Genomic DNA, 55099 nt, shown 5'->3' with positions numbered 1-55099 from the left:
GCGGCGGGCCGGGCATGTACTCGGCGCGCTTCGGCGGGCCCGGGCTGGACGATGCGGGGCGGACGCAGCTGCTGCTCGAGCGGCTGGCAGGGGTGCCGGACGAACGGCGGACGGCGCGCTACCGGGCGGTGGTCGCCCTGGCGTGGCCCCGGGCCTCGGGCCGGCCGCCGGTCACCTTCGAAGGGGTGGAGGAGGGCAGGATCGGCACGGCGCCGCGGGGCGAGCGGGGGTTCGGGTACGACCCGGTGTTCGTGGTGGAGGACGGGCGGACGCAGGCGGAGCTGACCGACGAGGAGAAGGACGCCATCAGCCACCGGGGGAGGGCGGTGCGGGCGGCGATCGCATGGCTGGAGGCGGAGGGCGAGCGGTGAAGGGCAGGGCGGTGCTGGCGGCGCTGGGGGCGGCGGCAATCCTGGCGGGGTGCGGCACAGCGGATGCGAACTTCCCGGCCGAGACGGTCTGCCCCTCGCCGCAGGCAGTGCCGACGAGCCGGGCGACACCGGGGACGGTCTCGCCGCAGGCGTTCGTGGGGCGGGTGCGGGCAGGCGCGGCGGAGCTGCGGCGGGCGCGCGAGGAGCTGCGGGAGGTGTACCCCGACGACAGGTTCTACCGGCGGGATGCCTTCCGGCCGGATTTCGCGGCATACGCGGATCGGACGCTCTGCCTTGCGCGGGAGCTGCGGGCGCTGCAGGCGCCGACGGAGCGGCTGGCGGCGTGGAAGGCGCGGGTCGATGCCGCGCTGGACGAGCTGGCCGCGCACACGGCTGCAGGGCGCGAGGCGGTGCGGCGGCGGAACGTTTCGGAGTACCGGGAGTGGTACCGCGGGGCGGACGCGAAGATCGAGGCGGTGGAAGCGGCGGCGATGGCGTCGCCGTGAGGCGGCCGCCCGCAGGGGGCCGGCGGGCATGCTACGCTCGAGGTATGGAACGGGCGTCGGCGCGGCCGCCGTGGCTGAAGGTCCGCTTCCCGGCCGGGGGCCGGTTCGGGGAGCTGGTGGCGCTCATGCGCGAGAGCGAGCTGCACACCGTGTGCGAGGAGGCGCGCTGCCCGAACATCGGGGAGTGCTGGAGCCGGGGCACAGCGACGTTCATGATCCTCGGCGATACGTGCACGCGGTCGTGCGGGTTCTGCGCGGTGAAGACCGGCCGCCCGGGCACGCTGGACACGGACGAGCCGCGGCGTGTGGCGCTGGCCATCCAGCGCATGGGGCTGCGGCATGCGGTCATCACGAGCGTGAACCGGGATGAGCTGCCGGACGGCGGGGCGCGGATGTTCGCGGAGACGATCCGGTGGGGGCGGCGGCTCTCGCCGGGCACGACGTTTGAGGTGCTCATCCCGGACTTCAAGGGGGATGAGGCGGCGCTGGCGACGGTGATGGCAGCGCGGCCCGAGATCCTGAACCACAATACGGAGACGGTGCCCCGGCTGTACCGGACGGTGCGGCCGCAGGCGGTGTATGAGCGGTCGCTGCGGGTGCTGCGGCGGGCGAAGGAGCTCGACCCGGGCACCCTGACGAAGAGCGGGCTGATGGTGGGGCTGGGGGAGACGCGGGAGGAGCTGCTGGCGGTCTTCCGGGACCTGGCGGCGAACGGGGTCGACATCCTGACGGTCGGCCAGTACCTGCAGCCGACGCCGGCGCACCTGCCGATCGGGCGGTACTACGAGCCGCGGGAGTTCGAGGAGCTGAAGGCGGAGGCGCTGGCGATGGGGTTCCGGCACGTGGAGGCGGGGCCGGTCGTGCGGAGTTCGTACCACGCGGAGGAGCAGGCGGTCGCGGCGCGTGACGCTGACGCGGATGCCGGTATGATTCCGCTGACAGTGCGGGGGCCGGAGGCGCCGAGGTAGCGCGGGGCCCCCAGGGAGCGCAGCCCCAGGGGGATGCATGACCGAGGAGTGGCCGCAGGAGCCGGATGCCGAGACGCTTCGCCGGGAAACGATGGGAGCGTTCGCCCACGAGATCCGGACGCCGCTCACCTCGATCCGGATGGTGATGGAGCTGGCGAAGCGGAATGCGGACACGGAGGGCGGGCTGTACCTCGACCGGGAGCTGGCGGAGATGCTGGCGGCCTCGGTGGACGACCTCCAGCAGCTGGCGGATGACCTGCAGGAGATGTCGCGGCTGGAGCGGGGGAAGCTGGCGCTGGCGCCGGGGCCGTGCGATTTGGCGGCGGCGGTGAGCGCGGCCGGTGAGCTGCTGGGCGGCTCGCCGGCGATTGAAGGCGAAGCGCCGCCGACGGTGGAGGGGCCGTGGGATGCGGGGCGGCTGGTGCGGGCGCTGGCGGGGCTGGCGCGGTCAGCGAATCGGATGGGGGAGGGGAGCGGCACGGTGCGGCTGACCTGCCGGGTGGAGCCGGGGCAGGCCGTGGTGGAGTTTGCGAGCGGCACGCCAGACGGCGAGGCGCGGCCGATTGCGGCGGACGCAGGATTTGCGTTTTTCCGGGCGCGACAGCTTGTCGTGGCGATGGGCGGATCCGTACACTGCGAACGTCGCGAACGTTTCGCCAGGGTAGCGGCAGTGCTGCCGCTGGGCGGGCCCGGAGGCCGTGGAGGTGGCTGACCCCAATGAAAATCCTGCTCGCGGAGGACGAGCGGACGATCTCTCGCCTGATTCGGCAGGTGCTGACGAATAACGGGCATGAGGTGACGTGGTGCGCCTCGGCGCGGGAGGCGGTGGAGCTGCTGGAGCGCGAGCGGTTCGACCTGGTGCTGCTGGACCTGCACCTGGCCGATGGCGACGGGATGCGGGTGGTGGCGGCAATCGAGGCGGCCTCGGAGCCGGGGCCGCCGGTAGTGCTGATGACGGGGGAAGGGGTGCTGGACGCGGACGACCCGCGCACGCGGCGGGTCGCGACGGTCCTGCCGAAGCCGTTCGATTTGGGCGAGCTGGAGCGGGCGGTGAATGCGTTTGTGGCGTGATTACCCGGCGAACGGGAAGCCGTGCTAGCATGGGTGCCATGAAACTGGCCAGCCGGCCCGAGGTGAGAGCCACCCCGCGTCCATCGCGCGGGGTTGCGATTTAGCGCCTTTCCCAACCTCCCCTGTTCCGACCCTGTCCCGATTGCTGCTGAGCGTTCCTGCCGCACCCCTGAGTTGGAGAAAGGATTTCTATGCCCACCGACCGTGTACAGCTGTACGACACGACCCTGCGCGACGGGTCCCAGATGGAAGGGATCTCGCTCTCGGTGGAGGACAAGATCCGGATTACGAAGAAGCTCGACGAGCTGGGCTTCGAGTGGATTGAGGGCGGTTTCCCGGGTTCGAACCCGAAGGATGCGGAGTACTTCCGGCGCCTGCGGGAGGTGAAGCTGCGGAACGCCAAGGTGAGCGCCTTCGGCGGCACGCGGAAGCCGAACACGACGTGCGAAACGGACGCGAACATCCAGAGCATGGTGGCGGCCGATACGCCGGGTGTGACGCTGGTGGGGAAGGCGAGCCTGTACCAGGCGACGGAGATCCTGGAGACGACGCCGGAAGAGAACCTGGCGATGATTGCGGACACGGTCCGCTACTTCAAGCAGCTCGGGAAGACGGTCTTCTTCGATGCGGAGCACTTCTTCGACGGTTTCTACGGCGACCCGGACTATTCGCTGCAGTGCCTCGTGACGGCGGCGCGGGCGGGCGCAGATGCGCTGGTGCTGTGCGATACGAACGGGGGGATGACGACGCGGCGGATGCTGCAGGCGATCGAGGCGGTGCAGCAGCGGATCAAGGACGTGCGGCTGGGCATCCACCTGCACAACGATGCGGGGCTGGCGGTGGCGAACTCGCTGCATGCGGTGGAGGCCGGCGTGTGGCAGGTGCAGGGCTGTGTGAACGGCTACGGCGAGCGGTGCGGCAACGCGGACATCCTCACCATCGCGGCGAACCTGAAGCTGAAGTACGGCATCGATGTGCTGGACGACGAGCAGCTGGCGCGGCTGACGGAGGTGGCGAACTACGTGGCCGAGCTGGCGAACATGGCGCTCAATCCGCAGACGCCGTACGTGGGGGCATCGGCCTTCGCGCACAAGGCGGGCTACCACGTGGCGGGGATCATCAAGGACGAGCGGGCGTACCAGCATGTGGACCCGGCGCTGGTGGGCAACCGGTCGCGGGTGCTGGTCTCAGAGCTTTCGGGGCAGCGGAACCTGCTGGTGAAGCTGAAGGAGGCGGGCCTCGATTTCCTGTCGCAGGAGGAGATCAGGCGGCTGCTGGAAGTGGTGAAGGAACGGGAGGCCCAGGGGTACCAGTACGAGGGCGCGGAGGCGAGCTTCGAGATGCTGGTGCGACGGAGCCTGCCGGGCTACCAGCCGCCGTTTGAGCTGGAGGATTTCGTGATTGTGGAGCGGCGGCGGGTACGGAAGGGCGACGGTGCGAATGAGATGCTCGCCGAGGCGATGGTGAAGCTGAACATCAACGGGGAGACGGTCCACACGGCGCACGAGGGGAACGGCCCGGTGAATGCCCTGGACGGCGCAGTACGGAAGGCGCTCAACCCGCTCTTCCCGCAGCTGGAGCAGGTGAAGCTGGTGGACTACAAGGTGCGGATCCTGGACAGCCAGTCGGCGACGGGGGCGCGGGTGCGGGTGCTCATCGAGAGCACCGACGGGACACGCCACTGGACGACGGTGGGCTCATCGACGGACATCATCGAGGCGAGCTGGCTGGCGCTGGCCGATGCGCTGGAGTATGCGCTGACGACCGAGGGGTGAGCGGCGGGATGCCCGGTGCGGTAGGCTGAGGCCCGTGATCGTGCTGCTCTACGGGGGCGACGAGGCGGCGATCCGGCGGCGGCTGCGCGAATTGAAGGAGCAGGCCGACGGCGGGACGGGCATGCTCGCCCATAACTTCACAGAGGTCGACGGGCGGGATGCGAAGCCGGCCGATGTGGTGGGGCCGGCGATGGCGCCGCCGTTCCTGGCGCCGCTGCGTCTGGTCGTGGTGGAGAATCTGCTGGCGCGGTACGAGCCGCGGGGCGGGGCGCGGGGGCCGCGCGCACCTGGCGCCTGGGCGGAGCTGCCGACGCTGCTGGAAAAGGTGCCAGAGTCGTCGGCGGTGGTGTTCGTCGGGCGGCCGTTCCTTGCCGAGCAGCAGATGCGGCAGGTGACGGATGCGAACCCGCTGGTGCAGCTGCTGAAGAAGGTGCCGGGTGTGACAGTGGAGCACTACCCGGCGCTCACGAAGCAGCAGGACCGGGTGCGGTATATCCGCGAGGAGGCGAGCATCCGGGGGATCCGGTTCCGGAGCGGCGCGCCGGCGCGGGAGGAGCTGGAGCCCGGGGAGGAACCGCCGCCGGAGACGGACCCGGTGGCGTACCTGGCGAATACGCTGGGCGGGAACACGCTGCTGATTGCGAACGAGCTGGATAAGCTGGCGCTCTGGGCGATGGGGCGGGAGGTTTCGGTGCTGGATGTGATGCGGGTGTGCGCGGGCGAGCGGGAGCCGGACCACTTCCGGATGGTGGATGCGCTGATGGACGGCGACCTGGGGACGGCGCTCGACCTGCTGCGGCGGCGGCTGGCGCTGGGGGAGTCGCAGCAGGGGATTCTCGGGGCGGTGTTCGAGCGGTACCGGTCGCTGGGGGCGCTGGCCGCGCTGCTGGAGGAGGGGGCGAGCGAAGAGGAGATCGACCGGCAGCTGGGGAATGTGGCGAGGTATCAGAACCTGAAGCAGGCGGCTGTGCAGCGGGCGCGAAGGCACGGCACGGCGGCGGTGCGGGAGGCGTTCGCCATCCTGGCGGAGGCGGACCGGGCGCACAAGAGGAACGAGATGGACGACGACGTGGCGCTGGAGGTGGCGTTCGGACGGCTGGCGCGGCTGGCGCCGGTGCGGGGCCCGCTCGCGGGCGGGAAACGGAGTTAGTCGGCCGGGGCGCCCTGCCAGATGGGGTTGTAGCAGGCGACGCGGCGGTCGCCGTCCCCGGCAGGCTCGAGGGACGGGGGCGACGCTTCGCGGCACCGGCTGAGGGCTTTGCCGCAGCGGGGAAGGAAGGGGCAGCGGGCGGCGGGGGCGGTCATTTCGGGCGGACTGCCGGGGATCTGGTGGAGGTGCGCCCGCACGCCGTCGACGCGGGGGAGGGTGGCGAGGAGGCCATGGCTGTAGGGGTGGAGCGGGCTGCGCAGGATGGCGCGGACGGGGCCTTCTTCGACGATGCGGCCGGCGTACATGACGGCGACGCGGTCGGCGACCTGGGCGACGACGCCGAAGTCGTGGGTTACGAGGAGGACGGCGGTGCCGCGTTCGGCGCGGAGGCGTTCGAGCTGGTAGAGGATCTGGGCCTGGACGGTGACATCGAGGGCGCTGGTGGGCTCATCGGCGATGAGGAGCTGCGGGTCGAGGGCGGTGGCGATGCCGATCATGACGCGCTGGCACATGCCGCCGGAGAGCTGGAAGGGGTAGGAGCGGGCGATGCGCTCGGGCTCGGCGAGGCCGACGCGGTAGAGGAGGTCGATGGCACGTCGGCGGGCTTCTTTGCGGCCGAGGTCGAGGTGGCTGGTGAGGATTTCGGCGACCTGGCTGCCGATATCGATGACGGGGTTCAGGCCGGCGACGGGGTCCTGGAAAATCATGGCGATGCGGCGGCCGCGGTAGCCGCGGAGTTCGGCATCGGGGAGGGCGAGGAGGTCGGTGCCGCCGAGGGTGATGGCGCCGGCGGTGATGGCGGCTTCGGCCGGGAGGAGGCGGGGGACGGCGAGGCCGACGGTGGATTTGCCGGAGCCGGATTCGCCGACGATGGCGAGGAGCTCGCCGGGCTGGAGGGAGAAGGAGACGCCGGAGACGGCGTAGACGGTGGCATCGCGGGCGCGGTATTCGACGGAGAGGCCGCGCACCTCGAGGAGCGGTTGGGCCATGGGCTCCTGCCGGCAGCCGAGGGTCCCCCGGCGGGTGATAGTTGGGGACAGTCTAATCGCTCGGCCGGAAGGAGGAGATGAAGCGGCCCTGGATTTCGACGTTCTCGGGGGTGGTGTAGATGGGCTCCATGGTGCTGTTGGCGGGCTGAAGGCGGATGCGGCCGTTTTCGCGGTAGATGCGCTTGAGGGTGACTTCGCCGCGGTCCTTGAGCCAGACGGCGACGCGGTCGCCGTCGTCGGCGGTGCGGACGGGTTCGAGGAAGACGATATCGCCGTCGTCGATGAGGTCTTCGATCATGGATGTGCCGCGGACGCGGAGGGCGAAGACGTTGGTGCGGCCGCGGACCATATCTTCGGTGACGGCGAGGATCTCTTCGGCGTCGGCGGCCCAGCGGTCGGAGGTTGGGACGGGGATGGGCTGGCCGGCGGCGATGGTGCCGAGGAGGGGGACCTCGACGATGCGGGGGCGCCGGCCGCGGGCGCCGAGGAGTTCGATGCCGCGGGAGATTTCGCGGTCGCGGCGGATGTAGCCTTTTTCTTCGAGCTTGCGGAGGTTGTAGTCGACGACGGAGGTGCTGGAGATGCCGCAGCCCTCCTGGATGTCGCGGATGGAGGGCGGGTAATCGTGCTCCTCGATGAAGGCGCGGAGGAAGTCGAGGATCTGCTGCTGGCGGGGTGAGAGGGTGTTCATGGGCGGCCGTCCGAACGGATGTTCGCGGGAACGGTAACAAAGTGCAGGGTTTATCGTCAATCGTGTTCGGAACACGAGGCGGGAGCGGCCCGGCGGTTCGCGCGGGGCGGGATGAGCTGCGACGATCGGAGGGGGCCGTTCAGCGGATGCCCGGTGGAGGGATGCGATGCCGACAGCGCTGGTGATTGCGGCGCACCCGGATGACGGGGAGCTGGGGTGCGGCGGGTATGTGCTCCAGCTGGTGGAGGCGGGGTGGACGGTGCACTGGGTGGTGACGACGAACGGGGCGAAGGGAACGGCAGACCGCGCGATGCCGCGGGAGCGGCTGATTGCGCTGCGGCGGGAGGAGCAGGCCGAGGCGTGCCGGCGGCTGGGGACGGAGCCGCCGCGGATGCTGGGGTACGAGGATGGGGAGCTGGCGTATTCGCGGGAGCTGGTGGGCGCGCTGGTGCGGGCGATCCGGGAGACCCGGCCGCTGCTGGTGCTGACGCACGACCCGACGGATTTCATCATTCGCGACCGGTTCATCAACCATGCGGACCACCGGGCGACGGGGGCAGCGGCGCTGGATGCGGTCTACCCGGCGGCGCGGGACCACCTGAACTTCCCGGAGCAGGTTGCCGAGGGGCTGGAGCCGTGGCGGGTGCGGGAGGTGCTGCTCTGGAATACGAACCAGCCGAACTTCGAGGTAGAGATCGGAGCGCAGCTGGAGCGGAAGGTGTGGGCGCTGGCCGCGCATGGTTCGCAGTTCGGGGAGACGGAGGCGCTGGCGCGGTTTGCGCAGGAGCGGTGGCGGACCGGCGAAGGGCGGTATGTGGAGCGGTTCCGGCGGGTGGTGCTGGACTTCTGAGCGGGCTCAGCGGCGGGCCGCGAGGGCGAAGGGGACAACAACCAGGGGCTCGGAGGTGGGGGCGGGGGCGCCGCCCTCGGCTTCGAGGGTGACGGCAAAGGCGGCGAAACGGCGGAGGTCGCCCCCTGGCGCGAGGACGAGCGGCCCGCCGGAGGCGAAGAGGCCGGCGGATTGCGGGGTGTCTCCGGCGATGAGCCAGGCCTGGTAGGTGCGGCCTGGCGGCGGTTGGGGGAGGCCATCGAGGACGGCGACGGCGAGGCCGGAGCGGGGTGCAAGGAGGACGCTGGCCTGGATGCCGGAGCTGCTGGTGGCGGCGGCGCGGAGCGTCTCGCCGCGGGCGGCGTCGGCGAGGAGGGCATCGCGGGCGGCGAGCGCGGCGGAGGGCTGTTCTTCCTGGCCGCCGCGGCCGACGAGCCAGCCGAGCCCGCCGCCGACGGCGAGCAGGAGAACGGCAGCTGCGATGCGAGCCGCCCAGGGCGAGGCGGGCAGCAGCCGGGGCCGGGCAGCGCGGGATGGCCTGCGACGGACCGCGGCGAGCACGGCGGCGCGGGTCTCCGGTGAGGGCCCGGGCGCATCGGCTGCGAGCGGGAGGAGGGCGGCGACACGGACGAGTTCGCCGTACTCCTCGGCGCAGGGCTGGCAGCCGGCAAGGTGGCGGCGGATGGCCTCGGCCTCGGACTCCGGGAGGACGCCGAGGGCGAGTTCGGGGAGGTATTCAGCGGGGTGGCCGGGCTGCTGGGTCATCGGCTGGGGTCTCCTGGGCGGAGGATGCCGGCGAGTTTGAGAAGGCCGAGCCGGAGACGACTGCGGATGGTGGGAGGGGGAACGCCGAGGAGGCGGCCGACCTCGTTGCTGGTGAGTCCATAGTAGTAGACGAGTTCGATGGCGCTGCGCTGCTCGCCGGGGAGGCTGGCGAGGGCAGCGCGGACGGCGGCGGCGTCGACCGCCTGCTCGGCGGCGAGGTCGGTGCGGTCGGCGCCAGGGAGGGGTGCGGCGTCGTCGATGGGGGCCGATGCGACGTTGCGCCGCCTCCGGCGGAGTTCATCGATGCAGAGGTTGCGGGTGATGGCGAGGAGCCAGCTGGAGACGCTGGCGCGGGACGGGTCGTAGCTGGCGGCGCTGCGCCAGGCGCGGAGAAAGGTCTCCTGGACGATTTCTTCGGCGTCGGGTTCGGAGCCGAGCATGCGGAGGGCGAAGCTGTAGCAGGGCCGGCTGTAGCGGTCGTAGAGACGGGCGAGGGCAGCGTCATCGCCGCGGGCTACGGCGCGGATGGCTGCGATGTCATCGGCGAGCGCCTGCACATCGGGATTCTACGAACGGCCCGGCGGAGCTGATCACCGGGTGGTTCAGGCGATGGCGCGCTGGCGGAGGGCGGGGTGCTCCTCGAGGAGGGCGAGGCCCTTCCGGGAGAGTGCGCTGACGGTGCTCTTATCGCGGCCGCCGAGGAGGGCGCCGACCTGGGTGAGGCTGAGGCCGTGCTCCTGGAGGAGGGCAGCGGCGACGGCGCGGGCTTCGCCGACGCGGGCACCGCGGGCGCGGCCGGCCAGGTCGCCGGTTTCGACGCCGAAGTAGCGGGCGACCCGTTCGAGGAGCTCGGCGGTCGGCTCGGCGCCGGCGGCTTCGGCGATGGCGACGCGGGCGATTTCGGCATCGAGGCGGGCGAGGTCGAGCCGGCCGACGCGCTGGAGGGCGATGGCCTGGTTGACGGCGCCGAGGAGGAGGCGGACGGAGGGGGCGCGGCAGCTGGCGAGGCGCTGGACGGCCCAGGCGGGGAGGGCGATGCGGTGGCGGCGGGCGACGCGTTCGATGAAGGCGCGGCGGGCGTCGTCGTCGAACGGTTCGACGCGGGTGACGATGCCCTGGGCGAGGCGGGAGGAGAGGCGGTCGAGGAGGTCGAGGTCGAAGGGGTGGCGCTCGGAGGCGACGGCGACGTGGCCGCCGCGGTGCATGACGGCATCGAGGGCGGAGGCAAACTCTTCCTGGGTGGCGCGGCGGCCGGCGAGCTGCTGGAGGTCGTCGAGGAGGAGGAGGTCGACTTCGCGGATGGCGGCGTGGAAGTCGCCCTGGCGGCTGGTGCGGACGCCTTCGACGAAGCGGGCGGTGAAGGCTGCGGCATCGAAGCAGGCGACGCGACGCCCGAGGCGGCTGGCGAGGCAGGCGGCGGCGTGGAGGAGATGGGTTTTGCCAAGGCCGGGTGGGCCGTAGAGGACGACGGGCGAGGGGGCGCCGGGGACGGCTTCGGCGAGGTCGCGGATGGCGTGGAGGGCGAGGAGGTTGCCCTCGGAGGGCTGGTATTCGTCGAAGGTGTAGCGGCAGTTGACGGTGCCGAGGATTTCGCCGGCGGGGCGGGCGGCTGCGGGGTCGATGCCGGGGCCGACGATGGTGACGGCGACGTCGCCGAAGACCTGGGCAACGGCGCGTTCGATGACGGGCCGGAGGCGGGTATCGAGCCAGTCGCGGGCGATGTCGTTGGGGGTTTCGATGGCGAGGGTGGCGCCGTCGAAGGAGCGGGGGCGGGCGCCCTTGAGCCAGGTGGCGAAGGTGTGCGGGTTGAGCTGGACCTCGAGGCAGCCGAGGACGGCGCGCCACGAGCGGGCGAGGTGGCGGGGTTCGCTGCTCGCACTGGCGGGTTCCAACGGCACACACACTCCTTCCTCCCGCCGCGGGGCGGGCGATTCGCGAGGGGGTTGGGTGATGGACTGGGCGGCACCGGGGCCGTTCCCCCGGGGTTTGCCGGGTGGGCAGGGCCGAAGAGTACGCCGGGGGCGGCCGGCCGTTCAACGCTCTTATGTCGAAGCTGCGGGAGGCTGGAGGAAGGATTTACGCGGGGCGGGGTTTATGTGCGCCGGGGCGATTCGCGCCCAGCATGGGGGGCAACAGGCAAGGGGCGCGGCGTGAGGCCGCCGATTTTTTGCACGATGACGGTTTTGGATAGGCAGGACGGGAACGGGGGCGCCCGGGTGGGCGCCCCCGCGGTGTCCCGTTCCGGCGGCTGGCTCAGGAGCCGATGGTGCCGCCGTCCTCCTTGCGGATGAAGATGACCGCCGGCCGAGGCTCCTTGCCGTCGGGGAAGCGGCTGGAGGCGTTCTCGAGGGTGGTGCCTTCGGCGGGGTGCTGGATGGAGACGAAGAGGGTGTCGTCGTTATCGGAGAAGATGAGGCTGGCGCATTCGGCGCCGGGGACGGCGGAGAGGAACTGGCGGTTGTAGCCGCGCTCGGGGCCGCTGACGGGGACGGCGTAGACGCCGTCGTTCTTCTTGAAGGAGCTGGTCTGCCCGTCGGTGGAGATCCAGAGGTTGCCGCGGCGGTCGAAGGTGATGTTGTCGGGGCTGGAGATGGGGCTGACGAGGGACTGGTCGAAGCCGGCGAAGTAGGTGCCCTTATCCTTGGCGGGGTCGCCGCAGATCATGAGGAACCGCCAGCGGAAGGTGGCGGCGGCGTGGTCGCCGTCGGGGATGATTTCGATGATGTGGCCGTGGCGGTTTTGGGGGCGGGGGTTAGCGGCATCGACGCCGGGCTTGCCGCTGGTGCCGCGCTGGGAGTTGTTGGTCATGACGGCATAGACGACGCCGCTCTGGGGATGGACTTCGATGTCCTCGGGGCGGTCCATCCTGGTGGCGCCGACGAGGTCGGCGGCGCGGCGGGTGTTGATGCAGACTTCGGCCTGGGTGGGGAAGCCGTTGGCGGCGGTGAGGGGACCCTGGCCAGCGACGAGGGGGAGCCAGCGGCCGGTGCCGTCGTCGTTGAACTTCGCGACGAAGAGGGTGCCGCTCTCCATGAGGCGCATGTTGGCCTCGCGGTTGTTCGGATCGTAGCGGCCGTCGCTGACGAAGCGGTAGACGTACTCGAAGCGCTCGTCATCGCCCATGTAGACGACGGCGCGGCCGTCTTTGGCGATGACGGTGGAGGTGGCTTCGTGCTTGAAGCGGCCGAGGGCGGTGTGCTTGCGGGGCAGGGAGCCGGGGTCGAGGGGGTCGAACTCGACGACCCAGCCGAAGCGGAAGCCTTCGTTCGGCTCCTGGGCGAGGTCGAACCGCTTGTGGTAGCGCTCCCACTTCCGCTCGCTGGCGCCGCCGGGGAAGCCGTACCGCTTGTGGACGGCCTGCTTCTCCTTGTCGGCGACCTTGTCGTTGTTCGCGAAGTACTGGTGGAAGTTCTCTTCGCAGGTCATCACGGTGCCCCAGGGGGTGATGCCTGCGGCGCAGTTGTTGAGGGTGCCGAGGACGGTGTAGCCGGAGGGGTCTTCGCTGGTGCGCATCCAGGGGTGGCCGGCGGCGGGGCCGGTGAAGCGCATGGGGGTGGTGCCGGTAATGCGGCGGTTGTGCCAGGCACCGAGGGTGTACCGCCAGCCGCGGGTGGGGTGCCGCTCGATGTGGACAACGCTGACGCCGTGGGCCTGGAGCTCGACGTCGACCTGCTCTTTTGTCGGGTTCTTGTCGTCGTACCCGCGGAACATCAGCTCGGGGTTGGTGTACTCGTGGTTGGCGATGAGGAGGGCGCGGTTCGGGGCGAGGGGGATGAAGCCGAGGTAGTCGCAGTTGTAGCCGAACTGGCGGGCCTGCTTTTCGGCGGTCTGGGCGTCGATATCGAAGCCGGTGGCGGGCTCAAGGAAGAGGGGGTCTCCCCAGCGGATGAGGATTTCGCTCTTGTAGCCCGGCGGCACGATGATCCGGTCGGTGTCGTCGAGCCGGACGGGGGTGAAGGTGAGGCCGGAGCTGCTGCCGCCGGACTGGGCGCGGGCGGTTTCGGCGCCGAAGACGCCCTGGCGGCCGACGACGAGCATGCCGGCGGCGAGGGCGCCGAAACCGAGGAGGCGGCGGCGGGAGATGTAACGCCGGGCGACGTCGCCGAAGTAGTCGTTCCTGCTTTCGTTGGGCGCGGGATGGGCGCACTGGTTGCCGCAGCTCCAGCGGCAGGTCTGCGGATGGACGAAGCACTGGTTGGACCGGTAGTCGTCGACGAGGGGAAGGAGGTCGGACGGGTCGTGGTCCAGGGTCATGGGATGCTACCTCGCTGCGTGGGATGGTGTGCCGTGCGGGCCACGGGCCATCGTTTCCCGGCGAGGTAAAGGGACGTTGAACAGACGTTGAACGCCCGGTTAGCGGGGCAGGTCAGGAGGGTTCGCCGACCTCCCAGCGCTCGAGGCGGCGGACGGCGAGGAGGAGCATGCCGGCGGCGACGGCGGCACCAAGGAGGATGGCGGGGAGGGGTTCGAGGCGGGGCTGGTAGACGGCGGGCGGGAGGTCGAAGAAGGCGCCGGCGATGCCGGCGGTATACTGGCGGATGGAGAGGAAGCGGATACCGCCGAAGAGCCCGGAGAGGGCGCCCTCCCAGAGGAAGACGTAGAGGAGGCCGGCCACGAGGGCGCGGCCGGTGGCGATGCTGAGCCAGGTGAAGGCGGCAGTGTAGACGAAGGCGCCGGCGACGACGGCGACGGCGAAACCGAGGACGATGCCGGGGTCGCCGCCCTGGAGGGCGAGGGCTCCGGCAAGGGCGGCGGAGGGGAGGAGGAGGGCGGCGGCGGCGAGCCAGGCGACCACGAGGCGGGCCAGGACGATGGCACGGCGGGGGACCGGGGTGGCGAGGAGGTAGATGAGGGTGCCGTCTTCGGCGTCCTGGCCGAAGGCGCCGGTGGCGAAGACGAGGGTGACGAGGGGGAGGATGGTGGTCGTGACGATGCCGCCGAGGAGTCCGCGGGCGGTGAACCGTTCAGGGTCGGCGTCTTCCGGGGCGGCGAACCGGAAGAGGAGGGCGATGGCGACGGGGACGAGGGCGAGGAGGGCGACGGCGACGGTGCGGCGCTGGCCGAGGAGCTGGCGGACGGTCAGGCGGGCGATGTCGGGGTTCACCGGTGCACCAGGTAGCTGAAGACGGTTTCGAGCGATTCGTCGGTGGGGCGGACTTCGAAGAGGGTGACGCCGGCTTCGCGGGCGGCGCGGGGGAGGGCCCGTGCGGCGGCGAGCAGTTCGGCGGAGCGGACTTCGAGGCGGCCGTCTTCGAAGGCGATGCCGCGGATGGCGGGCTCGGCGAGGAGACGGGCGGCGAGGGCGCGGTCGTCGCTGGAGCGGACGGTGAAGGTATGGGGGCGGTCGGTCATGAGGGCGCGGATGCGGCGGAAGTCGCCCGAGGCGGCGAGGCGGCCGGCGACGATGACGAGGACGGTATCGGCGAGCCGCTCGACTTCTTCGAGGATGTGAGAGGAGTAGAGGATGGTCCGGCCCTCGGCGGCCATCCGGCGGAAGAGGTCCATGAGGTGGAGGCGCTGGCGGGGGTCGGCGCCGTTGAACGGCTCGTCGAGAACGAGGACCTGCGGGTCGTGGACGAGGGCAGCGGCGATCTTGATCCGCTGCTTCATCCCCTTGGAGTAGCCGCCGGCCTGCCGGGCGGCGTGGGGGCCCATCTCGACGAGGTCGATGGCGCGGGCGGCGGCGGCCGCGGGGTCGGGGAGGCCGTGGAGGCGGGCAGCGAGTTCGACCAGTTCGCGGCCGGTGAGGAAGCCGTAGACGGCTTCGCGCTCGGGGACGAGACCGACGCGGCGGTAGATGGCGGGGTTCCGCCAGGCGGGTTCGCCGAGGATGCGGACCTCGCCGGCTGAAGGGCGGAGTAAGCCGGCCATCATGTGGAGGAGGGTGGACTTGCCGGCGCCGTTGGGGCCGAGGAGGCCGGTGATGCCGGGGCCGACCTCGAAGGAAACGTCGTTGACGGCGACGACGTTCCCGTACCAGCGGGAGACGCCGCGGAGTTCGATGGCGGGGACGGTGGCGGCGGTCATGCCTGCACCCGCTGGAAGCGCCGGAGGAGGAGGGCGGCCGCCGCCGCTGCGTGGACGGCGGCGAGGAGGGGATAGGTGGCGATGGGGAGGCCGGCGCGGGCCTGGATCGCATCGGGGCCGGGGTCGCGGGCGAAGACGGCGAGGGCGACGCCGTAGAGGAGGTCGAAGGGGCTGAACCAGGCGGCGTAGCGGCCGGCCTGGCCGCCGATCTCGACGAGGATGTTCGCCAGGGGAAGGGTGACCAGGAACCAGGCGGCGATGCCGACGGTGGCGTAGGCCCGGCGGCCGGCCCAGGCGGCGATGGCGAGGGAACCGAGCCCGGCGACGGCGGCGATGGCGAGCCCTGCGGCGAGTGACCGGGGGAGTTCGCCCCAGTGGTCGGATACGTAGCCGGGGAGGTCGTCGCTGGCGAGGCCGTTGCCGATGACCAGGAGAAGGAGCGGGCCGAGGGTGAGGACGGCGAGGGCGGTGATGAAGGCGGCGGCTTTGGCGAGGGCGTAGTCGGCGCGGAGGAGGGGGCGGGAGAAGTAAAGGGCGAGGGTGCGGTAGCGGAGGTCGCGGCCGAACACTTCGGGGGCGACGCCGGCGCAGAACAGGGCCACGGGGACCTGGCTGTAGCCGAGGTAGTTCCAGGGGGCGATCACCTCGATGCGGCTGCCGAGGAGGGCCGCGACGCCGAGCTGGATGAGCGCGGGAATGAAGGCGAAGGCGGTGACGGTGAAGGGGACGATCTTCCCGCTCGTGCGGCGGCCGATGCCGAAGCAAGCGCGGAGGGTGAAGGTATAGAGGGCGAGGATAGCGGCCGGGCGGCCGAGGCGGGGGCCCTCGTAGGTGCGGTAGCCGAGGTCGTAGATGGCGCCGGCGCGGGGGTCAGCGGGCGGCATCGGCGGCCTCCAGTTCCGGGCGGAAGAGATCTTCGAGCGCCTGGCGGCGGCGTTCGAGGCGGACTATACCGCAGTCGAGCCCGGCGGCGGCGTCGCGGACGGCATCGAGGACGTGCTCGCCGGCGACGGGGAGGAGGAGGTACCGCCCGTCCCGTTCGACGCGGAGGCCGCGCCCGCGGAGGACGGCGACGAGGGCGTCGTCGTCGCCCTCGACCTCGACGAGGAGGGTGCCGGTGGCGGCGGTGAAATCGGCGAGCGGCCCCTGGCGGAGGAGGCGGCCGCCATCGATGACGACGACCTGGTCGCAGACGCGTTCGATTTCGCCGAGGAGGTGGGTCGCCATGACGATGGAGATGCCGAACTCGCGGCCGGTGCGGCGGACGAGGTCGAGCATGTCGTCGCGGCCGGCGGGGTCGAGGCCGTTGGTCGGCTCATCGAGGAAGAGGAGGCGGGGGTCGTGGACGAGCGCCTGGGCGAGCTTGACGCGCTGCTTCATGCCGGTGGAGTAGCTGCGGATCTCGCGGTACCGCTCTTCGAAGAGGCCGACGTGGCGGAGGGTCTCGGCGGTGCGCTCGCGGGCGGCGTCGCCGGGGAGGCCGGAGATGCGGGCCATGTGGGCGACGAACTCGGTGGCGGAGACGTCGCCAGGCAGGCAGTCGTGCTCGGGCATGTAGCCGACGAACTGGCGGAGCTCGGGCCCCCGGGTCGCGACATCGTAGCCAAGGACGCGGGCGGTGCCGCTGGTCGGCGGGAGGAGGCCGAGGAGGATGCGGAAGAGCGTGGACTTGCCGGCGCCGTTGGCGCCGACGAGGCCCGTGATGCCGGGCGGGATGGCGAGGTCGAGGGCATCGAGGGCGGTGACGGTGCCGAAGCGGCGGGTGAGCCCGGCGGTTTCGACGATGTGCACGGGGAGAGTGTAGAGCAGGAGGGGGGAGGGAGGAGGGAAGAGGGAGGAGGGAGCCCCGCCCGGCCCCCGCACCGCCCCGCCGAGGGAGGAGGGAGCCCTGTCCGCGCCGCTCCGCCGCCCTGAGGGAGGAGGGACGAGGGAGCCCCGCAGCCCGCACCTCCACCCCGCCAAGGGAGGAGGGAGCCCCTGTCCGCGCCGCTCCGCCGCCCTGAGGGAGGAGGGAGGAGGGAGCCCCGCAGCCCGCACCTCCACCCCGCCAAGGGAGGAGGGAGAAGGGAGGTGGGAGCTGGGAGAGCATCTCATCCCTCATCCCTCATCCCTCATCCCTCATCCCTCATCCCTCATCCCTCATCCCTCATCCCTCATCCCTCATCCCTCATCCCTCATCCCTCAGTGCGAGGTTTACACGGAATCGTGTACACTGCCCGCGTGGAAGAACGGGAACGCTATGAGGCCGGCGGGAGCACGGAGCGGGCGGCCGGGTGGACGCCGGAACGGGTCTCGGCGCTCCGCCGCCGGCTGGGGCTGACCCAGGCGGAGTTCGCCCGGCGGCTCGGGGTGCGCCAGCAGACGGTTTCGGAGTGGGAGACGGGGCTCCACCGGCCGCGCGGGGCGAGCACAACGCTGCTCCGGATGCTGGCCGAGGAGGCTGGGAGGTGGGAGGAGGGAGCCCCGGCACAACCTCCCGGCCCCGCCGAGGGAGGAGGGAGCCGGGAGCCGGGAGCTGGGAGCTGGAGGGGAGGGAGGGGGGAGCCCCAGCCCCGCGTCCCAACCCCGCCGAGGGAGGAGGGATCTGGGAGGAGGGATCTGGGAGGAGGGAGCGGGGAGCGGGGAGCGAGTGTGATGACGGCGCCGTTGGGTCAAGCTTCAAGCTCCAGGCTTCAGGCTCGGGAAAGGGCGATGAGGGCAGGGGAGGGGGATGATGGGCAGGGGTGAGGCGGTGCGGGCCCGGGGGACACGGCCCGGGCGGGACACGCTCCCCTTCCGGGACGAGGCGGAGCTCCAGGCGGCGTGGGGCCGCGGGCCGGCGGGGCCGCACCGGCTGGCGGACGGCCGCACGGCGCGCGTCGTGTTCCCCGGGGTGCCCGGCGACGGGACCGGGCCGGATTTCCGCGGCGCCATCGTGGAGGTCGAGGGGGATCTGCTGCGCGGTGACGTGGAGCTGCACCTGCGTCATTCGGGGTGGTTCGCGCACGGGCACGACCGCGACCCGGCCTACGCCGGCGTCGCCCTCCACGTGGTGGCGGAGAACGACCTGCCGCTCCGGGCGACGCCCCATGGGGGCGTGCGGCAGGTGCCGCTGCTCGTCCTCGCGCCGGCGCCGGCGGGGCCGCCGGGGGCGTTCGTCCCGCCGTGCGCATTCGCCCGGGCGGCCGGGCTCGACGTCGAGGGGACGCTGGCCCGGATGGGGACCCGGCGGCTGCGGATGAAAGCAAACCGCGCCGCGCTCCTCGCGGCAGCGCACGGATCCGGGGCAGCGCTCTTCGCCCTGGCAGCCGAGGCGCTGCTGGGGCCGGCGCACCGGGCGCTCGCACGGGCCGTGCAGGAGCGGCCCGGGCTCGCCGGGCTGCTCGAAGCGGCGGAGGGATACGACGGCGAGGAGCGGACGCTGGCGATGTCGGCGGCCCTCCGCGCGGCGGCCGGGCCGCTGTCCGCGGGGGACGGGTGCGCCCGGCGGCAGCGCCCGGTGCCCGGCTCGGGGCGCTCGGGGCGCTGGCCGCGCGGTGGTGGCCGGGGGGATCGGGCGGCGGCTGGCCGGCGATGCTCGCGCCGGGGTCGGGCTGGCAGGCCGCCCGGGCGCCGGGCATCGGGCGGGGCACAGCGGTCGAGGTGGCGGCGAACGCGGTCATCCCGGCGGCGCTCGGGACCGGGGCCTGGACGGAGGAGGCGGCGCTGGAAGCGTGGGCAGCGCTCCCCTCGCCGGGGACGTACGGGAAGCTTCGCCAGCTCGAGCGGTGGCTCGGGGGGCGGGACGGCCGGCCGTTCGGGTCGGCGGGCCGGCTCCAGGGCGGGCTCCTGCTCCAGGCCGACTACTGCGCCAGGGGATGCTGCGGGCGCTGCCCGCTCTCGCCGCCGGCCTGAGCGACGCGGAGGTCCATGGGGGCGCCGCGGGCGCGGCGGAACACGTAGGCGCGCACCTGCCAGCGGCCTTCGTAGAATCGGATGTGGCCGGCGAGGGGGGCGCGCTCCTGGTCGGTGACGCGCCAGAGCCGCTCGGCGATTTCGCGGTCGACCTGCCAGCGGGTTTCGACGATGCGGAAGCCGAGGGCGAGATAGGCGCGGTGGGCATGCGCGGCGAAGGTGTTCGACGTGAGGACGAAGTCGCGGCCGGGAAACTCCTGTTCGAGGGCGCGCATGAGGACCGCGAGCATCCGGCGGGCGACGCCGCGGCCCTGGTGCTCCGGGGGGACATGGACGGCCCAGAGGTAGAGCCCGGCGGGGTCTTCGAGGTTGACGGAGCAGCGTCCGACCGCGCGGCCGGCTTCGACGGCGACGTAGTGGCGGTGACGGCCGGGGGCGGTGTGCTCGGCGAGCGCGGCCGCGGCGCGGGCGGGGTCGCGGAGGTGGCCGAGGTCGAAGGCGTGGTAGGGGAAGCCGTATTCGCCCCAGTGGGCCATCTGGGCGACGAGGTCGGCGTCCCAGGGCCGGAGGGTGAGGCCTTCGCCTTCGAGCACCGGGACCGGGGCATGGGAGGGTTCCGCAGCCACGGGGGAAGTATAGGGAGGAGGGAGGAGGGAGGAGGGAGCCCCGCCGCCGGTGCCGCCGCCCCGGCCCCGCCGGGGGAGGAGGGAGGTGGGAGGTGGGAGGTGGGAGGTGGGAGCTGGGAGAGCTTCTCATCCCTCATCCCTCATCCCTCATCCCTCATCCCTCATCCCTCATCCCTCATCCCTCATCCCTCATCCCTCATCCCTCATCCCTCATCCCTCATCCCTCATCCCTCATCCCTCATCCCTCATCCCTCATCCCTCATCCCTCATCCCTCATCCCTCATCCCTCATCCCTCATCCCTCCCCGCGGTGGTAGGCTCGGGGTATGGCGAACGAACGGGCGCGGCTTGGGGTGGTGCTGCTCTCGGGCGGGCTGGACTCGACGACGGTGGCGGCGCATGCGGTGCGGGAGGGCGGGGAGGTGCGGGCGCTGAGCATCGCCTACGGGCAGCGGCATGCGCGGGAGCTGGCGGCGGCGCGGGCGGTCGCGGAGGCGCTGGGCATCCCGCTGGTGGAGGCGGACGCCGCGTTCTATGCCCGGCTGGCGGCGCACTCGGCCCTCACCAGCAGCGCCTTCGCGGTCCCGGCGGACCGGCCGGGGGAGGCGATGGCGGCCGAGGTGCCGATCACGTATGTGCCGCTGCGGAACACGTTCTTCGTGACGCTGGCGGCGGCTGCGCTCGAGAGCTGGCTGCTCGACCGGATCGAGGGCGGCGGCGCCGACCCGAAGGGACTCGAAGGCGTGATTTACGTGGGGGCGAACGCCATCGACTACTCGGGCTACCCGGACTGCCGGCCGGAGTTCTACCGGGCGATGGAGGAGGTGATCCGGCTGGGGAGCAAGGTGGGGTCGGCCTACGGGGTGCCGGTGCGGATCGCGGCGCCGATCATCCGGATGTCGAAGGCGGAGATTGTGCGGTACGGGCTGGAGCTGGGTGCGCCGCTGGGGCTGACGTGGAGCTGCTACCTCGGCGGGGAGCGGCCGTGCGGGAGCTGCGACGCGTGCCGGCTGCGCGCTGCGGGGTTCGCAGCCGCCGGCGCCCGGGACCCGGCGCTGGAGGCGGGCTGATGGAGCGGCTGATTGTTGCGCGGATGGCTGACGGGGGGCCGGAAATCTTCGCGTCCGTGCAGGGCGAAGGGGTTTCGATGGGCGTGCCGAGCACGTTTGTGCGGCTGGCGATTTGCAACCTCCGCTGCCGCTGGTGCGATACGGCGTACACGTGGGACTGGCAGCGGTTCGACCGGGCCGCTTCGACGATGGAGATCACGGAGGAGGAGGCGGCGGCGTCGGTGCGGGCGCTGCCGCCGCGGAACGTGGTCATCACCGGCGGGGAGCCGCTCCTGCAGCGGCGGCAGCTCGTACCCCTGGTCGAGGCGCTGCGGGCCGAGGGGTACCGGTTTGAGGTCGAGACGAACGGGACCGTGGGCCCGGGGCCGCTGGCGGAGCTGATCGACCAGTTCAATGTCTCGCCGAAGCTGGCCCACTCCGGCAACGAGGGACTGCGGCGGATTGCGCCCGCCGTGCTGCGCGAGTTCGCGGCGAGCGGGCGGGCGTGGTTCAAGTTCGTGGTGGCTGAGCCGGGGGACCTCGAGGAGGTGCGGGCGGTCTGTGCGGCGGGCGGCATTCCGCCGGAGCGGGTGGTGCTGATGCCGGAGGGCACGTCGGCGGCGGTGCTGACCGCGCGCGGGCGATGGCTGGCCGAGGCGTGCGCGCGGGAGGGGTACCGCTTCAGCACGCGGCTCCACATTCTGCTCTGGGGCGACCGGCGGGGCGTCTAAGGAGCGGAGGCGCGGGCCTTTTCGCGGGCCATGCGGGCATCGGCGCGCCTGGCTTCGCGTTCGTCGGCGCGGGCCCAGGCGGCAGCGGCGGCGATGACGGCGACCAGGCCGATGGCTTCCCCGGCGAGGAACATGATGGCGCCGCCGATCTGCTGGTCGAGGAGCGGGTCGGGCCCCCAGAGGCGCGGCTGCGCGGCGAGCTCTTCGTAGAGGACGCGGGAGGGTTCGTAGAAGAGGGAGCCGAGGAAGGCGTGGATGGGAACGAGGGCGAAGAGGTAGAAGATGCGGACCGGGTGGGGGAGGTTCCAGCGGGTGGGATTGCCGCCGATGACGGGCCACCAGTAGTGGATGCCGGCGAAGAGGAAGAGGGCGTAGCCGCCGAAGTGGAGCCAGTCGTTCGTGAACGAGCGCTCGAAGAGGGGGGTGATGTACCAGAGCACCGGCACGGCGGCGAAGAGGACGAGGCCGACGACCGGGTTGGTGAAGAGTTCGAACCAGCGGGCGTGGGTGAGGGGGTAGACCCAGCGCTCGCGGCGCCGGGGGCCGGCAGCGACGAGGAGGAGGGTCATCGGCGAACCCAGGAGGATGAGCGGCGGCGCGATGGTGATGAGGATGAAGTGCTGGATCATGTGGACGAAGAGGAAGACCCGGTCGTACCCGGCGAGGGGGCCGAAGACGGTGAGGATGACGAGTCCGATGCCGATGAGGAACGCGGCGAGCCGCCAGGCGGGGAAGAGGCGCCCGCGGCCGGCGGCGCGGACGTGCTGCCACAAGACGAGGTAGGCGGCGGCAGCGGAGAGGAGAAGGTAGACGGGCAGCGGCTCGAGGGCGAGGGTGAAGAGGACGTCCGGGAACTCGGGCGGGGGGACGTTATCGACGGCGCAGACGAAGACGAAGGCGACGCTGGCGGAGTTGCCGGCGCGGAGCCACCAGGTGAGGAGGAGGGCAGCAGCGAGGCCGGCAAACCAGGCGAGCGCGAACCGGCGCGGCGTGACGGCGGCGAGGCGCGCGGCCATGTCTCCAGTGTACGCGAGGAGCGGGATGGACGCCGGGAAGCGCGACGGGCGGCGGCTAACGACGAGCGATGCCCGCCGGGCTGGGCGGGCATCGTGAGGGCGACGGGCGGGCGCAGGACAATCGTGAGCGAGCAGGGCCCCCGGCAGGCGGCGATCAGGCGTTGCCGGCGGGGTCCGGCGCGGGCGTTGCAGCGGCAGGCGCGACCGGGGCCGGGGCCCGGCGGGGGCGGATCATCGCGGCAGCGGCGATGGCGAGGGTAGCGATCGCGAGGCCGGCGATGGCGAGGATGACGTAGGCGTCGACGATGCCGGCGGCAGTTGCAGACCCCGCGGGCTCCGTTTCGGCCGGCAGGAAGCGGGTTGCACGGTCGACAAGCCCCGGCACGGCCGACGGTTCGACGCCGGCTGCGGCGAGGCGTTCCGGCAGGCGGCTTTCGATGGTGCGAAGGTAGACAGCGCCGAAGATGGCGACCCCGGCCGAGGTGCCGATATTGCGGGCCATGGTGAGGGTTCCGGAGGCGAGCCCGGATTTCGCCAGCGGCAGGGAGCTCACCGCGGCGTAGGAGGTTGCGGAAATGACGAGGCCGATGCCGAGGCCGCGGAGGATGAACGATGGGAGGAGGCCGTCGAGGTACCGGCTGGAGGTATCGAGCTGAAGGAGGTAGAGGAACGAGCAGCCGACCGCGAACGAGCCGGCGATGATGATGAGCCGAATCCGGTGGCCAAGCTTCTGGCCGATGATGCCGGAGACTGGCATGAGCGCGGCAACGAGCGTGGTGGCGGGGAGGAAGGCGAGCCCGCCCTCGAGCGGGGTGAAGCCGAGGTAGTTCTGCATGAAAAGGCTGGCGTAGGGCTGCGAGCCGAAGACAGCGGCAGAGAAGAGGAAGGCCGAGACCGAGGCCATAACGAAGGGCCCGCTGCGGAACAGGGAGAGGTCGACGAGGGGATGCGCGACTGCTCGTTCGACGAGCGGGAAGAGGGCGAGGAGGACGGCCCCGGCGAGGAGGCTGCCGAGGATGACCGGGGAGGTCCAGCCGACTTCGTTGCCGCGGTTGACGGCCACGAGGACCAGCAGGAGCGCGGCCGACAGGACGGTGAGGCCGCGCCAGTCGACGGAGCGGGGCACGGAGGGGTCGCGGGAGGACGGCACCCAAAGGATGGCGAGGAGCACGGCGACCAGGCCGAGGGGGAGGTTGATGAGGAAGATCCAGCGCCACTGGTCGCCGACGACGAGGAGGCCGCCGAGGATGGGCCCGGCGATGAGGCCGAGGCCGGAGACGCCGCCCCAGATGCCGATGGCGAGGCCGCGCTGCTGGGGCGGGAAGGCGACGGTGATGATGGAGAGGGTGAGGGGCATCATCGTGGCGGCTGCGATGCCCTGGAGGATGCGGAAGGCGATGAGCTCGTCGATGCCGCGGGCGAGGCCGCAGAGCCCGGAAGTGATGACGAAGCCGATGAGGCCGACGAGGTAGACGCGGTCGCGGCCGTAGATGTCGCCGAGGCGGCCCATGGCGATAGGGAAGACGCCGGTCATGAGGACGTAGCCGGAGACGGTCCATTCGGTGGCGCTGAGGGAGGCGCCGAGGTCGCGGCCGATCGCCGGGAAGGCGACGTTCACGATAAAGGTGTCGACCATCAGCATGGCGAGGCCGACGCAGGTCGCGAGGAGGGTGAGCCATTTCGACGGCGGGCTGGAGCGGGGGGACATGATACCTCCTCGGGAGATCGGCGCGGCCGATCCGTTGCAATTTGCAACTTACTATAGAAACTTCAAAGGACGGCTGCAACGGTTCGCGCGAGGAAATTTCTCGCCCGGGCGGGCGGCTGCAGCGCTGCCCGCCGTTGCCGTCTGCCGCGGCGTGAACTGGAGGCCGAGGGGATCCGCCGGTCCCGGCGGGCGGCGGCTAACGACGCGCGATGCCCGCCGGGCTGGGCGGGCATCGTGAGGGCGACGGAGGCCGGAGAACCGGGGGCGGCGGGGCTACCAGCCGCGGGTGGCGAGCAGCTCCTTTTCGCCGAGGGAGGCGACGGAGATGCCGGGCATTGCCTTGCCCAGGCCGCGGCTGACCCGGGCGATGACCTCGGGGTCCTGGTAGTGGGTGGTGGCCTCGACGATTGCGCGGGCGAAGGCGGGCGGGTTTTCGGACTTGAAGATGCCGGAGCCGACGAAGACGCCGTCGGCGCCGAGGCGCATCATGAGCGCGGCATCGGCGGGCGTGGCGACGCCGCCAGCGGCGAAGTTGACGACCGGGAGGCGGCCTTCGCGCTTGACCTGCTGGACGAGCTCGAGCGGGGCGCCGAGCTCCTTTGCGGCGGTGTAGATCTCCTCGTCGGAGAGGGTAGTCAGGCGGCGGATTTCGTCCTGGACGGCGCGCATATGGCGGACGGCCTCGACGATGTCGCCGGTGCCGGCTTCGCCCTTGGTGCGGATCATGGCCGCGCCTTCGCCGATGCGGCGGAGGGCTTCGCCGAGGTTGCGGGCGCCGCAGACGAAGGGGACTTTGAACTGGTGCTTATCGATGTGGTGGGCTTCGTCGGCGGGGGTCAGGACCTCGGACTCGTCGATGTAGTCGACGCCAATCGCCTGGAGGACTTCGGCCTCGACGAAGTGGCCGATGCGGGCCTTGGCCATGACGGGGATGGTGACGGCCTCCATGATGCGGTAGATGATTTCGGGGTCGCTCATGCGGGCGACACCGCCGTCGCGGCGAATGTCGGCGGGGACGCGCTCGAGGGCCATGACGGCGCAGGCGCCGGCTTCTTCGGCGATTTTCGCCTGTTCGGGGGTGACGACATCCATGATGACGCCGCCCTTGAGCATCTGGGCGAGGCCGACTTTGACTGCCCACGTGCCGGTCTGTGCCTGGGACATGGTGATCCTCCGGGACGGGATGTGGTTCTGAGTGTAGGACGTCGGAAGCGCTGGCAGTAGGTCTGCGACGGGCGCGGGGCAGCACCCGGCGCGGGAGGATGTGAGCGGGGCGACAGGGGCGCGGTCAGCGGGCGGCGCGGAAGGCAAGCGAGGCGCGGAGCGCGGGCCACTCGCTCACCAGGATGGGCACGGGGCGGGTGCTGCGCCGGGGCCGAAGTGCGGCGCGCACGGCGACGGAGAGGAAGCCGCGGGTTTCGAAGGCGTAGCCGAGGAGGAGCAGGAGGGCCTCGGCGGCAGCGGGACCGGCGATGCGGGGTGCGCGCCAGGAGAGCCCGGCACGGCCGAGGAGAAGGCCGGCATCGGCCGCGCGGCCGGGATCGGCGCTGAGCCAGGCGAGCGCGGCGGGCAGCGCGGGGCGGAGGTGGACCACCCAGGCGGCGCAGCGGCCTGCTGCGAGGGCTGCGAGGGAGCCGGCGAGGGCGGCGGGGTCGGCGCCGCTGGCGCCCCGTTCGCTGGCGGCCAGGAAGAGGTCGCGCGCAGCGGGGTCGAGGGCGCCCGGGACGACCGGTTCGAACAGGACGTACCGGCCTTCGAGCCGGGGAGGAGCTGACGGCGCAGGTGGGACTGGCACGGGGAAGCTCCTTGGGCGGCCGCACCGGGGGCGGGCGGGGCTCAGGCGGGGGAGGGTTCGGCGGGTTCGCCGCCGAGGCGGCGGGCGACGATGGCGGCGACGCCGAAGGCGATGCCGAAGGGGACGCCGAGGGCGGCGGCGGGGATGAAGGTGACGGTGATCGGCGGGCGGCGGTCGAGCTGGTAGCCGATGACGCCGCCGGTATGGAAGCTGCAGGCGATTTCGCCGCCTTTTTCGGCGGGGCGCACCTCGGCGGTGGCGCCGGGCCGGATGAGCGTGCCCGCCAGGTAGTGCTCGACGGCGTCGTTGTTCGTGATGCGGACGATACCGGTGCGGCCGCCGCGGATGACGGAGGGGATGCCGGGGACGCGGCGGCCCTGGGCGATGAGTTCGGAGGCGCCCGGCGGGATGACGATCTCGTCGGGCGCCCGGGCGGTTGTCGGCTCAAGCATCGCCCACCAGAGGACGCTCACCAGCCAGCCGACGAGGAATCCCCCGAGGGTCCAGAGGAGGAGCTGGCGTGTGATGGGGCTGGCGAGGACGTTGCGCATGGCGGAGCGAGGTTACTTGGTGAGGTAGAGGGCGGGGTAGTAGAAGACCCAGACGACGTCGACGAAGTGCCAGTACATGACGACCGCGCTGACGGCCCAGGGGTTCTTCGAGCTGTAGCGGCCGCGGAGCGCCTGGAGCCAGACGAGGATGAGCATGATGACGCCGGTGACGACGTGGGTGGCATGGATGCCGGTCATGGCGAAGAAGACGGAGCCGAAGGCTTCGTCGCGGTGGAAGTGCGCAATCGACCACTCATAGGCGACGCCGCCGGCAAAGATGAGGCCGAGCAGGATGGTGAAGAAGAGGTACCAGCTGGCGACCTTCTTGTTGTCGTGCTCGATGGCGGTTTCTGCGGTGTAGGCGGTGACGGAGCTGATGAGGAGGATGACGGTAATCGCGAGACCGAGCAGCTGGTTGAGCTCTTCGCGGTGGATGCCTTCGAGGTAGAAACGGGCGCTGAGGAGGAGACCGAAGAGAATGGTCTCGGAGAAGAAGAAGAGCCAGAGCCCGGCGCGCTTGATGGCGAGGTGGTTGTGGGCCGGGGCGTGAGCGGCTGGCTGGTGTGCGGTTGCGAGCGCCATTTAGTGGGCCTCCTGGGGCCGCCAGAGGCGGTAGATGTGCATGAAGTAGTAGATGATGAGCCCGGCCTTGCCGAGGGCGGAGACGGAGATGCCGAGGAAGCGGACGAGGTCGTCGTCGACGTGGGTGGCGAAGAGGTACTCGGTGACGGTGAGGACGGCGAGGATTGCCGCGACGATGAGGCCGGTTTGCATCGGTTTGCGCATGGTCGTGACTCCTGGTTACTGGCCGCCGCCGCCCGCGGGAGCGCCGGCGAAGCCGGCGGAGGGGACGGGGAAGGTGGCGTGCTTTGAGCCGGGGACGCCGTAGTCGTAGGGGCCGCCGCTGACGACGGGCGGGACGGGGAAGTTCTCATGGGGCGGCGGCGAGCTGGTCTGCCACTCGAGGGTGCGGGCCTGCCAGGGGTTGGCCTCGGCGACGGGGCCGCGGACCCAGCTGTAGACCATGTTCCAGATGAAGACGAGGAAGGAGGCACCGAGGAAGAAGCCGGCGAGGCTGATGGCGAGGTTGACGGGGTCGAGCTCGGAGGGGAAGTCGGCGATGCGGCGGTTCATGCCCTTGATGCCGGGCAGGTGCATGAGGAAGAAGGTGGCGTTGAAGCCGATGAACATCCACCAGAAGTGGAGCTTTGCGAGCCGCTCGCTGTACATGCGGCCGGTCATCTTGGGGAAGTAGTAGTAGATGGCCGCGAAGAGGGCGAAGATTTCGCCGCCGACGATGGTGTAGTGGAAGTGGGCGACAACGAAGTAGGTGTCCTGGAGGTGGATGTCGGTGGGGACATCAGCGAGGAAGATGCCGGTGACGCCGCCGCAGGCGAAGTTGAAGATGACGGCGAGGGCGAAGAGCATGGGCGGCTTCAGCCAGAGGCGGCCGAGCCAGATAGTGCCGAGGGCGGAGAGGAAGATGAGGCCGGTGGGGATGGAGATGAGCTCGGTGGCGACGAGGAAGGGCCCGTGGAGGTAGTTGGGCATGCCGGAGGTGAACATGTGGTGGGCCCAGACGACGCCGCTGAGGCCGAGGATGCCGAGGAAGGCGGCGACGGCGTAGCGGTAGGCGAAGAGCGGCTTGCGGGAGAAGTGCGCGATCAGTTCGAGCGCAAGGCCGAAGCCGGGGAGGACCATGATGTAGACGGCGGGGTGCGAGTAGAACCAGAAGACGTGCTGGTAGAGGAGGGGGTCGCCGCCGCCGGCGGTGTTGAAGAAGGAGAAGCCGAGCCGGTCGAGGAGGACGAGGAAGAGCGCCGCGGCGAAGCCCTGCGTATAGAGGAGGGCGATCCAGGAGGTGGCGAACATCGACCAGACGAAGATGGGGAGGCGGCCCCAGGTAAGGCCGGGGGCGCGCATGTAGATGATGGTGACGATGAAGTTCAGGGCGCCGAGGATGGAGGTGAGGCCGAAGGTGATGATGGAGAGGCTGAAGAGGACCTGGGCGCTGTTGGTGTAAATCGCGAGCGGGGGGTAGGCGGTCCAGCCGTGCTCGATGCCGCCGAGGAAGGGGGTGGCGAGGAGGCCGACGGCGACGGGCGGGACGAGCCAGAAGGTGAGGGCGTTGAGGCGGGGGAAGGCCATGTCCTGGGCGCCGATCATGAGGGGGACGGCGTAGTTGCCGATGCCGCCGATGACGGCGGCGACGGCGACGGCGACCATGAGGATGCCGTGGAGGCCCATGGTGCCGTTGTACTGGGCGTTGCTGAGGAACTGGTTGCCGCTCTGGGCGAGTTCGAGCCGCATGAGCATGGCCAGGGCGCCGGCGAGGAAGAAGACGACCATGAAGGTCACGAGGTACTGGATGCCGATGACCTTGTGGTCGGTGTTGAAGGTGAAGTAGCGCTGCCAGCCGGGGAGCTGGCGGGTGTAGGTTTTGAGGCCGAACCATTCGCGGCCCCACTGGCCCCACATGCCGATGCCCATGAGCCACATGAAGAGGCCGAGGACCCAGCCGCCGATGATGTTGATTTCGCCGCCCCAGGGGTCGGAGTAGCCGAACAGCCAGCGGAGGAAGGCGACGATGCCGAGCCCGAGGTAGAAGCCGATGAGCCCGAGGCCGAGTGCGCCGAAGACGGATTTGACTGCGTACATGCTTACTTCCCCTCGCTCTTGAGGCTGGCGAGCCAGGCCTCAAATTCGGATTCGGTGACGACGCGGACCGGGAGCCACATCTTGGAGTGGTCGAGCCCGCAGAGCTCGGCGCACTGGACGCGGTAGGCCTGGTCATCGTTGTAGGCGCCGAGTTCGGTGGGGTAGACGGTCATGTAGGTGGTGCGCCCGGGGATGGCGTCGATCTTCATGCGGAACGCCGGGATCCAGAGGGAGTGGACGACATCGACGGAGTTGACGTTGAAGCGGACGTGTTTGTTGACCGGGATGACGACCTCTTTGCCTTTCGTGACGGAGATTTCCGTTCCATCGGGGTAGGTGAAGGTCCACTGCCACATGAAGGCGGTGACATCGATTTCGAGGTCGGCTTCTTCGGGGCCCCAGCCGTAGGCGGTATAGCTGGACTGGAGCTTGGCGAGGCCGGTGAGGCCGGGGTGAATCATGACGAAGACGGCAAGTGCGCCGGTGATGGCGAGCCAGATGCGGGGGACCCAGCCGCGGCCGCGAATGGGTGGTCCGTCCTCATCGGGCTGGTCGCCGCGGACGCGCCAGGTGAGGGCCGCGTAGGTGACGACCGCGATGACGAAGGTGAAGACGGGGATGCCGAGGATGAGGAGGAAGCGGAAGATGCTGTCGAAGTCCTCGGCCTCGTGCGAGCCGACGGGCGGGAAGAGGTCGGCGAAGACCAGGAGCTCGCCGATGGCGGTGAGGCCGGCCCAGAGGAGGGCGACGCTGATGAGATGTTTCCCGTGCACGGGCAGCGCTCCGTTCGAGGTTAAGGGCGACGGAGGGCGGCGGACTCCCCCATTCCGTTCGCCGCAGCAGGCTCATGCTAGGAAGGCGCGGAGGGGAGGCGGTACGGCCGGGCGGGTACCCATCTGGTGACCGGTTGGCCCTCGCAGGGGGAGTGCAACATCGGGGATATCGCGCGGCTGCATAGCCGAAGGTCCGGGATGCCGGCAGAGCCGTGAACAGCCGAGAATGGAAGCATGAGGTGGTTTTGGCGACGGACGACGGAGCAATCGCCGGCGGAGCCGATGCCGGGGTTCGGGGCCTGGCTGCTGCTGCAGTTCGCGGGGGAGGAGCCCCTGGAGGGCATGCCGTTTGCGCGGCTGGAGCGGGTGTGCAGCAATGCGGCGTCGCTCGTGTGCGGGGCGGCGTTCGCGCGGCCGGGGCCGTTCGAGCGGCCGGAGGTGCTGCGGCCGGCGATGCGGGAGGAGGCCGCGGTGGTTTCGCGGCGGACGGCGGACGGATTCCGGGCAGCGCTGGCCGACCGGGAGAACACGGTGCTGGCGTGGCCGTGGGAGCATATCGGGACGAGCGTGGCGTGGCAGGCGACGCGGGCGGGCACGGTGGAGGCGGCACAGCTCGGGGAGCGGGTAGAGCAGCTGGCGGCAGCCTACGGGATTTACTTCCGGGAGCAGCTTACGGCCGTGCTGGACCTTTGGCGGCAGGTTGCGGCGGGGGTGTACCGGGGCGAGCAGGAGCCGGACCTGCCGCGGATGGGGGCGCAGATGCTGGCGGCGTACGAGGCGCAGCGGGACCGTGAGCAGCCGGGGCCTAGCCGTTTGCCGGGCGCCAGACGCGGGGCGGCTTCCCGGTCATGATTTCGCTCAGGCGCGAGACTTCGATGCGGATGGGGTCGAGGCGGAGCGCGCCGAAGGTGGGGTCGGAGGGGCCGTTCCGCCAGAGAGTGCCGGGGTCGTAGCCGAGCGGGGGCGGGGTCGACTTGAAGAAGTCCCAGAGCCACTGGCGGCGTTCGAGGGAGGTATCCCAGGAGGCGCGGCACTCAGCGTAGACCTGCTCGTGCTGCTGGTCCCAGTAGGCGACCGCGACCCAGGGGTTGGCGGCGATGTGCTTCGCCTTGAGGGAGAGCGGCGAGGTGGCGACCCAGCCGACGTGGCCGTCCCAGATGGGGTGCAGGATGCGGGAGCGGGGGCGGCCGCGCGTGTCGACGGTGGTGACGACGGCCCAGACGATGCGGCGGGTGATAGCGTCGAATTCTGGCTGGAGTTCGGCCCAGGTGACGTTCATGCGCGGCCTCCGGCGGAAGCGTCTCGCGCGGGAATGTACAAATTTTTGACTAGCGCTGTCGACCCGGGCTGCGGGGTCCGCGGCGGGCGGGCCGCGGCCGGCGGCGCGGCTCGGGTGCGGCGAGGAGGGAGAGGAGGGCGGGCGGGAGTTCGAACCCGGGACCGGGCCGGCCGGCGAGCAGCCAGGCGGCGAGGGTTGCCGCGGCGGCATCGTCGGCGGCGAATGCGGGGAAGGCGGCGCGGAGGGCGCTGAGGAGCGCGCCCAGGGCGGCGGGGGACGCGGGGATGGCTGCGGGCTGGACGCCGAGGGCAGTGAGCGCAGCGCGGAGGGCGGCGAAGGCAGGGCCGTGACCGGCGCCGGTGACGGGGAGGGCGTCGCGGAGGAGGCCGGCGAGCGCGGCGAGGTCGGGAGGCCGGCGGAGGTGCTGCCAGGCGGCGCGGGCCTCGGGGGAGAGCTGGACGACGTCGGCGCCGGGCGCAGCCGGCGAGGTAGCCCCGGGCGGGGCGAGGGCGAGCCTGGCCAGCGCCTGGCGGGCTTCGGCCGCGCGGAGGTCGACGGACCGCTGGAGGAGCGCCCGGGGGAGGTCGGCGTGGTCGATGATGCGCATGGCGGGTCCTTCGTCCTGATTGTCGGCCGGGGGCAGCGCCGCCGGAGCGGCGGGCACCGGACCGTCCCGGGGTTGTCTCCGGGCCGCCCCCGGGGCGAGGCGATGCCGATGCGCCGGCTCCGGGCTATAGTTCCGGGCCATGAGTGCGTTCAGCGGATTCCGGGTCATCGATTTCTGCCAGGGCATCGCGGGGCCGATGGCGACGATGCTGCTTGCCGACTTCGGCGCCGAGGTGATCAAGGTGGAGCCGCCGGGGGGCGACCGGATGCGGGAGCACCCGGGGTACTGGTGCTGGAACCGGAACAAGCGGGTGGTGACCCTGGACCTCCACCAGTTCGAGGGCCTGGCTGCGGCCCGGGAGCTCCTTGCCAGTGCGGATGCCGCTGTGTTCGACTGGGCCCCGGGGGAGTTAGAGCGGAGCGGCCTCGACTCCGTTTCCGTGCGCGGCACTGACCCCGCCCTGGTGCACGCATGGTTTCCGCCCTACTCCCCCCTCGGACGATGGAGCCAGCTGCCGCCGGACGAGGGGCTGCTGGAGGCGGTCTCGGGCGTGGCGTGGCTGCAGATGAGCTACGAAGACCGGCCGACCTACCTGGTGACGCCGCAGGTGCAGTACGGCCAGGCGATGCTCGGTGCGGGGGCACTTGCCACGGCGCTGTACGCAAAGCTGCGCACGGGCCGGGGGCAGACGCTGGAGGTGAGCGGCCTGCACGGGGTGGCGGCGGTGGAGAGCGGCGGGACGATTAAAGCGGGGGAGATGTTCCGCCTCGGGGGCCGGGGAAGCAGGGGCGGTGTGCCGAACTACCGGCTGTACGAGTGCGCGGACGGGAAGTGGTTCTTCCTCGGCACGCTGACGCCGCAGTTCTTCCTGAAGGCGCTGGAGGCGACGGACATGCTCCACCTGATGGCGCTGGAGGGGGTGGAGGGTGAGTTCACGAATCTGCTGAAGCCCGGGGTCAACCAGCAGGTGATCGAGGCGCTCGAAGCGCGGTTCAAGGAGAAGCCGCGGCAGGAGTGGCTGGATATTCTCCAGGCGGCCGGGGTGCCGCGCGGGCCGGTCGGGACGATCGACGAGTGGTTCAACAGCGAGACGGTGCGGGCGAACGGGATGCGGGTGGAGCTGGAGCACGAGCGGCTGGGCAGGGTGGTCATCCCCGGGGTGCCGGTGACGCTGAGCGCGACCCCAGGCGCCGTGCGGCATCTCCCGCAGCCGGCGGCCCTCTCGGATATCGGGGCGCACGAGCGGGTGCGGGGCGGGGACGGGCCGGTGCTGCCGGGCGGCCCGCTGGCCGGGGTGCGGGTGCTCGACCTGGGGGCATTCATCGCGGGGACGTACGCGCCGACGATCCTGGCGAACTGGGGCGCCGACGTGATCAAGGTGGAGCCGCTGGAGGGCGACCCGTTCCGGACGTACGGGCTTGGGTTTGTGGGCTACAACCGGGGGAAGCGGAGCCTGGCGATCGACCTGAAGCGTCCGGAGGGGCGGGACGTGTTCCTCGACCTCGTGCGGGTGAGCGATGTGGTGCTCGACAACTTCCGGCTGGGGGTGCGGGAGCGGCTGGGGATCGACTACGCGGCGCTGCGGGCGGTGAACCCGCGGATCATCAGCTGTTCGGTGACGGGCTATGGGCCGAGCGGGCCGCTGGCGCAGGACCCGGGGTTCGACCCGCTGGTGCAGGCGCGGAGCGGGCTGATGGCGCTGCAGGGCGGCGACGACGAGCCGGTGTTCTACCAGATCCCGGTGAACGATACGGCGAGCGCGATGATGGCGGCCTTCGGGGTGGTGGCAGCGCTGGCGGCGCGGGAGGTGACGGGCGAGGGCCAGGAGGTGACGACCTGCCTCGCGAACCAGAGCGTGCTGACCCTTTCGGGCGAGGTGACGTGGTACGAAGGGCGGCCGCCGAACCCGAAGGGCGGGCTCGACCTGCTGGGGCTTTCGGCGCTGAACCGGTACTACCAGTGCGCGGACGGCTGGGTGCTGATTGCGGCGACGAAGCCGGAGCACTTCCACGGCGTGTGCGCGGGGCTGGGGCACCCGGAGTGGGCCGGGGGCTGGCTGGCCGAGCAGGCGCTGCGGGAGCCGGTGGAGGGGAGGCTGGCCGAGCGGATCGCCGGGGTCCTGGCGGGGATGCCGCGGCTGGAGGTGCTCGACCGGCTGCTGACGCGGGGGGTGCCGGCCGCGTCAGCGGTCTCGACGGAGGAGCTGTTCGAGGACCCGTGGCTGCACGCCTCGGGGTACTTCGAGGATTTTGAGCACCCGCAGCTGGGGACGGTCCGCGGGCCGCGGCTTTTGGGGTGGTTCCCGGAGATGCCGAACGGGTACCCGCGGCGTTCGCCGCTGGTGGGCGAGCACACGGTGGAGGTGCTGCGCGAGTGCGGCATCAGCGAGGATCGGGTTGCGGCGCTGCTGGCGGATGGGGTGGTCCTGCAGGGGCAGGGTTAGCCGGCGGCGGTACGCTGCGGCTTCGGGCGGGGCTCGGCCGGGGCTGCTGCCTGCGGCTGGCGCATGGGCCGGCGGATGCTCCACCGGCGGAAGCGCTCTTCGATCGGTTTGCCGGGTTCGCGCTTTTCGCGCTCGGCCCGCTCGCGGAGGAAGTCCTCCTTTGTGCGGCCGCCGAGCTGGCTGGTGTGGCAGAGGATCGCCTCGACCTTTTTCTCCCAGTAGTCGGTAATGTCGACGCTGTAGTCGGGCTTATCGGCGCCGGCGAGGAGGACTTCGTTGACCTGGTGGCTTTCGAGGCCTTCGTGCTCGTGGTGCTGGTAGAAGAGGCGGTCGCGGACGATGGGGTAGATGGCGTCCATGGTGGCCTGGCCAACGTTGCGGTGGTCGCGGTGGTTGAAGGTGCCGCGGAAGGCGTCCCAGGTGATGACGACATCGGGCCGGTAGAGGCGGAGGAGGCGGACGATCTGGCCGCGGAGTTCGGCGCTTTCGGAGGTGAAGCCATCGGGGTAGCCGAGGAAGATGCACTCTTTGACGCCGAGGACGCGGCAGGCTTCGCGCTGCTCTTCTTCGCGGATGGCGGCGAGCTTTTCGGGGTGCATGGTCGGGTCGTGGGTGCCTTTGTCGCCGCTGGTGACAACGACGTAGATCACCTCCCACCCTTCGGCGCACCATTTCGCGACGGTGCCGGCGCAGAGGAAGTCGGCGTCATCTGGGTGGGCCATGATGACCATGGCGCGGGCGGGGCCCTGGATGGGCGGGAGGGGCTCGGGCTGGGGCGGCGCGGAGGAGCCGGCCCCGGGCTGCCGGTGCTTGGCTTTCTGCTTCTTCTGTTTGTCTTTGCTCATGGGCCTGCGGAGCGCGTGTGCGAGGGTGTGGGCCAACTGTACCAGAGCGGTGCGCGAGGCTCGCGGCGGCTCAGGCGCCACGCGGGCGGACGCGGAGGGCGATTTCGCCGCGGCCGATGGGGCGCTGCTCGACGAGGGCGAGGGAGGCGGCGGGGAGGAGGGGTTCGAGCTCCGAGGGTGCGGGCGATTCGGGCTCGGCGGGGTCGAGGATGAGCCAGGCTTCGCCGCGGGCGACGGAGGTCATCCAGGCGAGGCGGCTGAGGAGGCCGGGCTCGAGCTGGGCGCGCTCGGGCCACCAGAGGATGCGGGGGGTGGGTTCGGCGGTGAGGATGGAGCTGGCGAAGGCGGGCCGGGGCTTCATGCGGGAGGCCTCGGCGAGGACGGAATCGGGCGCGGAGACGAGCATGATGGGGCCGTCGCTGGTGCTCAGGCCGAGGTCGGCGAGGGCGCCCATCAGCGGATCAGCTTCCGCCGTTTCGCGGCGCTGGAGCCCTTGCCGCCGGCCTGAGGCGCTGCGCCGAGCCGGCGGATCTCCTCGGGGCTGGGACCGCTGGCCTTCGCGAGGATGGGCGCGGCCTTTTGCGCCGGCGCCGGGGCGGCAGCGCCGTCGCCGACGGGGGCGGGTGCGGGCTGGGGCGCTGGCTGCTGGACAACCCGGACCTTGAAGATGGTGCGGGCGACCTGGCGGCGGATGTTCTGGACGAGCTGCTGGTACATATCGTGGCCCTCGCGCTTGAAGGCGACGAGGGGGTCGACCTGGGCGTAGGCCTGGAGGCCGATGCTCTGGCGGAGTTCTTCGATGGCGGTGAGGTGTTCGCGCCAGTGGGTATCGATGGCTTCAAGGAGGAGCCAGTGCTCGACCTTGCGCATGTTTTCGGGGCCGATGGCGGCCTCCATCTGCTCGTAGCGGTCTTCGGCGCGGTCGAGCAGCTCGTCGGTGAGCTCGTCGCGGAGCTCGGCCATCTCTTCGATGGTGGGCAGGTCTTCGGGGAGGAAGATTTCGCGGAGCTCGGCGTGGGCGAGTTCGAGCGATTCGAAGTCGTCGGGATTGACGTTCTCGGTGATGCGCTCGATTTCGCGGAAGAGCATCTCCTCGAGGACGTTGGCGCGGGTATCGACGCCGCGGAGGATCTTGTCGCGCTGGCTGTAGATCTGCTTGCGGTGTTCGTTGATGACGTCGTCGAACTCGACGAGGCGCTTGCGGATATCGAAGTTGTGGCCTTCGACCTTCTGCTGGGCCTGCTCGATGGCGCGGGTGACCATGCGCGATTCGAGGGGCATGTCCTCGGTCATGCCGAGCTTCTGCATCATGCCGGGGACCCAGTCGGGGGCGAAGCGCTTCATGATGTCGTCGCCGAAGGAAACGAAGAAGCGAGAGGAGCCGGGGTCGCCCTGGCGGCCGGCGCGGCCGCGGAGCTGGTTATCGATGCGGCGGGATTCGTGGCGCTCGGTGCCGATGACGTGGAGGCCGCCGAGCTCGGCGACGCCTGGGCCGAGCTTGATGTCGGTGCCGCGGCCGGCCATGTTGGTGGCGATGGTGACGGCGCCGCGCTGCCCTGCCTGGGCAACGATCAGGGCTTCGCGTTCGTGGTGCTTGGCGTTGAGGACCTGGTGGGGGATGCCCCGCCGGGCCAGGAGGCTGGAGAGGTATTCGGATTTTTCGATCGAGGTGGTGCCGACGAGGACGGGCCGGCCGATGCGGTGCATCTCCTCGATTTCGTTGACGACGGCGTTGAACTTGGCGCGCTCGTTGATGTAGACGACGTCGGGGTGGTCGACGCGGATCATCGGGCGGTGGGTGGGGATGACCACGACGTCGAGCCCGTAGATTTTGTGGAACTCTTCGGCTTCGGTTTCGGCGGTGCCGGTCATGCCGGCGAGCTTCTCGTAGAGGCGGAAGAGGTTCTGGAAGGTGATGGTGGCGTAGGTGATCGATTCGCGCTGGATGGGCACGCCTTCTTTGGCTTCGACGGCCTGGTGGATGCCGTGGCTCCAGCGGCGGCCGGGCATGAGGCGGCCGGTGAACTCGTCGACGATGATGACTTCGCCGTCGCGGACGACGTAGTCGCGGTCGATGCGCTTGAGGTACTCGGCATCGAGGGCGGCTTCGAGGTGGCGGGCCAGGCGGGGGTCGCCTTCGAAGATGTTGCGGATGCCGAGGGCGCGTTCGACGCGTTCGATGCCCTCTTCGGTGAGGGCGACGTGCTTCGCCTTGTGGTCGATGACGTAGTCGATCTCTTCGCGGAGGCCTTTGACGGCGCGGGCGAACTTGATGTAGGTGGCGCTGGCTTCTTCGGCCTGGCCGCTGATGATGAGCGGGGTGCGGGCTTCGTCGATGAGGATGTTGTCGACTTCGTCGACGATGGCGAAGTAGAGGTCGCGCTGGGCTTTGTCTTCCCATTCGCGCACCATGTTGTCGCGGAGGTAGTCGAAGCCGAACTCGTTGTTGGTGCCGTAGGTGATATCGGCCTGGTAGACCTCTTTACGGGTGGCCGGGCGGAGGTCTTTGTAGCCGGTTGCTGGGCCTTCGGTTTCGGGCTCGTAGCCCGGTTCGTACATGAAGGAGATGCCGGCGTTCTGGATGACGCCGACGGACATGCCGAGAGCGTGGTAGACGGGGCCGTACCAGGCGGCATCGCGGCGGGCGAGGTAGTCGTTGACGGTGACGACGTGGACACCGCGGCCGAGGAGGGCGTTCAGGTAGACGGGGGCGACGGCGGTGAGGGTTTTGCCTTCGCCGGTGCGCATCTCGGCGATGCGGCCTTCGTGGAGGACGATACCGCCCATGAGCTGGACGTCATAGGGGCGCTCGCCGACCTTGCGGGCGGCCATCTCCCGGGTGACGGCGAAGGCCTCGGGGAGGAGGTCATCGAGGGTTTCGCCCTGGGCGAGCCGCTCCTTGAATTCGGCGGTTTTCGCGGCGAGCTGCTCATCGGAGAGCGCTTCGGTCTCGGGGGCGAGGTCGTTGATTTCGTCGACGATTTTTTGCAGGCGCCTCAGCTCCCGCTCGTTGGAGTCGCCGAGGATGCGATTGAGAAAACCAAGTTTCGGCATGCTACGCCCAGTGTAGCGCGGAATGGGCAAGGCGCGGCAAGGCCGGGGAAACGGGTCGGACTGGTGCCATGTGTTTCCCGTCTCGGAATGCAGGGCTTTCTGATGTGTTGACTGGCGGGTTAAGCCGGGTTTACGTTTCGGAGAAGGACAACACACGAAGGGGAGTGCGTCATGCAGAGGGTTGTGTGGGGCGCGCGGGCCGCGATGGCGGCGGCGCTGCTCGTTGCGGGGGCCGCCGCGGGGCTGTCGGCCGGCTGCGGGGGCGACGATGACGATGATGCGACGCCGCGCCTGAACGCGGAGCTGTTCGACTGGGGGATAAAGCTCGACCGGACGTCGGTGCCGGCCGGGGACGTCCGGGTGAAGGCGAAGAACACCGGGACCACGGCACACGAGCTGGTGTTCGTCCGGACCGACCTGCCAGAAGACCGGCTGCCGGTGAAGGAGAAGAAGGTGGACGAGGAGCAGGTGGAGGTGGTCGGAGAGATTGAAGAGTTCCCGGCGAAGAAATCGCGGGAGGCGACGCTGGAGCTGCCGGCCGGGCGGTACGTGTTGATTTGCAACATTGCGACACACTACGAGCTGGGAATGCACACGGTGCTGGAGGTGCAGTAATCGTCCGGGACGTTCACCGGGATCGAAACAAAGAAGGCGCCGCATCCGCGGCGCCTTCTTTGTTTGGACGTGCGGTGTGGTGAGCGACGGGCGGAGGCGGCCCGCTCAGGGGGCCTGCACGCGGGCCGCGGCAGCGGCGGAGGCGGCATCGAAGAGCGGGCGGGCGGCCTGCTCGGAGAATTCGAAGGCGGGCCCGGGGTACATGCCGATGAAGAGGATGCCGACCAGGAGCACGGCGGCCAGGCCCCAGAGCACGGGCTGGACGCGGTAGCGGCTGGCATCGCCGACGGGGTCGAAGAGGTACATCTGGCGGATGACCATGAGGTAGTAGTAGAGGCTGATGAAGCTGTTGAGGACGGCGAGGGCGACGACCCAGATGGTTTCGTCGGTGGTGGCGCCCTGGAGGAGGAAGAGCTTGGTCGCGAAGCCTGCGAAGAAGGGGAGGCCGGCGAAGGAGAAGAGGGAGGCGGTGATGACGAGGGCGAGGAAGGGCTGGGTTTCGGCGAGCCCGCGGAGGCCGGCGATCTCTTCACTGCCGGTGCGGTTGACGGCGGCGGTGAGGGCAGAGAAGAGCGCGAGGGTGGTGACGATGTAGCCGACGAGGTGAACGAGGAGACCGCTGGTGGCGTTGATGCCGACCTGGGCGTCGCCGTAGCCGAGGGCGGCGATGGAGATGAGCATGTAGCCGACCTGGCCGATGGAGGAGTAGGCGACGAGCCGCTTGAGGTTCTTCTGCTGGATGGCGATGAGGTTGCCGACGGTCATGGTGAGGGCGGCGAGGGCGAGGAAGGCCCAGCGCCAGGTCTCGGCGTCGGTGACGAATGCGCTGGAGAAGAGGCGGAGGATGAGCGCAAAGCCGGCCGCCTTGGAGAGGGTGGAGAGGAAGGCGGTGATGGGGAGCGGCGCGCCTTCGTAGGCGTCGGGGGCCCACATGTGGAAGGGGGCGGCGGAGACTTTGAAGCCGACGCCGGCGAGGATGAGCATCAGGCCGACGACGACGGCCGGGTCGAGGCCGGAATCGCGGCTGGCGTAGGCTTCGGCGATGCCGGCATAGCTGGTGGTGCCGGCGGTGCCGTAGACGAGCGAGAGGCCGTAGAGGAAGAGGGCGCTGGAGAATGCGCCGAGGAGGATGTACTTGAGGCTGGCCTCGTTGGAGCGGAGGTCGCGCTTGAGGATGCCGACGAGGATGTAGAGGGAGAAGGAGAGGACTTCGAGGGCCAGGTAGGCGGTGAGGAGTTCGGTGGCGCCGGCCATGACGGTCATGGCGGAGCCGGCGACGAGGAGGAGCCCGTAGAACTCGCCGTGGTCGACGCCCTTGTGGCGCTTCAGGAATTCGGCGGACATGAGGGCGACGACGAAGACGATGCCGGCGGCGAGGAGGCGGAAGAAGCTGGTGAAATCGTCGCTGAGGAAGAGCCCCTGGTACGACTTCGGGTCGCGGTCGAGGAAGGCGAGGCCGGCGGCGAACCAGGCGAGCGCGCCGAGTGCGGTGAGGTAGGCGAGGGTATCTTTGCGGACCTTCGGGGCGAAGAGTTCGATGGCGATGATCAGGAGGGCGACGCCGCAGGCGATGTATTCAGGGATGAAGAGTGCGTAATCGCGCATGTCAGCCAGTGACCCCCGGGAGGAGGGTGACGGTATGGCCTACCCGGTCGGTGAAGGGTGCCCACCAGACGCCCATGATGACGATGGAGGCGATGAGCATGGCGCCGGAGAGGCGTTCGATGGGGGTGAGGTCTTTCAAATCCTTCCAGTGGGGATTGGTGGGACCGAAGAAGACGGTCGCGAACATGCGGAGCATGTAGGCGGCGGCGAGCGCGGCGGCGAAGATGGCAAGGGCGCCGAAGACCGGGTAGGTGCGGAAGGTGCCGACGAAGATGTGGAATTCAGCGGTGAAGCCGGAGAAGCCGGGCAGGCCGACGTTGGCGAGGCCGGCGATGGCGTAGAAGATGACCCAGAGGGGCATGACCTTCGCGAGGCCGCCGAATTCCTTCATGTCGCGCGTATGGGCCTGGTCGTAGAGGGCGCCGATCATGAGGAAGACGAGGGCGGTCATCACCCCATGGGAGAACATCTGGAGGACGGCGCCGGTTATCCCGATGGTGTTCATGGTGGCGAGGCCCATGAGGACGTAGCCCATGTGGCTGACGGAGCTGTAGCCGGAGATGAGCTTGAAGTCGCGCTGGGTGAGGGCAGCGGTTGCGCCGTAGACGGCGCCGATCGTGCCGAGGACCATGAGGGCGGGCATCCAGAACTCGGCGCCCTCGGGCAGGAGCTGGATGCCGAGGCGGATGATGCCGAAGGCGCCGAGCTTCATGAGGACGCCGGCATGGACCATGGAGACGGCGGTGGGCGCCGACATGTGGCCGTCGGGGGACCAGGTGTGGAACGGCCAGAGAGCGGCGAGGACGCCGCAGCCGACGGCCATGAGCGGGAAGATGACCTTTTGGGCGGTTGGGCTGATGGCGCCGTTTTGGCCGGCAGCCCAGAGCGAGGGGAGGTCGAAGGTGCCGATGTTGGCCTGGTGGAAGACGGCAAAGATGCCGATCCAGATGAGCACCGAGCCGCCGACCAGCATCAGCGTGAGCTTGGCGGCGCCGTACTCCTTGCGGGTGGAGCCCCAGACGCCGATGAGGAGGTAGAGCGGCATGACCGCGAGTTCGTAGAAGAAGAAGAAAAAGAAGAGGTCGTAGGCGAAGAAGGTGCCGAAGACGCCGGCGAGGAGGATCCAGTAGAGGATGTAGAAGTCTTTGTTGCGGTACTCGATTTTCCAGCTGGCGAGGGCGCCGGCGAAGGCGACGACGCCGGTAAGGAGGGCGAGGAGGGCAGAGATACCGTCGACGGCGAGGCGGAGGGCGATGCCGTTTTCGCCGAGGAAGGCGGTGTTTTCGACCCAGGTCCATCGGAGGTTCATCTGGGCCTGGTCGCCATCGACCTGGTAGGCGGTGAAGATGTAGATGGAGAGCGCGGCGAGGATGGCGCCGGTGACCGCGGAGATGTACCGGACGGCCATCTTTTGGGAGCCGGGGGTGAAGACGAGGATGAGTGCCGCGAGGAGCGGCACGGCGATGGTGGCAAGGACGACGTAGCCCTGGCCTTCGTCGAAGGTCATGCGATTAGCCCCTCACCGCCAGGCCGGCGAGCGCGAGCCCGATCACGCCGAGGGCGACGGCCATAGCGTAGTTGGGGACGCGTCCGGTCTGGATGTATTTGAGAACACCGCCGGTGAACCCGGTGATTTGCGCCGAGCCATCGACACCGGTGTCGTTGACGACGTAGCGGTCGAACCAGGAGACGATGTAGCTGAAGCCGAGGACGCCGCGGTCGATCATGCCCTGGTAGAGCTCATCGAAGTAGAACTTGCTGCGGAGCATGTCGTAGAGGCGGGGCTGCCAGTTCGCGAGGGCGGTGGAGCGGCGGAGGTCGTTGCCCCAGTACATCCAGGCGGCGGCGAAGATGCCGGTGACGGCCATCGCGACAGAGGCGGCAGCGAAGCCCCACTTGAGCTTGTAGACGTGGGGGCCGTGCTCGGGCAGGAAGATGAACTCGGTGATTCCGCCGGGGAAGCCGAGGGCCTTGCCGACATCCTGGAAGACGACGAAGCCGCTGGTGACCGCGAGGAACGCGAGGAAGACGAGGGGGCCCGTCATGACCGGCGGCGTTTCGCGGGTGTGTTCGTAGACGTGCGGGTCGGCGGGGCGGCCCATGAAGGTGCGGATGAAGAGCCGGGTGGTGTAGAAGGCGGTCGTTACGGCGCTGATGCCGAGGAGGATGACGGCCCAGGCGCCCCATTTATGTTCGAGGACGACGAAGATTTCGTCTTTGGACCAGAAGCCGGCGAGCGGCGGGACGCCGGCGAGTGCGAGCGAGCCGATGAGGAAGGTGGTGCCGGTGATCGGCATCTTCTTCCAGAGGCCGCCGAGGCGGTCCATCTCCTGGTTGTGGTGGGTGCCGATGATGACAGAGCCGGCGCCGAGGAAGAGGAGGGCCTTGAAGAAGGCATGGGTCATGAGGTGGAACATGGCGACAGCCGGTTCGCCGGCGCCGAGGGCAACGAACATGAAGCCGAGCTGGCCGACCGTGGAGTAGGCGAGGACCTTTTTGATATCGGTCTGGGCGAGGGCGATGAAGCCGGTGAGGAGGGCGGTGACGAGGCCGACGATGGTGACCGCCAGGAGCATGCCGTCGGCGACTTCGAACATGGGCAGGAGCCGGGCGGTGAGGTAGACGCCGGCGACGACCATGGTGGCAGCGTGGATGAGGGCGGAGACGGGGGTGGGGCCTTCCATGGCGTCGGGGAGCCAGACGTGGAAGGGGACCTGGGCGCTCTTGCCCATGCAGCCAAGGAAGATGAAGGCGAGGGCAGTAAAGAGGTACGGCTGGCTGAAGTGCCCCTCTTCGGCGAGGTGGATGAGCTCCTGGATGTTGAAGGTGCCGCCTTCTTTCCAGAGGAGGATGATGCCGATGAGGAGGCCGACATCGCCGATGCGGGTAGTGACGAACGCTTTCTTGGCGGCCTCGGTGGCGGAGCGCTTTTCCCAGTAGAAGCCGATGAGGAGGAAGGAGCAGACGCCGACGAGCTCCCAGGAGATGTAGAGGAGGAGGAGGTTATCGGCCATGACCAGGAGGAGCATTGAGGCCGCGAAGAGCTGGAGGACGGCGTAGAACCAGAAGTAGCGGGGCTCTCCCTTCATGTAGCCGAGGGAGAAGATGTTGACCATGAGGGCGACGGTGGTGATGACCCCGAACATGACGATGGTGATGGGGTCGATGAAGATGCCCATGCGGAGGGTGAAGGTCTCCCCGATGGAGGACCATTCGATATCGTTGACGACGGGGCCGATTTTGCCGGGGGTATCGAGGAAGTCGGCGAGGACGACGAAGAAGAGGACGAAGGACGAGGCGATGGCGGCGATGCCGAGGTAGTCGCCCCCGCGCGGCAGGGCGCGCCCGAAGAGTGCGAGCACCAGAAACACGCCCGCCGGGATAGCGGCGAGCACCCAGGCCTGTTCAGCTCCCATGCGTAGTCCTGGCCCCTTTTACCACTTCATGGTTGCTGCTTCGTCGACGTTGGCGGTCGCGCGGTTCCGGAAGAGCCGGATGACGATGGCGAGCGCGAGGCCGACTTCGGCAGCGGCGACGGTGATGATGAAGACGGCGAAGATGGCGCCGACGATTCGACCAGGGTCGAGGTAGGCGGCGAACGCAACGAAGTTGAGGTTCACCGCGTTGAGCATCAGTTCGACGCTCATGAGGATGAGCACGGCGTTGCGGCGTGCGAGGACGCCGTAGACGCCGAGGGCGAACATGACAGCGCTGAGGGCGAGGTAGTTTTCCAGCGGTACCATCGGTCTACTCGCCCTCCTCCTGCCGAGCGACGATGATGGCCCCAATCAGGGCTACCAGCAAGAGGACGGAGGCGAGGATGAAGGGGAGGCCGTAGTCCTCGAACAGCCGCTGGCTGATGGTTTCGATAGCGATGTTCGTCGGCGCTTCGGTGTTGCCAGCCCATTCGGTGCTCAGCCCGGCGACCAGCAGGACGGCCGCCACGCCAATCCCGGCGAGGAGGGCGAAGGGCGCCTGGGGGCCGTTGACCTTTTCGGCGCGGCCGCTGGGGTCGGCGCGGGTGAGCATGAGGGCGAGGAGGACGAGCACGGTGACGGCGCCGCCGTAGATGAGGAACTGGGTGAGCGCGAGGAACTCGACGGTCAGGATGACAAACATGACGCCTACGCCGGCGAGGCTGCCGATGAGGAAGATGGCGGAGTGGATGACTGAGCGGGAGAAGACGACGCCGGCCGAGAGGATGGTGATGAGGACGGCGAAGACCCACCAGATGACTTCCGTTGCCATTACTCAACGCCCTCCGGCAGGGTGCCGCCCAGTTCTTTGATGGTCTGGATGACGTCCTCGGGGATGGGTTCGCCCTTTGCGAGGGCTTCACGGGCGCGGCGCTCGGCGCGCATGCGGCGGGCGCGGACCTTTTCGAAGCTGTTCGGGTCGCCCTTGGGGCCGGTGCCGACGCCCGGGGGCGGGGTCCAGGCGGCGCCCTTCGCGGCCCCGGCGGCGCTGCCAGCGGCGGGCGCTGCGGCTGCGGCGCCGCCGCCCTGTGCGGCGAGGGTCTGCCAGATGCTGCCGCCGGGGGCGAGGTCGCTCCCCAGCTCGTAGAGGGTCTTCGCCAGCTCCTCCGGGATCGGCTCGCCCTTCTCGGTGAGCTCCTTGAACTGGCGCTCGGCGCGCATGCGACGGGCCCGGACCTTCTCGTAGCTGTTCGGGTCGCCCTTCGGGCCGATACCGATGCCGGGCGGGAAGCGCATCGTGCCGTCGGGGTTGGTGCCGGAGAGCACCTCGCCGGCGGCGGCGCCGGTCCCGGCGGCTGCACCCGGGGCCGCGGCGGGCTGGCCGGGCTTCAGGTTCTTGTAGTACTCGATGCGGTCGAGGATCTCCTGGGGGACCGGCTCGCCGCGGTCGAGGTAGGCCTTGGCTTCGCGCTCGGCGCGCATCCGCTTGGCGCGGATCTTGGATTCGGAGAGGACCTCGGCCTCGCCGGCGGCAGCGGCGGCTGCCCCGGCTGCGGCAGCGGACGCGGCGGCCTTCGGCTTCTCGGGTTCGCGCTCCTGGATGGCTGCGGGTTCGCCGCGGGCGATGCGCTCGAGCTGGCGCTGCCGGTCCTCCGGGCGGCCGCCGACGAAGGAGGGGGGCGGCGGCTCCTCGCCCTTTGCTTTCCGTTCGAGGGCTTCGATGTTGTCCTGCGGGCGGAAGGGGTGGACGAGCTGGCCGCTGCGGGCGACCTTCGTGAGCTCGTCGATATCCATGTGGAGGTCGCGCCGGTCGTAGACGGAGTGCTCGTGGCCCGCCCAGGTGTTGTCCATGACGATGGCTTCGAAGGGGCAGACCTCGACGCAGATGTTGCAGCGCATGCAGCGCGCGTAGTCGATCCAGAACTTGTCGACGATTTTGCGGCGGTTGCTGGTGCCCTCGGCGTACTTCGGGTTGTCCTTCATCACCGCGGTCATGCAATCGACCGGGCAGTTGCGGACGCAGACGTTGCAGCCGGTGCAGAAGGGTTCGTCGTGGTCGAAGTCCCAGGTGAGGACGGGGAAGGAGCGCTGGCGGACGGGGAGCACCTTCCGCTCGTCGGGGTATTCGATGGTGACGGGCTTGCGGAGGAAGGTGGAGAAGGTAACGCCGAGGCCTTTGAGGATACCTTTCATGACGACGACGCTCCGAGGGTGCGATAGGTGCCGAGGAGCCCTTTGGTCGAGCGGGCAGAGGCGTGGCGGATGATGAGGAAGATGAGGAAGGCTGCGCCGAGGGCGCTGGTGAGGGCGAGGAGCTCCTGCGGCCACTCGTAGTAGAGGATGATGCCGTTGACGACGAGCTGGAGGAAGGAGAGTTCGAGGAGGACCTTCCAGCTGAAGTTCATGAGCTGGTCGATGCGGAGGCGGGGTACGGTGGTGCGGATCCAGATGATGACGACCACGATGGCGAGCGCCTTGGTGAAGGTGGTCGCGAGCTGGAGTGCCCAGTGGCTATCGACGCCGAAGGGCCAGGCCCAGCCGCCGAGGAAGACGACGGAGCCGAAGACGGCGAAGCCCCACATCGAGGCGTATTCCGTGAGCTGGAACATGCTCCAGCGGATGCCGGAGTACTCGACGAAGTAGCCGCCGACGATTTCGGATTCAGCGACGGGGATATCGAAGGGTGCGCGGTGGAGTTCGGAGAGCATCGCCGTGAAGAAGATGAGGAAGGCGAGCGGCTGGAGGACGATGTAGGGCCGGTCTTCCTGGAGGGCGGCGATGGTGTTGAGGTTGAGGGTGCCGACGCCGTTGCCGGTATCGGCGCCGGTGATCATGACCACGCAGAGGAGGGAGACGACGAGCGGGATTTCGTAGCTGATCATCTGGGCGGCGGCGCGGATGCCGCCGAGGAGGGCGTACTTATTGCCCGAGCCGAGGCCGGCCATGAGGATGCCGACGATGTTGAGGCCGAGGACGGCGAAGACGAAGAAGACGCCGAGGGCGAGGTTGCGGACGCCCCAGTTCTCGGCGAAGGGGAGGACCATGAGGGTGAGGAGGACGGGGATGAAGGTGGCGTAGGGGGCGAGTTCGAAGACCCAGCGGTCGGCGTTCTTCGGGCGGATGTCTTCTTTGCCGACGAGCTTGATGGCGTCGGCGAAGCCCTGCCAGAGGCCCCAGGGGCCGGTGCGCATGGGGCCGAGGCGCTGCTGGAAGCGTGCGACGAGCTTCCGTTCGCCGTAGGTGCTGTAGACGACGATGACGGTCATGGCGAGGACGACGATGACGATGCGGATGATGGCATCGAGCCAGGCTGGGAGCCCGAAGAGGGGGTCGGCAAAGAGCATCATTTATCGACCTCGCCGAGCACGATATCGAGGGAGCCGAGGATGATGATGGCGTCGGCGACGTAGGTGCCGATGACCATCTCGCGGAGGGCGGAGAGGTTGCAGAAGGAGGGCGAGCGGAGCTTCATGCGGTAGGGCTTGTTCCCGCCCTTCGCGAGGGCGTAGACGCCGTATTCGCCCTTGGTGCCCTCGGTGCGGACGTAGCATTCACCGCTGTCGATGCGGAGCGTCTTGGGGAGGTCGGGGTTGAGGACGAGTTCGCCTTCCATCTGGGAGAGGGCATCGAGGCACTGCTCGACGATGAGGGTGCTCTGCCAGACTTCGGCCATGCGGACCATGAAGCGGTCGAAGACGTCGCCGGTGGTGCCGGTGGGGATATCGAACTTGAGCTCGGGGTAGACGCTGTAAGGTTCGTCCTTGCGGAGGTCGAACTTGTAGCCGGTCGCGCGGAGGCAGGGGCCGGTGAGGCCCCAGGCGATGGCCTGTTCGGGGGTGACGGGGGAGAGGCCGCGGCAGCGTTCGACGAAGATTTCGTTGCCGACGAGGAGGCCGTCGAAGTCTTCGAGGCCCTGGCGGATGGAGCCGAGGAGCCAGCGGACGCGGTCCTGGTAGTTGTCGGGGAGGTCCATCTGGACGCCGCCGGGCCGGAAGTAGGTCGGGAACATGCGGTCGCCGGCGACTTCCTCAAAGAAGTCGTAGATGCGCTCGCGTTCGCGCCAGGCGTAGATGAAGGAGGTGCCGAAGGAGCCGACATCGGCGCCGAAGGCGCCGAGGAACATGAAGTGGGAGAGGATGCGGGAGAGTTCGACCATCATGACGCGGATGTATTCCGCGCGGCGGGGGACTTCGATGTTGCCGAGCTTTTCGACGGCCATGCAGTAGGCCATTTCGCAGGCCATGCCGGCGAGGTAATCGGTTCGGTCCCACCAGCCCATGGACTGGCGGTAGTCGTGGTTCTCGGTGAGTTTTTCGAGGCCGCGGTGGAGGTAGCCGATGTAGGGCTCGCAATCGACGACCTTTTCGCCGTCGACGGTGAGGACCATGCGGAAGACGCCGTGGGTTGCCGGGTGCTGGGGCCCGACGTTGATGGTCATATCGACGGTTTCGAAGCCGTCGTCGGCGAGGGCGCGGAGACGCTCTTCGGGCCAGATGCTCATGCGGCGTACCTCGGGCTGGCTCGGCGGATGGCGGCGGGCATCAGAACGGGAACCCCGGGGTGGTGTCTTCGATGCCCTGCAGGATTTCGGCTTTCTGGAGCGGGTGGGCCTTGAGGAGCGGGTGGATGCGGACGTCTTCGTCGAGCAGGAGGTTCTTGAGGTTGGGGTGCCCATCGAAGACGAGGCCGACCATCTCGGCGGCTTCGCGCTCGTGCCAGTTGGCTGCGGGGTAGAGGTCGGTGATGCTCGGGATGTGGGGGTTCCCCGGCGGGGTGAGGACGGTGACCTGGACCGACTGCCGGTTCTTGTAGGAGAAGAACTGGTACTTGCAGGCGAGTCCCTCTTCGAGCATGTCGATGCCGACGATGTTGCGGAGGAAGTCGAAGGCGAGGTCGCGGTGGTTCTTCAGCTCTTCGACGACGGCGCGGAAATGCTCGGGCGGGACATCGATATTGGCGTCGGTGGCCGTCCGGGAGATGGTGACGGGGAGCTTGCCGAAGCGCTGCTCAAGGAGTTTGACGACCTGGTCGATGGGCTTCGGGGCGAGGGGCTTGCTCATCCGACCATCCGCCTGTCTTCCATGATTTTCTCCTGGAGCCGGAGGAAGCCATCGAGGAGCGATTCGGGGCGCGGCGGGCAGCCGGGGACGTAGACATCGACCGGGATGATCTTGTCGACGCCCTGGAGGACGCGGTCGTATTCGGTGTAGGGGCCGCCGTTGGTGGCGCAGGCGCCCATGGAGATGACGTACTTCGGATTCGGCATCTGCTCGTAGAGGAGCTTGATGGCCGGGGCCATCTTCTTGGTGACGGTGCCGGAGACGATCATGACGTCGCTCTGGCGAGGGCTGGGCCAGGGGACGATGCCGAAGCGGTCGAGGTCGTGGTTGGCCATGAAGGTGCCGATCATTTCGATGGCGCAGCAGGCGAGGCCGAAGGTCATGGGCCAGAGGGAGCTCTTCCGGCTCATGGCGAGGACAAGGTCGGCGCCGGTCTGGATGACGCCGGGGAGGACGATGCGATAAGCGGCGCGGGCCTGGGGCAGCTCAACGGGGCGGAGTCGTTCGGGCTCGGCGCCGTAATCGGGGACGTAGGGAGGAACGGTCGCTTCGCTCATTTCCACTCCAGGACGCCTCGCTTCCAGGCGTAGACGAGGCCGAGGCTGAGGATGGCGATGAAGAGGATCATCTGCCAGAAGATGAACTCGGCGAGCGAGAGGTAGGTGATCGCCCACGGGAAGATGAAGACGGTTTCGACATCGAAGAGGAGGAAGACGATGGCGATGAGGTAGTAGCGGACGTGGACCTGGGCCCAGTTGCGGCCGATGGGGAGCATGCCGCACTCGTACGAGAGGCCTTTGGCGCGCTCACGGGCGAAGGGGGCGAGAAGGCGGGTCGCGATGAGCGCGGTGAAGACGAGGATGAAGCCGGCGATTGCGGCGATGAGGATGGCGGACCACTGGTCGTAGAAGCTCATAGGGCGCACCCGATGCGGGGGAGCAAGGCCACGATGCGGGGTGCCGGGGCAGGGCAAGGCGAGGTGGCTGCTGCACTCATCGGCGGCGCGGGCTCCCAGGGCTTGTGCGACGGGCACGGGCTCGTAAGGGGCCCGGGCCCGTGCGGTCGTGAAGAAGCACACAAACTCTACCTTCGGCGGGCAGGGGAGGGCAAGGGGAGGGAAAGGAGGGAGGAGGGAGGAGGGAGCCCCACCCCGGCCGCGCCGCCACCCTGAGGGAGCGGGGAGCAGGGAGCGGGGAGCAGGGAGCGGGGAGCAAGGAGCGGGGGCGGCTGGATTGCTCGATGCGGGGGCGGTTGCTACTCTCAACCTTCGGCACACACGAGATCTGCCCCGGGTTTGTACCAGATGGCTCATCACAAGTCCGCTATTAAGCGCTGGCGCCAGTCGCTCCGTGAACGGGAGCGCAACCGCTCGCGGCGCACGCGCGCCCGCAATGCTATCCGCAAGCTCCGCGAGGCGGTCGCGGCCGGCGACGGCGAGGCGATTAAGGAAGCCCTCAGCCGGGCGTACTCGGCGGTGGACCGCGCGGCGAAGAAGGGCGCCATCCACGTGGGCAAGGCCGACCGCCTGAAGCGCCGCATGGCGCACCTCGTCCAGAAGGCCCAGTCGACGCAGGACGCTGCCTGAGTACCGCCTGCCCGGGGCACGAGGAGCGTACGACGCCCGCCTGACGGCGGGCGTTTTCGTTGCGCGCGGACCGAGGGCTGTTCGGCTACAATCCCGACGCTTACGTTGACGTCAGGGAGGGACCCGCATTGGGCAGGCTGGATGGCAAGACGGTGATTGTGACCGGCGCAAGCCGGGGCATCGGCGCGGAGATTGCGCGCCTGTTCGCGGAAGAGGGTGGGCGCGTGGCCTGCGTGGCGCGCACGCTGCGGGAGGGCGACCACCCGCTGGAGGGCTCGCTCGAGCACACGGTCGAGACGATCCGGAAAGCGGGCGGCGAGGCAATCCCGATCGCCGCCGACATTTCGGAGTACGAGCAGTGCGTCCGGGCGGTGGAGGAGGCGCGGAAGGCGTTCGGGCCGATCGATGTACTCGTAAATAACGCGGCGCTCACCTACTTCATCCCGATCAAGGACTACCCGATCAACAAATGGCACCGGTCGATTGCGGTGAACTTCCATGCACCGTTCTACCTGAGCCAGCTGGTGCTGCAGGACATGCTGCCGCGGAAGTCGGGGGCGATCGTCAACATCTCGAGCGGGGCAGCGATCGGGCCGGGCCGCGGGCCGTACCCGGAGAACATCGGCCGGGGCGGGACGCTGTACGGGGCGGAAAAGGCGGCGCTGGAGCGGTTCACGCAGGGCCTGGCGAGCGAGGTGTACCACGACGGGGTGAGCGTGACGTGCGTCTCGCCGTCGCAGGTGGTGCCGACGCCCGGGACGGTGTTCCACCACCTGGTGACGGGGATGGATGACCCGCGGGGCGAGCCGCCGATCCTGATGGCAAAGGCCGCGCTCCTCCTGGCGACTGAGCCGAAGGAGAAGGTCGCGGGCCGGGTGACCTACAGCCAGGAGATCCTGCTGGAGTACGGCTGGATCAGCGAGGGGAAGGGGCTCGGGGTGGACCGGAAGGGTTCGGGCTACAGCCAGATCTGACGGGCAGCGCGGCGGCAGGGGGACGCGGCTGTCCCGTATACTGCTCGAACGATGTTCGAAACCGTACGGCGGCTGCGGCGGTCGGCGCGGGTGGCGCGGACCGGGGCCCGCATCTACCTCGGCTACAAGCGGACCCAGCGGCGTGCGCGGAAGCTGCCGCCGGCCGCGGCAGAGGCGGCATGGACGGCGCGGCACGAAGAGTTCGCGGAGCTGCTGTACCGGCTGGCGACGGACCTGCGGGGCCTGTACATCAAGTCGGGGCAGTTCCTGGGCACGCGGACGGACCTGCTGCCCGAGCCGTACACGCGCTCGCTTTCTCGGCTGCAGGATGCGGTGCCGCCGCACCCGTTTCCGGTGGTTCGACGCACGATCGAGGAGCAGTTCGGGGCCGCGCTCGAGGACCTGTTCGCGGCGTTCGACCCGGAGCCGCTCGCCTCGGCATCGCTGGCGCAGGTGCACCGTGCGCGGCTGCCCGACGGACGGGATGTGGTGGTGAAGGTGCAGTACCCGGAGGTGGCGGGGCTGGTCCGGCTCGATGTGCGGAACCTGAAGGCGCTGGTCGGTATCGTTGCGCGGCTGGAGCCGAACTTCGACTACCGGACGGTGGTGAACGAAATCGCCAGCCAGGTGCCGATGGAGCTGGACTTCGAGCGGGAGGCGGAGATGACACGGCGGGTGCGGGCGAACCTGGCGCATCTGCCGGGCGTTGTCGTCCCGGCGGTGGTCGACGGGTACGTGCGGCCGAAGGTGCTGGTCACGGAGTACGTGGAGGGCGTGCGGCTGCTGGATGCGGAGCGGCGGGATGCGCACGCGCCCGACCGTGCGGCGCTCGCGGCGGCGATCACGAATGCGTACGGCCACCAGATTATGGTCGACGGGCTGTTCCAGGCGGACCCGCACCCGGGGAACATCCTGGTGCTGCCGGGCGGGAGGGTCGCGCTGCTGGACTTCGGGCTGACGAAGGAGCTCCCGGACGCGGCCCGGCGCGGCTTTGCGCGGCTGGTGCTCGGGACGGCAAACCGCGACCCGGGGGAGATTCTTGCGGCGTTCCGGGAGCTCGGCGTGCGGGTGCGGAACGAGGAGCCGGGGGCGCTGCTGGCGACGCTGGCGATCCTGTTCGAGCCGCGGCCGATCGATGCGCCGCGGGCCGAGCTGCGGGAGCGGAACCGGGCGCTGCGGTCGAACCCGGTGGAGCAGATTCCGGGCGACCTGGTGCTGCTGGGGCGGGTCATCGGGCTGCTTCGGGGCGTCTGCGCGAGCCTGGGCACGCCGCTCTCGCCGATGCAGATGCTGCGCCCGTATGCGGAGCGGGCCCTGGCGCGCTGACGCCACGCCGGGACCCGCGGGCGGACGGTCTAGGTGCGGCGCGCGAGGGCGGCCGCGGCGAGGCCGGCAGAGCTGCTCAGCAGGACGAGGACCGCCAGGGCCGCCGGGGCCGGGAGCGCTGCGCGGCCGGGTGCTGCAGCGTTGCCTGCGCGCGGCGGAAGCGGGGTGGCCAGGGAGGCCGGGGGCGGCGGCGCGCCGGTGGCCGACGAGTCGGCCGGGGGCGTTTCGCTGCTGCTCGACTGTGCGGGCGGGTTCGGCGCCGCGGGCGGGGCCGGGACGGCGGGCTGGGGTTGCTGCGGAGCGGGGGGAGCCGGGGGCGCCCCCGGGGGGTCGGCGGGCGGCAGTTCGTAACAGCCGACTATGCAGGGCGGGTTCCATTCGCGGACGTTGAGGAAGGCGAGGGTCACAGTCTCCCCCGGCTGGCCGGGCTGCGCGTCGCGCCGGTCGTACTGGGCGGTCCAACCGGGGCGGAGGGTCTCGGCGACGGTGTAGGAGCAGCCGACGGCCGGGGGCAGCCCGTCGAAGACGGCGACGCCGTCGGGGCCGGTGACGGCGGTGCGGGGCTCGAGGCCGCAGCCGGTGAGGGTGAACTCCCAGCCGGCGCCGGGCCGTGCGAAGCCGACGATGTTCTCCGTCTTTTCGACGCGGATGGTCACCGCGGGCGGCGGGCCGCCGGTGTCTTCGGCGGGGTCTTCGCTGCCGAGGAGCGGTTCGTTGTAGAAGCAGAGGAGGATGTGCTCGCCGGCGCCGGGACTGGCTTCGGGCGTTGCGCCGGTGGGTGTGATGGTCACGGGCGCGGTGTCGCCGGGATAGTCGGGGGCTGCCGGGCAGACCAGCCGCCCGGTCTCAAAGTCGCAGCCGACGCGGCAGGGCGGGTCATCGGGCCAGGGTTCGAAGCGCCCGTAGCTCCAGCCGACGGTGGTGTAGCCGGGGTTCGGGAGCTCGGTGACGGTGTAGCTGCCGGGGGCAAGCACGAGCTGCCCGGGGGCGCCCTGCGCGAAGGTGACCCGGAGTTCGAGGTCGTCGAGGAAATCGACGGGGATGACCGCGGTGAACGTGGTGGTGTCCTCCGCAGCGCCCTGGACGACCTTGGCGACGGTGAGGGTCGGCTTCTCAACGGGCGGCGGGTCGTCGAGCCGGGTGTTGTAGAAGCAGACGACCGGGTGGTCGCCCGCGCCGAGCTTGAGTCGGACCGGCTGCTCGGTGCTTTCGGGCTGGTCCGGGCAGTAGACTTCGCCACCCTTTTCAACCCCGAAAGCCCAGCCGGCGAAACCGTAGGGCGACCGCGGCAGGAGCTCCTCGCTCACCGCCCAGCAGCCGGGTTCGAGGGTTGCCTCGGCCGGGGCGGGCTGGCCGAACGCGAGGCCGAGCGGCGGCGGGGCGATGGGGTCAGTGGTTTCCTCGCACTGCGTCACCCAGGCCTGGAAGTTCCGATCGTCGTCCGGGTGGCCGGGGATGACCTTGGCGACGGTGAGGGTCGCGCTGCCGCCGGGCGGAGGGTCCCCCAGCTCCTTTGTGCGGTTGTAGAAGCAGACGGCCTGGGGGCCCGTTTTGGCGCTGATGTCGACCTTCGCGACCGGGGAGAAGTCGGCGGGGCTGTCGGGGCACGAGAGCTGGGGTTGGCCACCCTTGCTTATCGTGATGCGGCCCGGGGCCCAGCCGAGGTTGACGTAGCCGGCCGGGAGGTCGACCTCTTCGGCCTGCCAGCAGCCGTCCTTGACGGCGAGGCTGGCGGGGGCGCCCTGGCTGAAGGTTACGGAAGCCGCCGCTTTGGGGTCGTTGCAGGGGGCGACGGAGGCGGTGAACGTTGCGGAATCGGCCGGGGAGCCGGGCACGACCTTCGCGATGAACAGGTTTGCGTCCTGGCGGGGCTCGTCGTTGGGGCCGGAGTTGAACTGGTTGTAGAAGCAGACGACGACGGGGTCGCCTGCGCCGGTCTTCACCTCAGCCTGCGTGGAGCGAACGTCCACGGTCTCGGGGCAAACGGGGCGACCGTCAGTGTCGAGTTTGCCGAGTGACCAGCCGAGGTTCTCGTAGCCGCGCGGGGGCTGTTCGCTTACGAGCCAGCAGTCAGGCGCGACGGAAACGCTCGCGGGTGCCAGCTGGCTGAAGCCGAACGTTTTGCCGTCCTTCGGTTCGGCGCAGGGCGCGAGGGTCGCGAAGAAGGTGGTCGTGTCGCCGGGGTCGCCGGGGATGACCTTGGCGATGACGAGGGTTCCATCGGGTTCCTGGGCGAAAACCCGGTGGACGGCGGGGAGCAGGAGGGCGGCTGCGACGAGCGCAAGGGCCGCGGCCATGATTGGCCGGCGGGTGGGGCGGATCGGACCGGCGGACACGGGAGGAACCTCCGGGTAGGGGCTGGAGGGGCG

General features: G+C 70.0%; 55 protein-coding genes and 1 pseudogene (1 of these 56 only partly in view). 19 read left to right on the top strand and 37 right to left on the bottom strand.

Annotated elements, in window-relative coordinates:
• From rdgB to holA, 7 genes are all read left to right on the top strand, one after another.
• Nucleotides 1-371, top strand: partial view of an RdgB/HAM1 family non-canonical purine NTP pyrophosphatase gene (rdgB, locus tag A9A59_RS04535; RefSeq protein ID WP_278286791.1) — the 3' portion only. 253 nt of this gene lie to the left of the window's left edge; the window shows 371 of its 624 coding nt (coding positions 254-624); the start codon falls outside the window, past its left edge; its stop codon occupies nt 369-371.
• The gene (locus tag A9A59_RS04530; protein WP_098503146.1) at nt 368-877 is read left to right on the top strand and encodes a hypothetical protein; all 510 of its coding nucleotides are present in this window, start codon (nt 368-370) and stop codon (nt 875-877) included. The genes rdgB and A9A59_RS04530 overlap by 4 nt, the downstream gene beginning before the upstream one ends.
• Nucleotides 878-921: 44 nt before the next feature.
• Nucleotides 922-1845 (top strand): lipoyl synthase, encoded by a 924-nt coding sequence (lipA, locus tag A9A59_RS04525; RefSeq protein ID WP_098503145.1) that lies wholly within the window; start codon nt 922-924, stop codon nt 1843-1845.
• Between the two features lie 37 nt (nt 1846-1882).
• Complete coding sequence (locus A9A59_RS04520; protein ID WP_098503144.1) at nt 1883-2557, top strand: sensor histidine kinase; 675 nt, start codon at nt 1883-1885, stop codon at nt 2555-2557.
• Nucleotides 2558-2562: 5 nt separating this feature from the next.
• Entirely contained in the window at nt 2563-2916 is a 354-nt protein-coding gene (locus A9A59_RS04515) for a response regulator (RefSeq protein WP_098503143.1), read from the top strand.
• A 191-nt stretch (nt 2917-3107) separates the two neighbouring features.
• The gene (gene cimA, locus A9A59_RS04510) at nt 3108-4691 is read left to right on the top strand and encodes a citramalate synthase (protein WP_098503142.1); all 1584 of its coding nucleotides are present in this window, start codon (nt 3108-3110) and stop codon (nt 4689-4691) included.
• Nucleotides 4692-4725: 34 nt separating this feature from the next.
• Nucleotides 4726-5841: a DNA polymerase III subunit delta gene (holA, locus tag A9A59_RS04505; RefSeq protein ID WP_098503141.1), complete on the top strand. Its 1116-nt coding sequence runs from the start codon at nt 4726-4728 to the stop codon at nt 5839-5841.
• Here the strand turns inward: holA and A9A59_RS04500 are convergent.
• A complete protein-coding gene (locus tag A9A59_RS04500; protein WP_098503140.1) occupies nt 5838-6830 on the bottom strand; it encodes an ABC transporter ATP-binding protein in 993 nt (330 codons plus the stop codon). The genes holA and A9A59_RS04500 overlap by 4 nt on opposite strands.
• 52 nt (nt 6831-6882) lie before the next feature.
• A complete protein-coding gene (gene lexA / locus A9A59_RS04495) occupies nt 6883-7521 on the bottom strand; it encodes a transcriptional repressor LexA (RefSeq protein WP_098503139.1) in 639 nt (212 codons plus the stop codon).
• Between the two features lie 166 nt (nt 7522-7687).
• Between lexA and A9A59_RS04490 the strand changes: the two genes are divergently transcribed.
• Nucleotides 7688-8371, top strand: a complete 684-nt coding sequence (locus A9A59_RS04490) for a PIG-L deacetylase family protein (RefSeq protein WP_098503138.1) — start codon at nt 7688-7690, stop codon at nt 8369-8371.
• Between the two features lie 6 nt (nt 8372-8377).
• On the opposite strand, the gene A9A59_RS04485 is transcribed toward A9A59_RS04490, so the two are convergent.
• The 8 genes from A9A59_RS04485 to A9A59_RS04450 all read right to left on the bottom strand — a co-directional run bounded on the left by A9A59_RS04485 (nt 8378) and on the right by A9A59_RS04450 (nt 16933).
• Entirely contained in the window at nt 8378-9115 is a 738-nt protein-coding gene (locus A9A59_RS04485; RefSeq protein WP_098503137.1) for an anti-sigma factor, read from the bottom strand.
• Nucleotides 9112-9672 carry an RNA polymerase sigma factor gene (locus A9A59_RS04480; RefSeq protein ID WP_098503136.1) on the bottom strand — a complete coding sequence of 187 codons (561 nt, stop codon included), beginning with the start codon at nt 9670-9672 and terminating at the stop codon, nt 9112-9114. Before A9A59_RS04480 ends, A9A59_RS04485 begins: the two co-directional genes overlap by 4 nt.
• A gap of 45 nt (nt 9673-9717) precedes the next feature.
• Nucleotides 9718-11013, bottom strand: a complete 1296-nt coding sequence (locus tag A9A59_RS04475; protein ID WP_133117507.1) for a DnaA ATPase domain-containing protein — start codon at nt 11011-11013, stop codon at nt 9718-9720.
• A gap of 355 nt (nt 11014-11368) precedes the next feature.
• Nucleotides 11369-13369 (bottom strand): PhoX family protein, encoded by a 2001-nt coding sequence (locus A9A59_RS04470; protein ID WP_278286790.1) that lies wholly within the window; start codon nt 13367-13369, stop codon nt 11369-11371.
• Between the two features lie 112 nt (nt 13370-13481).
• Complete coding sequence (locus tag A9A59_RS04465; protein WP_165772495.1) at nt 13482-14219, bottom strand: ABC transporter permease; 738 nt, start codon at nt 14217-14219, stop codon at nt 13482-13484.
• A complete protein-coding gene (locus A9A59_RS04460; protein ID WP_098503134.1) occupies nt 14216-15142 on the bottom strand; it encodes an ABC transporter ATP-binding protein in 927 nt (308 codons plus the stop codon). The genes A9A59_RS04465 and A9A59_RS04460 overlap by 4 nt, the downstream gene beginning before the upstream one ends.
• Nucleotides 15139-16026: a hypothetical protein gene (locus tag A9A59_RS04455; protein ID WP_098503133.1), complete on the bottom strand. Its 888-nt coding sequence runs from the start codon at nt 16024-16026 to the stop codon at nt 15139-15141. The genes A9A59_RS04460 and A9A59_RS04455 overlap by 4 nt, the downstream gene beginning before the upstream one ends.
• Nucleotides 16013-16933, bottom strand: coding sequence for an ABC transporter ATP-binding protein (locus A9A59_RS04450; RefSeq protein WP_278286789.1), 921 nt, complete (start codon nt 16931-16933; stop codon nt 16013-16015). The genes A9A59_RS04455 and A9A59_RS04450 overlap by 14 nt, the downstream gene beginning before the upstream one ends.
• 279 nt (nt 16934-17212) lie before the next feature.
• Between A9A59_RS04450 and A9A59_RS14440 the strand changes: the two genes are divergently transcribed.
• From A9A59_RS14440 to A9A59_RS13995, 3 genes and pseudogenes are all read left to right on the top strand, one after another.
• A complete protein-coding gene (locus tag A9A59_RS14440) occupies nt 17213-17869 on the top strand; it encodes a helix-turn-helix domain-containing protein (protein ID WP_106427061.1) in 657 nt (218 codons plus the stop codon).
• A pseudogene (locus tag A9A59_RS14435) lies at nt 17853-18200 on the top strand (DUF2851 family protein); the annotation flags it as partial. The gene A9A59_RS14440 and the pseudogene A9A59_RS14435, both read left to right, overlap by 17 nt.
• Nucleotides 18201-18598: 398 nt before the next feature.
• A complete protein-coding gene (locus A9A59_RS13995; protein WP_165772379.1) occupies nt 18599-19015 on the top strand; it encodes a hypothetical protein in 417 nt (138 codons plus the stop codon).
• Here A9A59_RS13995 and A9A59_RS04435 read toward each other — a convergent pair.
• The gene (locus tag A9A59_RS04435) at nt 18964-19641 is read right to left on the bottom strand and encodes a GNAT family N-acetyltransferase (RefSeq protein ID WP_098503129.1); all 678 of its coding nucleotides are present in this window, start codon (nt 19639-19641) and stop codon (nt 18964-18966) included. The two genes, A9A59_RS13995 and A9A59_RS04435, sit on opposite strands and share 52 nt — an antisense overlap.
• Nucleotides 19642-19966: 325 nt before the next feature.
• Here A9A59_RS04435 and queC point away from each other — a divergent pair, with 325 nt between their 5' ends.
• On the top strand, nt 19967-20710 hold the full coding sequence (gene queC, locus A9A59_RS04425) for a 7-cyano-7-deazaguanine synthase QueC (protein WP_098503127.1): 744 nt from the start codon (nt 19967-19969) through the stop codon (nt 20708-20710).
• Nucleotides 20710-21420 (top strand): 7-carboxy-7-deazaguanine synthase QueE, encoded by a 711-nt coding sequence (locus tag A9A59_RS04420; RefSeq protein ID WP_098503126.1) that lies wholly within the window; start codon nt 20710-20712, stop codon nt 21418-21420. The genes queC and A9A59_RS04420 overlap by 1 nt, the downstream gene beginning before the upstream one ends.
• Here the strand turns inward: A9A59_RS04420 and A9A59_RS04415 are convergent.
• The 9 genes from A9A59_RS04415 to coxB form a co-directional block, all read right to left on the bottom strand.
• Complete coding sequence (locus tag A9A59_RS04415; RefSeq protein ID WP_098503125.1) at nt 21417-22436, bottom strand: cytochrome c oxidase assembly protein; 1020 nt, start codon at nt 22434-22436, stop codon at nt 21417-21419. The two genes, A9A59_RS04420 and A9A59_RS04415, sit on opposite strands and share 4 nt — an antisense overlap.
• A 154-nt stretch (nt 22437-22590) precedes the next feature.
• Complete coding sequence (locus tag A9A59_RS04410; protein ID WP_098503124.1) at nt 22591-24144, bottom strand: MFS transporter; 1554 nt, start codon at nt 24142-24144, stop codon at nt 22591-22593.
• A 273-nt stretch (nt 24145-24417) separates the two neighbouring features.
• Nucleotides 24418-25308: a pyridoxal 5'-phosphate synthase lyase subunit PdxS gene (gene pdxS / locus A9A59_RS04405; protein WP_098503123.1), complete on the bottom strand. Its 891-nt coding sequence runs from the start codon at nt 25306-25308 to the stop codon at nt 24418-24420.
• Nucleotides 25309-25432: 124 nt separating this feature from the next.
• Nucleotides 25433-25939, bottom strand: coding sequence for a hypothetical protein (locus A9A59_RS04400; protein WP_098503122.1), 507 nt, complete (start codon nt 25937-25939; stop codon nt 25433-25435).
• Between the two features lie 41 nt (nt 25940-25980).
• Nucleotides 25981-26490, bottom strand: coding sequence for a hypothetical protein (locus A9A59_RS04395; RefSeq protein WP_098503121.1), 510 nt, complete (start codon nt 26488-26490; stop codon nt 25981-25983).
• Between the two features lie 12 nt (nt 26491-26502).
• Nucleotides 26503-27072 (bottom strand): cytochrome c oxidase subunit 3, encoded by a 570-nt coding sequence (locus A9A59_RS04390; RefSeq protein WP_098503120.1) that lies wholly within the window; start codon nt 27070-27072, stop codon nt 26503-26505.
• A complete protein-coding gene (locus A9A59_RS04385) occupies nt 27073-27276 on the bottom strand; it encodes a cytochrome C oxidase subunit IV family protein (protein ID WP_098503119.1) in 204 nt (67 codons plus the stop codon).
• Between the two features lie 15 nt (nt 27277-27291).
• Nucleotides 27292-29148 carry a cytochrome c oxidase subunit I gene (locus A9A59_RS04380; protein ID WP_278286788.1) on the bottom strand — a complete coding sequence of 619 codons (1857 nt, stop codon included), beginning with the start codon at nt 29146-29148 and terminating at the stop codon, nt 27292-27294.
• Between the two features lie 2 nt (nt 29149-29150).
• Nucleotides 29151-29921: a cytochrome c oxidase subunit II gene (gene coxB / locus A9A59_RS04375; RefSeq protein ID WP_165772493.1), complete on the bottom strand. Its 771-nt coding sequence runs from the start codon at nt 29919-29921 to the stop codon at nt 29151-29153.
• Nucleotides 29922-30155: 234 nt separating this feature from the next.
• On the opposite strand from coxB, the gene A9A59_RS13990 reads away from it, so the two are divergent.
• On the top strand, nt 30156-30773 hold the full coding sequence (locus A9A59_RS13990; RefSeq protein WP_098503117.1) for a hypothetical protein: 618 nt from the start codon (nt 30156-30158) through the stop codon (nt 30771-30773).
• Here the strand turns inward: A9A59_RS13990 and A9A59_RS04365 are convergent.
• A complete protein-coding gene (locus tag A9A59_RS04365; RefSeq protein WP_098503116.1) occupies nt 30727-31200 on the bottom strand; it encodes a pyridoxamine 5'-phosphate oxidase family protein in 474 nt (157 codons plus the stop codon). The two genes, A9A59_RS13990 and A9A59_RS04365, sit on opposite strands and share 47 nt — an antisense overlap.
• A gap of 49 nt (nt 31201-31249) precedes the next feature.
• The gene (locus A9A59_RS04360) at nt 31250-31807 is read right to left on the bottom strand and encodes a hypothetical protein (protein ID WP_098503115.1); all 558 of its coding nucleotides are present in this window, start codon (nt 31805-31807) and stop codon (nt 31250-31252) included.
• Nucleotides 31808-31946: 139 nt separating this feature from the next.
• Here A9A59_RS04360 and A9A59_RS04355 point away from each other — a divergent pair, with 139 nt between their 5' ends.
• Nucleotides 31947-34250, top strand: coding sequence for a CaiB/BaiF CoA transferase family protein (locus A9A59_RS04355; protein WP_098503114.1), 2304 nt, complete (start codon nt 31947-31949; stop codon nt 34248-34250).
• Here A9A59_RS04355 and A9A59_RS04350 read toward each other — a convergent pair.
• The 3 genes from A9A59_RS04350 to secA all read right to left on the bottom strand — a co-directional run bounded on the left by A9A59_RS04350 (nt 34247) and on the right by secA (nt 38149).
• On the bottom strand, nt 34247-35095 hold the full coding sequence (locus tag A9A59_RS04350; protein WP_098503113.1) for a PIG-L deacetylase family protein: 849 nt from the start codon (nt 35093-35095) through the stop codon (nt 34247-34249). The genes A9A59_RS04355 and A9A59_RS04350 overlap by 4 nt on opposite strands.
• A gap of 70 nt (nt 35096-35165) precedes the next feature.
• Nucleotides 35166-35549 carry a hypothetical protein gene (locus A9A59_RS04345; RefSeq protein ID WP_098503112.1) on the bottom strand — a complete coding sequence of 128 codons (384 nt, stop codon included), beginning with the start codon at nt 35547-35549 and terminating at the stop codon, nt 35166-35168.
• Nucleotides 35549-38149 (bottom strand): preprotein translocase subunit SecA, encoded by a 2601-nt coding sequence (gene secA / locus A9A59_RS04340; protein WP_098503111.1) that lies wholly within the window; start codon nt 38147-38149, stop codon nt 35549-35551. Before secA ends, A9A59_RS04345 begins: the two co-directional genes overlap by 1 nt.
• Nucleotides 38150-38320: 171 nt before the next feature.
• Between secA and A9A59_RS04335 the strand changes: the two genes are divergently transcribed.
• Nucleotides 38321-38764 (top strand): hypothetical protein, encoded by a 444-nt coding sequence (locus tag A9A59_RS04335; protein WP_098503110.1) that lies wholly within the window; start codon nt 38321-38323, stop codon nt 38762-38764.
• Between the two features lie 105 nt (nt 38765-38869).
• Here A9A59_RS04335 and A9A59_RS04330 read toward each other — a convergent pair whose 3' ends face one another.
• The 11 genes from A9A59_RS04330 to A9A59_RS13985 are packed head-to-tail and all read right to left on the bottom strand — an operon-like array spanning nt 38870 to nt 49761.
• Entirely contained in the window at nt 38870-40369 is a 1500-nt protein-coding gene (locus tag A9A59_RS04330; protein ID WP_098503109.1) for an NADH-quinone oxidoreductase subunit N, read from the bottom strand.
• Between the two features lies 1 nt (nt 40370).
• Complete coding sequence (locus tag A9A59_RS04325; RefSeq protein WP_098503108.1) at nt 40371-41876, bottom strand: complex I subunit 4 family protein; 1506 nt, start codon at nt 41874-41876, stop codon at nt 40371-40373.
• A 4-nt stretch (nt 41877-41880) separates the two neighbouring features.
• Complete coding sequence (nuoL, locus tag A9A59_RS04320; protein ID WP_098503107.1) at nt 41881-43785, bottom strand: NADH-quinone oxidoreductase subunit L; 1905 nt, start codon at nt 43783-43785, stop codon at nt 41881-41883.
• An 18-nt stretch (nt 43786-43803) separates the two neighbouring features.
• On the bottom strand, nt 43804-44112 hold the full coding sequence (gene nuoK / locus A9A59_RS04315) for an NADH-quinone oxidoreductase subunit NuoK (protein WP_098503106.1): 309 nt from the start codon (nt 44110-44112) through the stop codon (nt 43804-43806).
• A gap of 4 nt (nt 44113-44116) precedes the next feature.
• Entirely contained in the window at nt 44117-44617 is a 501-nt protein-coding gene (locus tag A9A59_RS04310) for an NADH-quinone oxidoreductase subunit J family protein (protein ID WP_098503105.1), read from the bottom strand.
• Nucleotides 44617-45978: a NuoI/complex I 23 kDa subunit family protein gene (locus A9A59_RS04305; RefSeq protein ID WP_098503104.1), complete on the bottom strand. Its 1362-nt coding sequence runs from the start codon at nt 45976-45978 to the stop codon at nt 44617-44619. Before A9A59_RS04305 ends, A9A59_RS04310 begins: the two co-directional genes overlap by 1 nt.
• A complete protein-coding gene (gene nuoH / locus A9A59_RS04300) occupies nt 45975-47132 on the bottom strand; it encodes an NADH-quinone oxidoreductase subunit NuoH (protein ID WP_098503103.1) in 1158 nt (385 codons plus the stop codon). Before nuoH ends, A9A59_RS04305 begins: the two co-directional genes overlap by 4 nt.
• Nucleotides 47129-48286, bottom strand: coding sequence for an NADH-quinone oxidoreductase subunit D (locus tag A9A59_RS04295; RefSeq protein ID WP_098503102.1), 1158 nt, complete (start codon nt 48284-48286; stop codon nt 47129-47131). Before A9A59_RS04295 ends, nuoH begins: the two co-directional genes overlap by 4 nt.
• Before the next feature lie 40 nt (nt 48287-48326).
• On the bottom strand, nt 48327-48845 hold the full coding sequence (locus A9A59_RS04290) for an NADH-quinone oxidoreductase subunit C (RefSeq protein WP_098503101.1): 519 nt from the start codon (nt 48843-48845) through the stop codon (nt 48327-48329).
• Complete coding sequence (locus A9A59_RS04285; protein ID WP_098503100.1) at nt 48842-49402, bottom strand: NADH-quinone oxidoreductase subunit B; 561 nt, start codon at nt 49400-49402, stop codon at nt 48842-48844. Before A9A59_RS04285 ends, A9A59_RS04290 begins: the two co-directional genes overlap by 4 nt.
• Nucleotides 49399-49761, bottom strand: a complete 363-nt coding sequence (locus A9A59_RS13985; protein ID WP_165772492.1) for an NADH-quinone oxidoreductase subunit A — start codon at nt 49759-49761, stop codon at nt 49399-49401. The genes A9A59_RS04285 and A9A59_RS13985 overlap by 4 nt, the downstream gene beginning before the upstream one ends.
• Before the next feature lie 387 nt (nt 49762-50148).
• Between A9A59_RS13985 and rpsT the strand changes: the two genes are divergently transcribed.
• The 3 genes from rpsT (at nt 50149) to A9A59_RS04265 (ending at nt 52730) form a co-directional block, all read left to right on the top strand.
• A complete protein-coding gene (rpsT, locus tag A9A59_RS04275; RefSeq protein WP_098503098.1) occupies nt 50149-50430 on the top strand; it encodes a 30S ribosomal protein S20 in 282 nt (93 codons plus the stop codon).
• A gap of 128 nt (nt 50431-50558) precedes the next feature.
• Complete coding sequence (locus A9A59_RS04270) at nt 50559-51404, top strand: SDR family NAD(P)-dependent oxidoreductase (RefSeq protein WP_098503097.1); 846 nt, start codon at nt 50559-50561, stop codon at nt 51402-51404.
• A 51-nt stretch (nt 51405-51455) separates the two neighbouring features.
• The gene (locus tag A9A59_RS04265; RefSeq protein WP_098503096.1) at nt 51456-52730 is read left to right on the top strand and encodes an ABC1 kinase family protein; all 1275 of its coding nucleotides are present in this window, start codon (nt 51456-51458) and stop codon (nt 52728-52730) included.
• Nucleotides 52731-52759: 29 nt separating this feature from the next.
• On the opposite strand, the gene A9A59_RS04260 is transcribed toward A9A59_RS04265, so the two are convergent.
• Entirely contained in the window at nt 52760-55066 is a 2307-nt protein-coding gene (locus tag A9A59_RS04260; protein WP_098503095.1) for a hypothetical protein, read from the bottom strand.
• Nucleotides 55067-55099: the final 33 nt, after the last annotated feature.

This window comes from Tepidiforma thermophila (assembly GCF_002563855.1).
In the GTDB taxonomy this organism is placed as follows: domain Bacteria; phylum Chloroflexota; class Dehalococcoidia; order Tepidiformales; family Tepidiformaceae; genus Tepidiforma; species Tepidiforma thermophila.
This window is presented reverse-complemented; position numbering and strand designations above follow the sequence as displayed.

Excerpts from the sequence above, each read along its gene's own strand:
- A9A59_RS04500 (WP_098503140.1), bottom strand. The coding sequence starts at position 6,830 with ATGGCCCAACCGCTCCTCGAGGTGCGCGGCCTCTCCGTCGAATACCGC.
- pdxS (WP_098503123.1), bottom strand. The coding sequence starts at position 25,308 with ATGTCCCAGGCACAGACCGGCACGTGGGCAGTCAAAGTCGGCCTCGCC.
- rpsT (WP_098503098.1), top strand. The coding sequence starts at position 50,149 with ATGGCTCATCACAAGTCCGCTATTAAGCGCTGGCGCCAGTCGCTCCGT.
- A9A59_RS04410 (WP_098503124.1), bottom strand. The coding sequence starts at position 24,144 with ATGTCCCCCCGCTCCAGCCCGCCGTCGAAATGGCTCACCCTCCTCGCG.
- A9A59_RS04345 (WP_098503112.1), bottom strand. The coding sequence starts at position 35,549 with ATGGGCGCCCTCGCCGACCTCGGCCTGAGCACCAGCGACGGCCCCATC.
- A9A59_RS04460 (WP_098503134.1), bottom strand. The coding sequence starts at position 15,142 with ATGACCGCCGCCACCGTCCCCGCCATCGAACTCCGCGGCGTCTCCCGC.
- A9A59_RS04380 (WP_278286788.1), bottom strand. The coding sequence starts at position 29,148 with ATGTACGCAGTCAAATCCGTCTTCGGCGCACTCGGCCTCGGGCTCATC.
- nuoH (WP_098503103.1), bottom strand. The coding sequence starts at position 47,132 with ATGATGCTCTTTGCCGACCCCCTCTTCGGGCTCCCAGCCTGGCTCGAT.
- A9A59_RS04415 (WP_098503125.1), bottom strand. The coding sequence starts at position 22,436 with ATGGCCGCGCGCCTCGCCGCCGTCACGCCGCGCCGGTTCGCGCTCGCC.
- A9A59_RS04485 (WP_098503137.1), bottom strand. The coding sequence starts at position 9,115 with ATGACCCAGCAGCCCGGCCACCCCGCTGAATACCTCCCCGAACTCGCC.
- A9A59_RS04325 (WP_098503108.1), bottom strand. The coding sequence starts at position 41,876 with ATGACCTTCGACGAAGGCCAGGGCTACGTCGTCCTTGCCACCATCGCC.
- A9A59_RS04470 (WP_278286790.1), bottom strand. The coding sequence starts at position 13,369 with ATGACCCTGGACCACGACCCGTCCGACCTCCTTCCCCTCGTCGACGAC.
- A9A59_RS04455 (WP_098503133.1), bottom strand. The coding sequence starts at position 16,026 with ATGCCGCCCGCTGACCCCCGCGCCGGCGCCATCTACGACCTCGGCTAC.
- A9A59_RS04265 (WP_098503096.1), top strand. The coding sequence starts at position 51,456 with ATGTTCGAAACCGTACGGCGGCTGCGGCGGTCGGCGCGGGTGGCGCGG.
- A9A59_RS04365 (WP_098503116.1), bottom strand. The coding sequence starts at position 31,200 with ATGAACGTCACCTGGGCCGAACTCCAGCCAGAATTCGACGCTATCACC.
- cimA (WP_098503142.1), top strand. The coding sequence starts at position 3,108 with ATGCCCACCGACCGTGTACAGCTGTACGACACGACCCTGCGCGACGGG.
- A9A59_RS04330 (WP_098503109.1), bottom strand. The coding sequence starts at position 40,369 with ATGCGCGATTACGCACTCTTCATCCCTGAATACATCGCCTGCGGCGTC.
- nuoK (WP_098503106.1), bottom strand. The coding sequence starts at position 44,112 with ATGGTACCGCTGGAAAACTACCTCGCCCTCAGCGCTGTCATGTTCGCC.
- A9A59_RS04310 (WP_098503105.1), bottom strand. The coding sequence starts at position 44,617 with ATGGCAACGGAAGTCATCTGGTGGGTCTTCGCCGTCCTCATCACCATC.
- queC (WP_098503127.1), top strand. The coding sequence starts at position 19,967 with ATGGCGAACGAACGGGCGCGGCTTGGGGTGGTGCTGCTCTCGGGCGGG.
- lipA (WP_098503145.1), top strand. The coding sequence starts at position 922 with ATGGAACGGGCGTCGGCGCGGCCGCCGTGGCTGAAGGTCCGCTTCCCG.
- A9A59_RS04515 (WP_098503143.1), top strand. The coding sequence starts at position 2,563 with ATGAAAATCCTGCTCGCGGAGGACGAGCGGACGATCTCTCGCCTGATT.
- A9A59_RS13985 (WP_165772492.1), bottom strand. The coding sequence starts at position 49,761 with ATGAGCTTCTACGACCAGTGGTCCGCCATCCTCATCGCCGCAATCGCC.
- A9A59_RS04490 (WP_098503138.1), top strand. The coding sequence starts at position 7,688 with ATGCCGACAGCGCTGGTGATTGCGGCGCACCCGGATGACGGGGAGCTG.
- A9A59_RS04355 (WP_098503114.1), top strand. The coding sequence starts at position 31,947 with ATGAGTGCGTTCAGCGGATTCCGGGTCATCGATTTCTGCCAGGGCATC.
- A9A59_RS04350 (WP_098503113.1), bottom strand. The coding sequence starts at position 35,095 with ATGAGCAAAGACAAACAGAAGAAGCAGAAAGCCAAGCACCGGCAGCCC.
- A9A59_RS04305 (WP_098503104.1), bottom strand. The coding sequence starts at position 45,978 with ATGAAAGGTATCCTCAAAGGCCTCGGCGTTACCTTCTCCACCTTCCTC.
- A9A59_RS04285 (WP_098503100.1), bottom strand. The coding sequence starts at position 49,402 with ATGAGCGAAGCGACCGTTCCTCCCTACGTCCCCGATTACGGCGCCGAG.
- A9A59_RS04360 (WP_098503115.1), bottom strand. The coding sequence starts at position 31,807 with ATGCGCATCATCGACCACGCCGACCTCCCCCGGGCGCTCCTCCAGCGG.
- A9A59_RS04295 (WP_098503102.1), bottom strand. The coding sequence starts at position 48,286 with ATGAGCATCTGGCCCGAAGAGCGTCTCCGCGCCCTCGCCGACGACGGC.
- nuoL (WP_098503107.1), bottom strand. The coding sequence starts at position 43,785 with ATGGGAGCTGAACAGGCCTGGGTGCTCGCCGCTATCCCGGCGGGCGTG.
- lexA (WP_098503139.1), bottom strand. The coding sequence starts at position 7,521 with ATGAACACCCTCTCACCCCGCCAGCAGCAGATCCTCGACTTCCTCCGC.
- A9A59_RS04420 (WP_098503126.1), top strand. The coding sequence starts at position 20,710 with ATGGAGCGGCTGATTGTTGCGCGGATGGCTGACGGGGGGCCGGAAATC.
- A9A59_RS04395 (WP_098503121.1), bottom strand. The coding sequence starts at position 26,490 with ATGCGCAACGTCCTCGCCAGCCCCATCACACGCCAGCTCCTCCTCTGG.
- A9A59_RS04385 (WP_098503119.1), bottom strand. The coding sequence starts at position 27,276 with ATGCGCAAACCGATGCAAACCGGCCTCATCGTCGCGGCAATCCTCGCC.
- secA (WP_098503111.1), bottom strand. The coding sequence starts at position 38,149 with ATGCCGAAACTTGGTTTTCTCAATCGCATCCTCGGCGACTCCAACGAG.
- A9A59_RS04520 (WP_098503144.1), top strand. The coding sequence starts at position 1,883 with ATGACCGAGGAGTGGCCGCAGGAGCCGGATGCCGAGACGCTTCGCCGG.
- A9A59_RS13990 (WP_098503117.1), top strand. The coding sequence starts at position 30,156 with ATGAGGTGGTTTTGGCGACGGACGACGGAGCAATCGCCGGCGGAGCCG.
- A9A59_RS04390 (WP_098503120.1), bottom strand. The coding sequence starts at position 27,072 with ATGGCGCTCGCAACCGCACACCAGCCAGCCGCTCACGCCCCGGCCCAC.
- A9A59_RS04335 (WP_098503110.1), top strand. The coding sequence starts at position 38,321 with ATGCAGAGGGTTGTGTGGGGCGCGCGGGCCGCGATGGCGGCGGCGCTG.
- A9A59_RS04290 (WP_098503101.1), bottom strand. The coding sequence starts at position 48,845 with ATGAGCAAGCCCCTCGCCCCGAAGCCCATCGACCAGGTCGTCAAACTC.